Source organism: Streptomyces sp. TLI_053, assembly GCF_900105395.1.
Taxonomy (GTDB): Bacteria; Actinomycetota; Actinomycetes; order Streptomycetales; family Streptomycetaceae; genus Kitasatospora.
Genome location: NZ_LT629775.1, coordinates 5,378,211 through 5,433,809, shown reverse-complemented (window position 1 = coordinate 5,433,809; position 55,599 = coordinate 5,378,211). Strand labels below are relative to the sequence as shown.

The following is a 55,599-nucleotide window of genomic DNA, read 5'->3' as shown; positions in this document are numbered from 1 at the left end:
GGGCCGTAGACGCGCAGTACCGCGGTGAACGGGCCGTCGGGCACGGGCAGCCAGTTGGCGGCCCGGTCCGGGTCGGCGGGCCGTTCGTGGCACAGGTACAGGGTCAGACCGCCGTCCGGGTCGCGGACCAGGCCGGGGGTCCGGTCGCCGATCGCGTAGCGGTCCAGGGCGTTGTCGACCAGTCGGCGGCCGGGCAGCGAGTACACGGTGACGGACCAGAAGTAGCGGGCCGGCGGCAGCCCGTCCGGCGGGAACCGCAGCAGATGGCCGTGCCGGCTCGCGTCGGGCGGCCGTTCCCCCTCGCTGTCCGCCTGCCAGGCGCCGTACCAGGCCTCCTCGACGGGCAGCCCGTACAGGCCGGTGAGCGCGCCGACGGCCTGGTCCAGGTACCGGGTGCCGATCCGGTCGCGGGTGCCGAAGAGCCCGACCGAGGACTCGGTGCGGGCGGCGGCGCGGGCGAGTTCGGCCTTGCCGTCGGCGATGCCGCGTTCGATCTCGGCGCGGACCGCGAGGGGCAGGACGGCCGGTTCGAACTCGCCCCGGCCGTCGACGCCGAGGTCGGTCAGCCGGCCGCGCAGTTCGGTCTCGGCGGGCAGCACCGGGAAGAAGCCGAGCAGGAAGTCGAGGTAGGAGAAGAACTCGACGGTGTCCAGCGCCTCTTCGCGCCAGACCGGCCAGACCGGTTGCGGGGCCGGCTCGGGCTCCGGGGCGCCGGTGTACTCGTGCAGCGGGCGCAGCCGGTAGGCCCGCTGGATCGCCTCGAGCTCCCGGACGGCGTCGGGCGCGGCGCCGTCGGACCGGGTGCGGCCGACGATGCCGACCAGCCGGGTCGCGGCGCGGATCACGCTGCTGATGCCGGGCGGCGGCTCGCCGTGCCAGTCCGGGCCGGCCACCAGGTGGTCGGCGGCCTCCGGTCCGGTGCTCCGGGAGCCCACGAACCCGGCGTAGACGGTGTCCAGCTCGTGCACCGGCAGGACGTAGTAGCGGTCCGTCGCGGGCACCGAGAGCACCCACGGCTCGGTCCGCAGGTCGAGCCAGGCCCAGGAGTACGGGGTGTCGTTGTTGGGGGTGACGACATCCGTGTCGGCCGGGGTGAACGGGTGCGGGTAGTGCCGGAAGACGCCGAAGCCGCCGACATGGCGGGGGTCCGCGTCGTCCAGCACCTGGGTGAAGAGGGTGCGGTAGTTCTGCAGCATCGGCCAACCGCGGATCCAGGCCCGGGCGGCGGTCGCGCGGACGGTGTCCGGGTCCACGAGTGCCGGGTTGACCATGGTGCCGCTCTCCCCTGCATCGGGCATGGCGTGGATACGGGTACAAAGCGGATGCTATGCGGGTCTCCGGGGGGCGGCATCCCGGTGGCGGGCGGTCGGGGCGGCCGGGGTGGGCGGGTGCGGAGGTGCACGGACGGGGCGGAGGGGCCGGACGGGGCGGAGGGGCCGGACGCGGCGCCGGGTCCGGGGCGACAGGCGGGAGGGCGGGGTGTCCGGAGGGCGGGCCTCCGCCCAGGGCGAACGGGGGTATGCGGAGCGATCGACCGGGACAGTCTTGCCGGTATGAAGATCCTTCTGCTCGGCGGCTCCTCCTTCCTGGGTCGGGCGTTCGCCTCCGAGGCCCTGGACCGGGGCCACCGGGTCACCACCTTCAACCGCGGCCGCACGGCCGCCGACCTGCCCGGCGTCGAGGCCGTCCGCGGCGACCGCGACTCGGCCGAGGACCTGGCGCGGCTGGTCGAGGGCCGGCACTGGGACGCCGTGGTCGACACCTCGGCCCAGCAGCCCGCCCAGGCCGCCGCCACGGCCCGGCTGCTGCGCGACCGCGCCGGCCACTACACGCTGATCTCCTCCGTCCACGCCTTCGCCGACTGGCCGGCCCGGGCCGTCGACGAGACCTCGCCGCTGCACCCCTGCCCCGCCGACACCCCGCCCGGGCAGGAGTTCGGCGCCGCGCTCAAGGCCGGGTGCGAGCGCGCCGTGCTGGAGTACTTCGGTGCCGGGCGCTCGCTGGTCCTCAACAGCGGCCTGCTGATCGGCCCGTACGAGCAGGGCGGCCGGCTGCCCTGGTGGCTGGAGCGGATGGCCCGGGGCGGCCGGGTCCTGGCGCCGGGCGAGCCGGGCCGGCCGATGCAGCTGATCGACGTCCGGGACTTCGCGGCCTTCGGGCTGGACCTGCTGACGGCGGGCACCACCGGGAGCTTCCTCACCACAGCGCCGCCCGACCTGCTCACCTACGGGGAGTTCCTGGCGGGGTGCGCGGCGGTGGCCGGCGGCCCGGACGTCGAGCTGGTCTGGGTCCCGGACGAGCGGTTGCTGAAGGAGGGACCGGACAGCGTCCAGCCGTGGAGCGAACTACCGCTCTGGCTGCCCGAGGGAGCCGAGTCGGCGGGGACCTGGCGGGTCGACACCGGGCGGGCGGAGGCGGCCGGACTGCGCTGCCGGCCCTTCGCCGAGACCGCCCGGGACACCTGGGACTGGCTGCACCGGCGCGGACCGGCCGAGGACACCGAGCCGGACGGGCGCAAGCGCGGCCGGATCACGCACGGCATCGAGCCGGCGAAGGAACGGCGGCTGCTGGAGGCGTCGGCCTGACGGCGGCGGGCCCGGACCTCGGCGCCACGGCTCCGGCCCGCGTCCCGGCGTCCCGGGCCCGGCGCGCCACGGCCCCGGCGTCACGAGCCCGGTGTCACGGGCCCGGCGTCACGAGCCGGTGCGTCACAGCCCCGGGGAGAGCGGGGCGCCCGCTCCCCCGGCGGCGATGCCCGGCCTCAGTGCGTCCGGCGGGTGACCAGCTCGGCGAGCGCGAGCAGTTCGTCGGCCGCCGAGGGCTCGGGCACCGCGAGCGCCAGTTGGGACATCGCCGCCGCCATCCGCTCGCAGGACTCGCCCTGGGCCCAGGCCCGCCCGCCCGCACCCTCGACGGCGGCCGCGCAGCTCGCCAACTCCTCGGCGGTCAGCTGCCGTTCCAGCGCGTACAGCTCCGCCAGCCGGTCCCCGTCGGGCGTCCCGGAGCGGAGCGCGGCGACCACCGGCAGCGACTTCTTGCGGACCAGGAGGTCCGCGCCGACCGGCTTGCCGGTGACCTCCGGGTCCCCCCAGATGCCGATCAGGTCGTCGATCAGCTGGAAGGCCAGACCGATCTCCCGGCCGAAGCCGTCCAGCGCCTGCGCGGCCTCCGCGGAGCCGCCCCCGTAGCGGGCGCCCATCGCGCAGGCGGCGCCGAGCAGGGCGCCGGTCTTGGCCTCGGCCATCGCCAGGCACTCGGTCAGCGAGACGTCGCTGCGCTGCTCGAAGGCGCAGTCGATCTGCTGGCCCTCGCACAGCTCCACCACGCAGTCGGCCAGCCGGCGGACGGCGTCGCCCGCCACCGCGTGGCCGTCCTCCGCCAGCAGGCGCAGGGCCAGCGAGTGCATCGCGTCGCCGGCCAGGATCGCCTCGGTGGTGCCGAACACCAGCCAGGCGGTGGGGCGGTGCCGCCTGGTCTCGTCCCGGTCGATGATGTCGTCGTGCAGCAGCGTGAAGTTGTGCACCAGCTCGACGGCGGCCGCGGCGGCGGTGGCCTTGGCCGGGTCCCCGCCGAGGGCCTGGGTGGCGGCGAGCACCAGGGCGGGCCGGATGGCCTTCCCGGAGGGTGCGGCCGACGGCGAGCCGTCCGCCTCCCACCAGCCGAAGTGGTAGCCGGCCACCCGGCGCATGGTGCCGGGCAGCGAGTCCACGGCGGCCCGCAGTACCGGGTCGACCAGGGTGCGGGTGCGCGCGAGGACGTCCCGCGCCTCGTGCCCCTCACGATGGTCGCGCTCCAGCGTGAACATTCCCATGGGTCCTCCCCCTTGGTGGTACGACGGGCCGGCCCGGTGGCGGACGGGCCCTGCGGCGGGCGGGGATCGTCAGGGGTGCCGACCGGCCGGGGGTGCCCCCGGCCGGTCGGACGACGCGATCCCGGCCGCCCCGGTCAGTCCTGGCGGTGGGCGATGTCGACGTTCTCGAGCACGCCGACGGCGTCCGGCACCAGGATCGCGGCCGAGTAGTAGGCGCTCACCAGATAGGAAATGATGGCCTTCTCGTCGATTCCCATGAATCGCACCGAAAGGCTCGGCTCGACTTCATCCGGAATTCCGGTCTGGTGCAGACCGATGACACCCTGGTTCTGCTCGCCGGTGCGCATCGCGAGGACCGAGGTGGTGCTGCCGTTGACGATCGGGATCTTGTTGCACGGGAGGAGCGGAACTCCGCGCCAGCCGAGGACCTGTCGGCCCTGCAGCTCGACGGTGTCCGGGTACAGGCCGCGCCGGTTCCACTCGCGGCCGATGGCGGCGATGGCCCTCGGGTGGGCCAGGAAGAGCTTGGTGCCCCGGCGGCGGCTCAGCAGCTCGTCCATGTCGTCCGGGGTGGGCGGGCCGGAGTGGGTCTGGATCCGCTGCTCGTGGTCGGCGTTCCGGAGCAGGCCGAACTCCGGGTTGTTGATCAGCTCGTGCTCCTGGCGCTCGCGCAGCGCCTCGACGGTCAGCCGGAGCTGGTGCTCGGTCTGGTTCATCGGCTGGTTGTAGAGGTCGGCGACCCGGGAGTGCACCTTGAGCACCGTCTGGGCGACGCTGAGCTCGTACTCGCGCGGCCTGAGCTCGTAGTCCACGAAGGCGGTGGGGAGTTCGTACTCGCCGTGGTGGCCGGCCGAGAGGCCGATCGCGGCCTCGCCGTGCTTGTTCTGCGGCTGCTGGAAGCCTTCCAGGTACTCCATGATCTGCAGCTGGAGGGCGTCGGAGCGGTCGACGAGCTGCTGGAAGTCGGCCCAGCGCAGCGACAGCACGGTGCCGGCGGTGGCCGCCCGGACGGTGTACGACCAGTCGCCGCCCTCCTGCCGGACCGCCTCGTCGCCGAGGTGGTCGCCGTCGGCCAGGGTGCCGACCACGGTCTCCTCGCCGTACTTGCCCGTTCCCAACCGGTTGAGCTTGCCGTACGCGATGATGAAGACCTCGTCGATCGGCGCTCCGGCGGCGACCAGGACCTCACCCGCGGAGAACTCGCGTTGGACGAAGCGCCCGGCCAGCTCCTCCAGCACCGCGTCGTCCGGGAAGCCCCGCAGGACCGGCACCTCGCGCAGGGTCTGGGGCAGGATCCGGGCCTGGCTGCCCGTGCGGTCGAAACTCACCCGGCCGCGGCCGACGGCGTGGCGCAGCCGGCGGTTGACCCGGTAGGTGCCGCCCGAGACCTGGACCCAGGGCAGCGTCCTGAGCAGCCAACGGGGGCTGATCTCCTGCATCTGCGGCGCGGACTTGGTCGTCGTCGCCAGGTTGCGCGCGGCCGCGGTCGCGAGACTCTGCTGGTCGCGGGTCTGCGCTTCACCGCCCGGTGCAGGAATACCGACGTTGGTTTCGGTCGACATAGGGAGCCCTTCGCGTACCCGTACCCGATGAAGTGTCGCCTTGCAACTTGCAACAATCATGGTGGGCCCATTCGGAGGGCGGCCGCAATCACTCTTTCGAGTGGTCGGAATAACCGAAAAAATAGTACGAATAGAATGTCTGATCGATATTGAATCGATCAAGTGATCCAATCATTTCTGGAACGGGACGGTCCGGTTCGCCCTCCGGGTCGGCCCGCGGCGGACCCTCGACGGAGCCACCCCGCGTTCGGGCCCGTTCGACAGACCGCTAAGGTGCCACCTCAAAGGGCCACGGAGCCAGGACGAATGCGGCCGAACCAGCGCCCTTCTCCTCGTTCACCCCTGCCCTGGGAGCCCCCTTGAGCGCCCCCGTCACCGTCTGGCTCAACCGCACGTACGCCGAGAACGTGTTCTTCATCGAACAGCTGCACGCCGCCCCCCGCGCGGTCCGGGTCCACGCGACCCACGTCGATCCCGACTCCCCCGTGCTCGCCGCCGCCGACACCGCCGGCCTGGAACCCGCCGACCTCACCCCCGACGCCTACGTCGCCTACGCCCTCGACCACTGCGCCCGCCACCGCGTCGACGTGTTCGTGCCCCGGCTGCACCAGCTCGCGATATCGCTGCACCGGCACGAGTTCGAGGCCGTCGGCACCGCCCTCGCCTGCCCGCCGGCCACCGCGATCGCCGCCTTCGACAGCAAGGCCGACGGCTACGCGGCGATCGCCGCCGCCGGACTTCCCACCCCGCCCTGGTGGCTGGTGCGCACCGCCGAGGAGCTGGTCGGCGCCGTCGACCTGATCGAGGCGGCCGGTCTCACCGCCTGTCTCAAGCCCGCCTCCGGCGCCGGCGGGGAGGGCTTCCGGGTGCTCACCCGCGAGGCCTTCGGACTCCACCGGCTGGCCGGCTGGGACAGCCGCGTCCAGGTGGACCAGGTGGCCGCCGCGCTCGACCGGGCGGCCGGCGAGACCCCCGGCACCCTCGCCGACCTGCTGGTCATGCCCTACCTCGACGGCCCCGAGGTGTCCGTGGACTGCCTCGCCGACCTGGACGGCACCCTTCTGGCCGGCGTCGGCCGCAGCAAGCACCACCGCCGCCGCAGTTTCACCACCGAGCCGCGGTACCTCGAACCGGCCCGCCGGGTGGTCGAGGCCACCGGCATGTCCTACCTCTCCAATGTGCAGTTCCGGCACCTGCACGGGGAGCCGGTGGTCATCGACGTCAACACCCGCCCCTCCGGCGGACTGCACCAGCTGCGCCTGTGCGGGCTCAACCTCCCCTGGAACGCGGTGCAGTTGGCGCTCGGCGAACGCCCGGACACCGACTGGACCGGGGATCCGACGGGCATCGAGTACACCCTGGTGTCCGGCATCCAGCCGGTCCTGCCGCGCCGGCTGCCGCCGTTCGTCCCGGCCGGGCGGCCGGCCGGCGAGCTGGTGCACTGACCAGTCGTCACCGATCCGGCTACAGCGGCCCGTTCCAGTCGAGCGTCGGCTCCAGCACCCCTTCCAGGGTCAGCAGCCAGCGCTTGACGTCGATCCCGACCCGGCCGCCGCCGAAACCGCCGATCCCGTCCGCCGCCACCACCCGGTGGCAGGGCACCAGCAGCGCGACGGGATTGGCGGCCATCATCTGCCCGACCGTCCTGGCCGCCAGGCCGGGCTCCTCGACCCCGGCGAACACCCCGCTACGGGAGGCCAGTTCGCCGTAGGTGATGGTCCGCCCGTACGGCACCCCGTGGAACAGGGTCCGCAGCACCTCCCGGTGCGGGCCGGTGCTCAGGCTCCAGTCGATCGGCAGCTCCAGCTCCCGCCGCCGGCCCGCCAGGTACTCGCCGACCCGGCCGGTGACCGCGGCGATCTTCGACTCGTCGGTGCAGCGGGGCAGTTCGCCCTCCCGCCCGAGGTAGCCGACCGCCGCCACGCCCCGCGCGGTGACCCCGATGTGCAGCGGCCCGCTCGGCAGCGGCGTCTCCACCGTCAACCAGGACAACGGCGTCGCCGTACTCCCCGCCACGTCTTCCCCCCTGCTGTCCGCCGCGCCGGCCACCCGGCCCGCGCGTCATCGTACGGCGGACCGGGCGGACGCCCCGGCGCGGCGGCGGTCAGGAGCGCCGCCCCTTCAGCTCCGCGGCGACCGTCCGCGACCAGTTCGCGAGCTCGGCCCGGTCGGCGGGCATCCCCTCGCACAGCGCGGCGACCTGGGCGTCGTTGATCCGGTTCGGCCCCGGGATCTCCAGCAGGTACGCGAGCTCGTCCAGCACGGTCGCGAGCCGCACGGCGTCCGTGTGGTCCAGCGACGCGGCCGCCTCGTGGTGGCCGATGGTGAGAGAACCGGGCATGGTCTGCCTCCTCCGTTCGCCCCCGCACCACCCACGGTACGACCGCCCGCCTCACCCGGCACCCGCCGCCGACCGGACCCTCTCCACCGGCCCCGCGTCCGCCCCCGGCTCCCCGTCCCAGCCCCGGCAGCGCACGGCGCGCACCCCCAGCACCACCGCCGCGGCCAGCAGCTGCCACCCCGCGCCGAAGGCCAGCACGGCGGCCGCCCCCACCCGGTCGGCCAGCGGGCCGGCCGCCGCCAGACCCAGCGGCCCCAGTACGAAGGCGCCCAGCCCACCGAACGCCGTCACCCGCGCCAGCACCTCGGCCGGCACCCAGCGCTGCATCGTGGACTCGTACAGCGAGCCGCAGACCGCCGAACCGGCCCCCGCCACCAGCGCCGCCGCGACCGTCCAGCCCAGCGGCAGCCCCGCCGCGAGCGAGGCCGAGGGCAGCGCCCAGCCGAGGGTCGCCACCGTCGCCACCGCCAGCGGCCGCCCGGGCCGGCGCCCGAGCATCAGCAGCCCGGCCAGCACCGCCCCGACCCCGTACACGCCCATCACCAGGCCCCAGGCCCGCGCGCCGCCCAGCTCCCGCTGCGCGGTGAGCGGGCCGAGCACCAGGAAGGGCGCCCAGACCAGCAGGTTGAACAGCCCCATCTGCACGGTGGTCACCCAGAGCCAGCGCCGGGAACGGAACGCGCTCCAGCCGTTGCGGAGATCGGCGACCGTCGAGTGCTCGCGGTCGGCCGCCCCGGCCTCCCTCCCCGCTTTCCCCGCCTTCCCCGCCTTCCCTGCCTTCCCCGCCTTCCCCGCTGCGCCCGGCGGAGCGACGGACAGCCGGGCCAGCGCGAGCGCGCCGACCCCGTACGTCACCGCGTCGATCGCCAGCACCGCCCCCGGCCCGTATCCCGCCGTGATCACGCCCGCGAGCGCCGGGCCGGCCACCGTCGACACCGAACGCGCCAGCCCCAGCAAGGTGTTGGCGTCCGGCCGCCGCTCCTCGTCACGGACCAGCGCGGGCACCAGCGCACCCAGCGAGGGCAGGAACACCCCCTCGCCCAGGCCCCAGACGGCGACCAGCGCCACCATCGCCCAGAGCCGCGCGTGCCCGGTGAGCAGCAGCACCGCGAAGGCACCCTGCACCGCGCAGCGCAGCACGTCGGCGGCGAGCATCACCCGGCGGCTGCCCAGCCGGTCGGCCACCACCCCGCCGAACAGCATCACCAGCACGATCGGCAGGATCCGGGCGGCCATCACCCAGCCCAGCTCCGTCCCGCCGCCCCCGCTGCCGAGCACCGCGAAGGCCACCGCCACGGGCGCCATGGAGGAGCCGACCAGCGAGGTCGCGTAGCCGACGAAGAACCACCTGAAGTCGCGTTCGCCCAGCACGGCCGACCGGCCCGTGCGGCGGATTCCCGCATCCACTGCCATGGGCGGCAAGTCTGGTCGCGGCAGGACTGCCGGACAAGACTTTCCGAGCGAAAACTTGAGCCGGTACCCATCAATTTTCGCCCAGCCGTCCGGTGCCGCGGTAAAACCCCCAAAAATCCTTCTCCACCTGCTGTTTACTGCGCCTGAGAGCTACCATCGACCCACCTTCACCGCTTCGTTTTACTGCGGAAAGCGAGCATCCGATGCCCCAACTCCCACCCGTCGAGTACGCGGTCGCCGTCGACCGCTACCTGGCCGCCTCCGGGCTCGGCGCCGGCTCCCGCCGGATCTACCGGATCGCCCTCGACACCTGGGCCTGGGCCCTCGCCGACCGGCCCGCCCCGGCCGGCCCCGACCGCCGCCGGGCCGAGCCGCCCGTCCTCCCGCTCGCGCTGCTCGACCACCCCGACTGCGCCGGCCGGCTACGGACCGCCGTCGCCCGCCGCTCCACCGGCACCGACCCGCGCACCCTCAACCGCGAGCTCTCCACCCTGCGCGCCGCCGTCAGCTGGTGGCGCGCCCAGGGCTGGATCCGCACCGACCCCGCCGAGGGCCTGCGCCCCCGCCCGCTGCCTGGCCCCGAGCACGGCCCCGGCCCGCTCACCGCCGAGCAGCTGCGCGCCCTGTTCGCCCTGCGCGTCCCGCTCCGCGAGCAGCTCCTCTGGCACCTCCTCCACGAGAGCGGCGCGCCCGTCGAGACCGTGCTCGCCCTGGACGTCGACGACCTCGACCTCCCGCAGCGCCGCACCCGCCCCCCGGCCCCGCCCCTGACCTGGCAGGCCGGCACCGCCCGGCTGCTCCCGCTCCACCTCGCCGGCCGCCCCACCGGCCCGCTCCTCCTCACCGACCGCCGCGCCCCGGCCACCACCCCCGCCGCCGACCGCTGCCCCCACACCGGCCGCGCCCGCCTCTCCTACCGCCGCGCCGCCGAGCTGTTCACCACCCACGCCCCCGGCCACACCCTGCGCCGGCTCCGGCAGCGCTGACGGCACCGGCCGGCTCCGGCCGCCGACCGGCACCCGGAACGCGAAGAGCCCCGAACCGGCGGCCGGTTCGGGGCTCCCACTGCGCCTCGGCGCGCCCGGGCGGGCCGCCGGGCTCGGGGTCACTACGCCGTGTAGCCCTGGAGGTCGACGACCACATCCGTCGATCCCGCGTTGTTGTACACCTCGATGAAGCCTTCGGAATCCACCGGCACCAGCGCGACGTTGGGCACGGTGGCACCGGGGGTGACATTGACGTTCGAGGCGTCGGTCCAGTCACTGCCCGGCATGGAGACCTTCAGCCAGCTGTCCTGGGTGGCGTTGGTCGCGGTCAGGTTGACCATGACCGCCGAGACGCCGTCGGGCACACCGCCCACGCCCTTGACCTTCACCTTGAGGGTCTCCCGCTCCCCCAGCGCCCCGTGGGAGACCCGGGTGTCCACCACCCGGGTCGGCGCGGTGACGACGACCGGCTTGACGTCGGCGTTCGAAATGGCGCTCGCGTAGTAGCCCTGGATGTCGGTCAGCAGGTTCACCTCGCCGACGTGGTTGTAGTACGTGATGGTGCCGTTGGCGTTGACCGGTGCGGACAGGTGGTTGGCGACGGTCTGCCCCACGGCGAAGTTGAGGCTGGACGTCGTCGGGTGGGCATTGGCCGGCGCGACCGTGATGTAGCTGCTCGCGGTGCCCTCGGTGGCAGTGAGGTTGACGACCGCGATCCGGGCGTCGGTGGGGAGGAGCCCCGGACCGTGCACCTTGGTGGTCATCAGCTCGCCCGCCGCCAGCGGCCGGGGGTGACCGCCGGTCCCGGTGCGGGTGTCGAGGACACGGACGGCGTTCCGGGTCGTGCCCAGCCGCACCGAGGCGCTCCTCGGTTCGGGGGTGTAGTAGCCCAGGATGTCGACCACCAGGTCGGCCTCCCCGGCATTGTTGTAGAACGAGACGCTGCCGTCCTCGGCCAGCGGCACCAGTACGGCGTTCGCGACGTCCCGGCCCGGCACGGCGTTCACGTTGGACGCCGTCGGCACCTCCCCACCCGCGAAGGCGGTGACGTGCGTGGGCTCGGTGGCATTGGTGACCGTCAGGTTGAGCATCACCGCGGTGACGGGGCGGTCGGTCGGTACCCCGGTGACACCGTTGACACCGGTGACCTGGAGCTTCAGCACGCCGCGCGGGCCGAGCTGGCCGACCGGAGCGCCCTGACCGGTGCGGGTGTCGAGGTACCTCGTGGGGTAGTACAGCGGCACATAGCTGCTGCCGACGGTGACGGAGCGCGAGACCGTGCCCGTACGGCCCTTGTCGTCCGTGATCGTACGGGTCACCGTGTACGTGCCGGCCCGGGCGTAGTCGTGGGAGTACGAGGACTGGGGCGCCTCGGCCGCGTTCACGACCGTGCCGTCGCCGAAGTCGAGCGTGTTGGCGACGACCGGATCGGCGCTCTCGGCGGGCCCGCCCGTGCTCGCGACCGCCCGGAGCGGCCGGTCCGCCTCCGCGTACCCGGGACGGAAGACGTTGACCGTCAGATTCGGCTGCAACGACGACTCGGCATGGGCGGGTGCCGCCAGCGGCAGCCCGCCGAGGGCCGAAACAGCAAGGACAGCAGCACCGACGGTACGTGTACTACGCACAGGTTCCCCTCCGAACGATCTTGACGACAGCTCGGATCCTGCCAGACCGCTCCGACAACCCGGGCAGTGGTGTCCGCAGAGCGAGAAGGGCGGTACCCACCGACCGACGAGCGCGCGCCGGAGACGGCGAAGCCCCGAACCGGGGACCGGTCCGGGGCTTCGCCACACTCGCGCCGGAGCCCCCTGTCGGATTCGAACCGACGACCTACGCTTTACAAGAGCGGTGCTCTGGCCAGCTGAGCTAAGGAGGCATGGTGACCGTCCGCGACGGATCACGGCGGCACCGGGGGCAGTCTACCGGGCGTGGAGCGGGCGGTGTGGGGATATCCGGGCTCGGGCGGCCAGGGGTCGGTGGTGAGCCGAGGGCCGGGGCGGGCGGGGCGGGCGTGATGGAACCGATGCCGAAATCCGGCCGTCGAGGGGCTGACAAGCGGCGTACACGCAGGTAGCGTCGCCCGGAGCCGGATTCGTACAGAGGTTCAGACCACCCCTGGGAACCGGCCGAATGCAGTCCCCCACCCTTTACTCGGATCGTCCGGCACGTTCCTGCCGGTGAAGGAGAGTTCAGCCATGGCTTCTGTGACGTTCGACCAGGCGACCCGTGTCTACCCCGGGGCGACCACCCCCTCGGTCGACGCCCTGGACCTGCAGATCGAGCACGGCGAGTTCCTCGTCCTGGTCGGCCCCTCCGGTTGCGGCAAGTCCACCAGCCTCCGCATGCTGGCCGGGCTCGAGGACGTCAACAGCGGCGCCATCCGCATCGGCGACCGCGACGTGACCCACCTGCCGCCGAAGGACCGGGACATCGCGATGGTGTTCCAGAACTACGCGCTGTACCCGCACATGACCGTCGCGGAGAACATGGGCTTCGCGCTCAAGATCGCGGGCGTCAACAAGTCCGAGATCCGCACCAAGGTCGAAGAGGCCGCCAAGATCCTCGACCTCACCGACTACCTGGACCGCAAGCCGAAGGCGCTCTCCGGCGGCCAGCGCCAGCGTGTCGCGATGGGCCGCGCGATCGTCCGCGAGCCCCAGGTCTTCCTGATGGACGAGCCGCTGTCCAACCTGGACGCCAAGCTCCGCGTCTCGACCCGCACCCAGATCGCCGGCCTGCAGCGCCGCCTGGGCATCACCACCGTCTACGTGACCCACGACCAGACCGAGGCGCTCACCATGGGCGACCGCGTCGCGGTCCTCAAGGGCGGCGTCCTGCAGCAGGTCGACACCCCGCGCAACATGTACGACCGGCCGTCCAACCTCTTCGTGGCCGGCTTCATCGGCTCGCCCGCGATGAACCTGGTCGAGGTGCCGCTGGTGGACGGCGGCGTGAAGTTCGGCGGCTCGGTCGTCAACATCTCCCGCGAGGACCTGGCCGGCGCCGGCTCCGACAAGAACGTGACCGTGGGCATCCGTCCCGAGCACTTCGAGATCGTCCCCGGCGGCGGCATCGAGGGCGTCGCGGTCACCGTCAACGTGGTCGAGGAGCTCGGCTCGGACGGCTTCGTCTACGGCACCACCAAGATCGGCGGCGAGGACAAGGACCTGGTCGTCCGCGTGCACGGCCGCCAGATCCCGGCCCGCGGCGAGACGATCCACGTCGTGCCCGTCGCCAACGAGACCCACGTGTTCTCCAGCAGCACCGGCGCCCGCCTCTCCAGCTGAGCCACGGCGGGCCACCGCCCGCGGCACGGAGCCCCGTCCGACCGTCACCCGGTCCGGCGGGGCTCCCGCCGCTCCGGGCCACTCCGACGGACGACGGCGTCAACCCGGTGACGGGACGAACCAGGACACCGTGTCACTCGATGGTGTAACGGAGGGCGATCCGGGCCCTACCCACCGCTACTCTCCTGTGCGTGAAGCAGCTAGTTCGCCGCATCGGCCAGACCGTCGCCCTCACCCTGCCCGTCGTCCTGGTGACCACCGGCACCCTCGCCGTGACCAGGGTCCCGTGGGCCCCGCCCACGTCGCTGGACCAGCAGGTCGTGGCGGCGTCCAGCGGGGACGGCGCGGGGATCGGCCGGACCGCCACCACCGCCACGACGTCCGACGGGCTCGCCCCGCAGGACGCGCTGCGCGTCGCGCTCATGGACGAGCTGCGGGCCCACAACCCGGGCAGCGCGCTCGACCTGCTGGAGCGCGCGATGCGCGAGCAGCCCGCGCTGACCCCCTACTGCAGCTCGCTCGCCACCGAGCTCGGCAAGGCGGCGGTGCGCAAGTACCAGGGCGACGTCCAGCGGGCCCGGACCTTCGCCCGCGCGGTCTGCGACGGCTCGTTCGCCGCCGGCGCGGCGGGCTGACCGGACCGGGAGCCCCCGGCAGCCACCCGGGAAGCCCGGCCGTCGTCCGTCCGGTGCCCACCGGGGCCGGGGCACGACGGCGGACCGGCGCAGGACCTGGGCAGGACCGGGGCAAGGGCAAGGGCAGCGAGTCCGGGCAGGCCCGGTGGCGGGACCGCCACCGGGCCGCGGGCACGGCCGGACGCACCGGGCGGACCTCCCGCCCGGCCCGGCACGCCTATTGTTCAGCCATGACCGCTGACTCCGGCCCCACGGCCGCTCCCCAGCCCGCTCCCGCCATCGGCCCGGTGCCGGTGACCCAGGCCGTCATCCTGGCCGGCGGCCAGGGCTCCCGGCTGCGCCCCTACACGGACGACCGCCCCAAGCCGCTGGTCGAGATCCCGGGCACGGGCATCCCGATCCTGGGCCACCAGCTCGCCTGGCTGGCCGCCGAGGGCGTCACCGACGCGGTCATCTCCTGCGGCCACCTGGCCGACGTGCTGGAGGACTGGCTCGACCGGGCCGAACTGCCGCTGCGGGTCCGCACGGTGGTCGAGGCCGAGCCGCTCGGCCGGGGCGGCGGCCTCAAGTACGCCGCCAAGGCGCTGCCCCGCCCCGACGAACCCTGGTACGCCACCAACGGCGACATCTGGACCAGGTTCAGCCTGCGCGACATGGCCGCCTTCCACCACGAGCGGGACGCCGTCGCGACGCTCGCGCTGGCCCGGCCGCGGATCCCGTGGGGCGCGGTGGAGACCGACCAGTTCGGCAACGTCCTCGACTTCATCGAGGCCCCGCCCTCGCCGTTCCTCATCAACGCCGGCCTCTACGTCTTCGGCCCGGACTTCGCCGAGCTGCTGCCGGACGTGGGCGACCACGAGCGGACCACCTTCCCGCAGCTGGCCCGCAGCAAGCGGCTGGCCGGCTACCAACTGCCGCAGGGCGTCTACTGGCGGGCCATCGACACCGCGAAGGACCTCACCGAGGCCGCCAAGGAGCTCGCCGGGGGCGCCGGCCGCGCCCCGCAGTAGGGCGGGCCCGGGCGGAGCGCCCCGACGCGCCGCGCCGACGCGCTGCCCCGACGCGCTCCGCCGAACCGCTCCACGCACGACGGCGACCGGCCGGGTACTCCCCCACGGAGCACCCGGCCGGTCGCCGTTCCCGGGCCGGTTCCCCCGGCCCGCCCGTCAGGTCGCCGTGGCCGGCTCCGGACGGGAGCCGCGGGCGCCGCCGCCGGACAGCTCGGCCAGCGGCGCGCTGCCCAGCACCCCGCCCAGCAGTCCCGAACCGCCCGGGGAGGCGCCGGACCCGCTCGGGGTACCGCCGGTCCCGGTGCTCGGGGCCGGCTTCGGCGCCGTCCCGGTCCCGGCCGCCGGGGCCGCGGGCGTGGCGCGCTGCGCGGGTGTCGACCCGGCCGGGGCGGGCGCGGCCGGCGGCGCGGAGGCCGCCGGAGCGGCCGGCGGGGCCGTGCCGGTCTCCGGCTTCGCCGAGGACTTCGCCTTGCCGCTCGGGGTGGCCGGGGCCGCCTTCGGCGAGGACGGCGTGCCGGACGGCGCGGCGGTGGTGGCCGCGGCACTCGGCGCGGCCGGCCGGGACGGGGCCGGCGAGGGTACCGATCCGGCCGGGGTCCTGCCGCCGGGGGTCACCGACGGTCCGCCGCTCGGCCAGACCGGTGTGCCGAAATCGGTGGCGGGCCGGGACGGCGCCGGGTGCGGCCGGGCGCCGGTGCGGACCGCTCCGCCCAGCATCGAGCCGAGCAGCAGCGTCAGACCGACCACGGCCGCGGTGACCACGGCGCCGCGCCGCAGCACCCGGCGGCGCAGCGCGGCCGGCGCGCCCGCGCCGTACCGCCGCCAGGCCTCCAGGTTGAGCCGCCCGTCCAGCGAGGCGAACGGCGCCCCGGCGATCAGCAGCGGGCTCCACGCGGCCAGGAAGATCAGGTCGGGCGTGTCGTACACCGGCACGGCCCGCCAGCTCACCGTGAACAGCAGCACGGCGGACAGCGCCATCGCCGCCCCGGCCGCGAGCCGCTGCCAGAGCCCGAGCAGGGTGAGCACGCCGACCACGATCTCGGTGAACGACACCACCAGACCGGAGCCGACCGGGTGCGCCATCGCGAAGGCCAGCAGCGGCTCGGCGACCTTCCAGGGGTGCAGCGAGGACAGCCAGCGCATCATCGAGCCGCGCTCGCCGCCGTCGAAGTACACCGGGTCGCAGAGCTTGCTGAACCCGGCGTAGACGGAGAGCGAGCCGAGCACCGCGCGCAGCGGCAGCAGCACCAGACCGAGGTCCACCCGGCGGCCGGGGTACCAGGGCTGCTTGCCCTCGGCCCCGGCGGCCGAGACCTCGGGCAGCTCACCGCTGGGCGTCCAGCCCTGCGGCGCGCCGACCGGTCCGACGCCGCCCTCGGTGGCGGTGCCGTCGCCCTCGCGCGGCTGGCGCGGCACCGTCCGGGCGCCGCCGTACGGCGGGACCAGCAGGGTGTCCGCGTCCGCCGGCGAGCCGCCGGAGCGGCCGCCGCCGCGGCCGCCGACCCCGGCCGGGACGCCGCCCAGCCGGACGGCCTCCAGCAGCCGGGTGGCCGCGACGTCGTCCGGCCGCGCCTCGCCGGTCCAGGTGACCGCGGTGACCCGCCCCTTGCGGCGCGGTGGCGCCCCGGCGAGCGCCGACACGTCGCCGACGGGGACGACCACCTGCGGGGTGACCGACGGGCGGCGGATCAGGCCCTGGCTGCCGTACGGGTCGCCGAAAGCGGCGCCGGTGGACAGCAGTCCGGCCGGGGCGTCGATCAGCGGCGCCACCGGGGTGCCGAGCCGGAGCCGGAAGCTCGCCTGGGTGCTGCTGAGGCGTGCCGGGTCCGACGGCACCTTGACGGTGTTGAGGCCGGGGCCCGCTTCTATCCCGGTGCTGCCACCGCCCAGGAGCGGGCGCCGAGGTGTTCTGGTGTCCACGCCCGTCTAACCGGGTGACACCCGGTTAGGACACTCTCCCGAGTGGATATCGGGAGTCCCCTTGAAGTGATCATGAGAAAAGCGATCGGATCCGGGCGGATCCGATCGCTTTCCATTGATTGCGGGCGGACGGTGGGCGGTTCCGGAGAACGCCTTGCGCCGAGCACCCGCCGTGTGCGGCTACCGCCGGCCGGACCCGGGGGTGGGTCAGCCGACCTTGCGGCGCAGCCGGGCCGCCTCGTACAGGACGACGCCCGCCGCGACACCGGCGTTCAGCGACTCGGTGAGCCCGGACATCGGGATCCGCACCAGCACGTCGCAGGTCTCCGCAACGAGCCGGGACAGGCCCTTGCCCTCGCTGCCCGCGACGATCACCACCGGCCCGGTCAGCACCTCCAGGTCGCCGATCTCGGCCTCGCCGTCGGCGGCCAGGCCGACCACGGTCAGACCGGCCTTCTGGTACGCCTCCAGGGCGCGGGTGAGGTTGGTGGCGCGGGCGACGGGCAGCCGGGCCGCGGCGCCCGAGGAGGTCTTCCAGGCACCGGCGGTCATACCGGCCGCCCGGCGCTCCGGGATCACCACGCCGTGCGCGCCGAAGGCGGCGGCGGAGCGGACCACGGCGCCCAGGTTGCGGGAGTCGGTCACCCCGTCCAGCGCCACGATCAGCGCGTCGTCGCCGGAGTCCGCGGCCCCGTCCAGCAGGTCGTCGGGGTGGGCGTACTCGTACGGCGGGACCTGGAGCACCAGGCCCTGGTGGTTCATCCCGCCGGTCATCTGGTCCAGCTGCGGGCGCGGGGCCTCCATCAGCGGGATGCCGCGGTCGTTGGCGGCCTGGAAGGCGTCGCGGACCCGGTCGTCGGTGTCGATGAACTGCTGGACGTACAGCGCGTTGGCCGGCACGTCGCCCTGCAGGGCCTCGACCACCGAGTTGCGGCCGAAGACCAGCTCGGCGGAGCCGGCGCCGCCGCGGCCGCCCCGGCCGCCGGCACCGGACCGGCGCATGCCGGCGCGGGCCTTGGCGTCCCGCTCGCGCTTGATCGCGGCGTTGGCGGCCCGCTGCTTCGGGTGCCCCTTGCGCTCCGCGCCGGGCGGCGTCGGGCCCTTGCCCTGCAGTGCCTTCCGGCTGTGGCCGCCGGTACCGACACTCGCGCCCTTCTTCGACCCGGGGTTGCGGCGGTTCCTGCGCTGGCTGTTGCCGGCCATGGCTGTACTTCCTGTCTGTCTGTCCGGCATGGCCGGCCGCGCCGGCTCGGGCCGGTGCGGTCGACGGCATGCGTTCCGTCATGCGGGAGGGCCGCACCGGTCCGGTACGGCCCACCGCTCACCCCTCGGTCACCCGGGGGTTACTGGCTGTTGATCGTCCAGCGCGGGCCGGACGGGGTGTCCTCGATCGCCAGCCCGGCCAGGCCGAGCTGGTCGCGGATGGCGTCCGCGGTCGCGAAGTCCTTGCGGGCCCTGGCCGCCTGGCGCTGCTCCAGGACCAGGTGGACCAGCGAGTCGACGACGCCGTGCAGGTCCTCGCCGCGCTCCGTCCCGGCCCACCGCGGGTCGAGCGGGTCGAGTCCCAGTACTCCGAGCATCGCACGGACCTCGGCCAATCGCGCCACCGCGTTCTCCTTGTCGTCCGCGGTGAGGGCGCTGTTGCCCTGGCGGACGGCGGTGTGCACGACCGCGAGCGCCTGCGGCACGCCCAGGTCGTCGTCCATCGCCTCGGCGAAGGCCGGCGGCACCTCGGGCGCCGCGTCGACCGTGCCGCAGCGCTCCACGGCGCGCTGGATGAAGCCCTCGATGCGGCCGAATCCCGCCTCGGCCTCGCGCAGCGACTCCTCGCTGTACTCGATCATCGAGCGGTAGTGCGGGGCGGAGAGGTAGTAGCGGAGCACGATCGGCCGCCAGCGGCGGACCATCTCGGAGACCAGCACCGAGTTGCCGAGCGACTTGCTCATCTTCTCGCCGGCCATGGTGACCCAGGCGTTGTGCACCCAGAAGCCGGCGAACGCGTCGCCGAAGGCCTTGGACTGGGCGATCTCGTTCTCGTGGTGCGGGAAGATCAGGTCGAGGCCGCCGCCGTGGATGTCGAAGGCCTCGCCCAGGTACTTGTGGGCCATCGCCGAGCACTCCAGGTGCCAGCCCGGACGGCCTCTGCCCCACGGGGTGTCCCAGCTGGGCTCGCCCGGCTTGGCCGCCTTCCACATCGCGAAGTCGCGCGGGTCGCGCTTGCCGGTCTCGCCCTCGCCGCTGGGCTGCTGGAGGTTCTCCAGCTTCTGGTTGGAGAGCGCGAGGTAGTCGGGGTAGGACTTCACGTCGAAGTAGACGTTGCCCTCCGCCGCGTAGGCGTGGCCCTTCTCGATGAGTCCGCGCATCATCTCGACCATCTCGGGGATGTGCCCGGTGGCCCGCGGCTCGACGGTCGGGCGCAGGCAGCCCAGCGCGTCGTAACCGTCGTTGAAGGCACGCTCGTTCTCGTAGGCGATCTGCCACCACGGCGTGCCGAGCTCGCGCTCCTTGGCGATGATCTTGTCGTCGATGTCGGTGACGTTCCGGGCGAAGGTCACCTGGTAGCCGCGGTAGGCGAACCACCGCTGCATCACGTCGAAGTTGAGGTAGGACCGGATGTGCCCGATGTGTGGCGCCGACTGGACGGTAGCGCCGCACAGGTAGATCGAGACACAACCCGGTACAAGCGGGACGAAGTCGCGTACCTGGCGGGTGCTGGTGTCGTACAGGCGAATGCTCACAGCGTCAAGCGTAGTGGGCAGCAGGGGGTGCCTCGCGACATTCCGAAATGTCAAGACCGCGGCGGATGCTTTTCCGCCGGGTGACGTCCGGGTGGTGCCCCCGAGGGACCGCCCCGGGGACACCCCCTCCACTGCCGCCGGGCTCAGATCGAGCCGACGACCTTCCGCGGGGTGAGCCGCACGACCACCCGCACGTCGTCCGGGCCGTCGAAGCCGTACGTCGCCTCGCCCCGGTACTTCAGCGACAGCTCGTCGATCAGCTCCCGGCCGCCCTCCCGGGTCAGCGTGACCTCGCCGCGGACCTCGAGGTAGGTGTACGGGTTCTCCGGCGGGTTGACCAGCAGCGAGACCCGCGGGTCCTTCAGCAGGTTGAGGTGCTTGCGGCGCCCCTCGACGGTGGAGAACAGGATGTCCTCACCGTCGCGCTTCACCCAGACCACCGACGACTGCGGACTGCCGTCCGGCTGCAGGGTGGTGATCACGGCGAAGCTCTTGTCGTCGATCAGGGCCTTGGCCTGGTCGGAGAGGTTTGCGGCCATCGGGACCTCGTTCTTCTCGTCGAGCGGCGGTGGAAAGGCGACTGCTGGGGCGAACCCGCATCGAAGAGTAGCGATCCGGGCTCCGGCAAAGGGTGTTGAACACCCGTCACCCCCGGTCTATTTCCGCTGCGGGCGCCCCGGCCGGACACCGGGCCACCGCCGCCGACGGGCGGCGGGCCGCCGGACAGGTCAACGCCGTTCGTACACCAGGGCGGTGGCGATCGCGGCGAGACCCTCGGCCCGGCCGGTGAGACCGAGTCCGTCCGTGGTGGTGCCGGAGACCGAGACCGGGGCGCCGACCGCGGCGCCGAGCGCGGCCTGCGCCTCCGCCCGGCGCTTGCCGATCTTCGGCCGGATCCCGATCACCTGGATCGCCACGTTGCCGATCTCGAACCCGGCCTCGCGCACCAGCCGGGCCGCCTCCGCGAGCAGCTTCACCCCGGACGCGCCGGCCCACTCCGGGCGGTCGGTGCCGAAGTGCGCGCCCAGGTCACCGATCCCGGCGGCCGAGAACAGCGCGTCGCAGGCCGCGTGCGCGGCCACGTCGGCGTCCGAGTGCCCGGCCAGGCCGACCTCGGCGTCCGGCCACTCCAGCCCGGCCACCCACAGCGGGCGGCCGGGCTCGAAGGCGTGCACATCGGTGCCGATGCCCACCCGGGGCAGTACGGGGGCGTGCGGTTCAGTAGGCATCGGCGGCCCTCCGGCGGGCGAGTACGGCCTCGGCGAGGACGAGGTCCAGCGGACGGGTCACCTTGAAGGCCTCCTCGTGACCGGGCACCACGACCACCCGGCCGCCGAAGCGCTCCACCAGCCCGGCGTCGTCGGTGACCGGCGGCAGGTCGCCCCCGGCCCCCGCCGACTCCTCGGCCAGCGCCTTGGCGTGCACCTCCGCCAGGGTGTCCCGGCGGAAGCCCTGCGGGGTCTGCACCGCGCGCAGGGTGGCCCGGTCGGGCGTGTCGAGCACCGGCTCGGGCCCGCCCCGGACGGGCTCGACCCGCTTGACGGTGTCGGCCAGCGGCACCGCCGGCACCACCGCCTCGGCCCCGGCCCGGACGGCGGCCGCGACCGCGTCCACCACCTCGACCGGGACCAGCGGCCGGGCCGCGTCGTGCACCAGCACGATCCCGACCTCGGCCGGGATGGCGGCCAGTCCCAGCCGGACCGACTCCTGGCGGGTGTCGCCGCCGGCCACCACCCGGATGTCCTTGTCCTCCAGGCCGTGGCTGTCGAGCAGTGCGACCACCTCGGCCACGCCGTCGGCGGGGGCCGCGACCACGACCAGGCCGACGGCCCGGCTGCGGGTCAGCGCCCGGACCGCGTGCACCAGGAGCGGCACGCCGCCCAGGTCACGCAGGGCCTTGGGGGCGCCGGGTCCCAGTCGCTCGCCGCGGCCGGCGGCGGGAACCACTGCTGCTGCGATTGCTCCTGTGGCGTTCAGGTTTCACTCCTTCGGCGAAGTGGGTATGGCCATGGCGTGCACGACGGGCGTGGACCCCTTCCGAAGCACCACCGTCCTCCGCCCGCAAGATCAGCAGAAACGGTCATGCAGACCCGAGGCCCACCGGGCCGCCGGGTGCGGGGCGTCGTCCGGACACGCCTCAGCGCCCGAAGTGCCACTGCACCACCCTCGGACCGTCGGTCCGGTGGGCGGCGCGCCGGCATCGGGCGCTGTGAGCGTTGTGGAGCGGACGGCCGCTACGAGGCGAGCACCTCGTCGAGCAGCGTCTCCGCCTTGTCCTCGTTGGTGTTCTCCGCCAGCGCGAGCTCGCTGACGAGGATCTGGCGCGCCTTGGCGAGCATGCGCTTCTCTCCGGCGGAGAGGCCGCGCTCGCGCTCGCGACGCCAGAGGTCGCGCACAACCTCGGCGACCTTGATAACGTCACCCGAGGCGAGCTTCTCGAGATTCGCCTTGTAGCGACGGGACCAGTTGGTCGGCTCTTCGGTGTACGGTGCGCGAAGCACCTCGAAGACCCGGTCCAGACCCTCCTGGCCGACCACATCGCGCACGCCGACGAACTCCGCGTTCTCGGCGGGCACGCGGAGCGTCAGGTCTCCCTGCTGCACCTTGAGCACCAGGTAGGTCTTGTCCACACCTTTGATCTGGCGAATTTCGATGGCCTCGATCAGCGCGGCCCCGTGATGGGGGTAGACCACCGTGTCGCCAACCTTGAACGTCATGTGACAGGACCCCTTCCGTGGCTTTCCAGAATAACACGCTTTTCGGCGCACCCGAAGGGCGTTTTCGCAGGTCAGGGCCGGTCTCGGGGCTTGACAAGCACCCCCATGACGTGCTGCGACCGGTGTTCGAGGAGGGCTTCCCGCAGGTCGGAGGCGGTTCCGCTGCCCGCCGAAACCTCTGGCAACACTCCCGGAACCATGATTTGATCTTGGGTTTTCACCGTTTATCGGGCCGTTTCCCGATCGTGATCCGATCTTGGTCGATGATTGACCTGGACACGCGGACATGCCGCCGTCCGGACGTCCGGGCGGGCGGATCGTGACCCGAAGGGACCACCCCGTGAGGACGGCATAAGCGTGGTCGATAATCTGAACCTGACCTATCGACACGTGACCTAGGAGAAGCCGCCGCCGTGAGCCGCAGCCTTCGACGCGGCAGCATCGCCGCCATCGCCGCCCTCGCCATCGCCTCGCTGTCCTCCTGTGCCGCCGGGAACACCCCGGCCACCCTGGAGGTCAAGCCCGACAACGCGTCGGCGACCCTGGGCACCGACATCCGCCTGAACAACATCGTCGTGGTCACCGGGGACGAGTCCTCCGGCGAGCACACCGGCCCCGCCAACGTGACGGTGAACATCAGCAACAGCGGGACCGAGCCGATCGAGCTGCAGTCCATCACCGTCGGCGACGGGGCGGCCGCCTCCTTCGTCGACGAGAAGGGCGCCGCGCTGCCCGCCGTCGTCGTCCCGGCCGGCGGCGCGCTGCTGCTCGGCGGCCCGGGCAGCCCGACCGCCAAGGTCGCCTCCACCACCGTGAGCGTGGGCGGCTACGTGCCGGCCTCGTTCGGGTTCAAGAACCACGACAAGGTCGACGCCACGGCCCAGGTCAGCCCGAACAAGGGCCTCTACAAGGGCTACGGCCCGACCACCGCCCCGGCGGCCGTGCCGCCGAAGGCCACCGGCGCCACCACCCCGGCCGCTCCGGCCACGGCTACCACCGCGCCGGCCGCCCACTGAGTCACGGCCGCGGTTCCGGGCGCGCGCCCGCGGGACGCGCACCCGGGACCGGGTGACCCGCGCCCGGAACCGGGTGACCCGCGCCCGGGACCGGGCAGGACGAACGCCCCCTCCGGAAGGATCCGGAGGGGGCGTTCGCCCGTGCTTCGGACCGGCCCGCGAGGCCGGCCGTTCGGTCTACGGCTCGAACTTGTAGCCGAGGCCACGCACCGTGACCAGGTAGCGCGGAGCGCCCGGGTCCGGCTCGATCTTCGCGCGCAGGCGCTTGACGTGGACGTCCAGCGTCTTGGTGTCGCCGACGTAGTCCGCGCCCCAGACCCGGTCGATCAGCTGCATCCGGGTGAGCACCCGGCCGGCGTTGCGCAGCAGCATCTCCAGCAGGTCGAACTCCTTGAGCGGGAGGTCCACCTTGGCGCCGTCCACGGTCACCACGTGCCGGTCGACGTCCATCCGGACCGGGCCGGCCTCGAGCGCACCCGGGCCGCCGCCGTCGCCGGGGCCCTCGTTCTCGCCGCGGCGGCGCAGCACCGCGCGGATCCGGGCGACCAGCTCACGGGTGGAGTAGGGCTTGGTGACGTAGTCGTCCGCGCCTATTTCCAGCCCGACCACCTTGTCGATCTCGCTGTCCTTGGCGGTGACCATGATCACCGGGACGTTGGAGCGGACGCGGAGCTGGCGGCAGACCTCGGTGCCGGGCAGTCCCGGCAGCATCAGGTCGAGCAGGACGAGGTCGGCGCCGTTGCGTTCGAACTGCTCCAGGGCGTCGGGGCCGGTGGCGGCGATGGCCACCTCGAAGCCTTCCTTGCGGAGCATGTACGAGAGGGCGTCGCTGAACGACTCCTCGTCCTCGACCACCAGTACTCGGGTCACGATCAGGCCTCCGGGGCAAGCTGGGGAGTTGTTTCTGACAGGGAGTGCGGGGATCCGCCCACCAGGGGGCGGTCCACGGGGGCCTGCCCTGCGGGCAGGCGGAGGGTGAAGGTGGAGCCCTGGCCCTCGACGCTCCACACCGAGACGGTACCGCCGTGGGAGGCGGCCACGTGCTTGACGATGGAGAGGCCGAGACCGGTGCCGCCGGTCTGCCGGGAGCGCGCCGGGTCCACCCGGTAGAACCGTTCGAAGACCCGCTCGCGGTCCTTCTCCGAGATGCCGATGCCCTGGTCGGTCACGGAGATCTCGATGAGTTCGCCGTCCGCCTCGCCCAGGGCGGCGGCGCTGGAGATCCGGCGGGTGGCGATCGCCACCCTGGTCCGGGGCGGGCTGTAGTTGACGGCGTTCTCGACCAGGTTGCCGAGCGCGGCGGCCAGCTGCCCCCGGTTTCCGTGCAGGTAGAGGCCGGCGATGCCGCCGGCTGCGATCAGGATCTGCTTGGCGGCGGCCTGCTGGCGGCAACGGTCGATCGCCTCGGCGATCAGTTCGTCCACCGCGACCGGCTCCGGGTCGACCATCAGCCGGTCGTCCTGGACCCGGGACAGGTCGATGATCTCCTGGACCAGGCTGGCCAGCCTGGTCGCCTCGATCTGCATCCGCCCGGCGAAGCGCTGCACCGCCTCCGGGTCGTCGGCGGCGTCGGCGACCGCCTCGGAGAGCAGCGAGAGGGCGCCGACCGGGGTCTTGAGCTCGTGGCTGACATTGGCCACGAAGTCCCGGCGGACGGCCTCCACCCGGCGGCGCTCGGTCTGGTCCTCGACCAGCACCAGGACCAGCCGGGAGCCCAGCGGGGCGACCCGGACCGAGACCGCCAGCGGTTCGGCGGCCCGCGCCGCGCCCGGACGGGGCAGCTCCAGCTCGATCTGCCGGATCTCGCCGTCCCGGCGGGTGCCCCTGGCCAGCGCGAGCAGCTGGTCCAGGGCGACCGCGCCACCGCGGACCAGTCCCATCGCGTAGGCCGCCGAGCTGGCCTTGACCACCTCGTCGCCCTCGCCGAGCACGATCGCGCAGGAGCGCAGCACGGAGAGGACCGTGTCGACACCCGGCGGGAGCGGGGGTTCCTGCGCGGGGCCGAGGCCCTGATTCCGGTTGCTGCCGCTGTTCCTGCCCTTCGCCTGCTCGCGCTCGCTCCAGCGGAAAGCGATCGAGGCCGTGAGGCCGACGCCGAGCCCGGCTATGGCGCAGGCAGCGGCGGCGGCCACGTTCACGTCCATAGCGCCAGCCTAAGCGCACGATGCGGCCGCTCCCCCAGGGCCAGGTCAAGGGATCGACCACGCGTTGCCGAGAATTCACCTTCAGGTAGCTGCCGATTCACCGGAGGGGCCGTGCGCGGTCGCCCGGACGGCCCAGAGTGGGCGCCGGAGCCCGTGTGGGACGGGTGGCCCGGCCGAACAGCCGTCCGCCACCCCGGGTGCGCGCGTACGATGCGCGCCACCAGCAGCGGTCGCCGGTGCGCCGTTCGGACGGCCGCACCGGGTGACCGGTCGGCACCGCCACCGACACAGCTACTGAGGAGAGAACAATGCGCGACGCGTACCACGAGGAACTCGACTCGATCGGCGACAGCCTGGTCGAGATGGCCCGGCTGGTCGGTTCCGCCCTGGGGCGGGCCACCACCGCCCTCCTCGACGCGGACCTGGCGCTGGCGGAGAGCGTGATCGCCGCCGACGGCAAGGTCAACGACCTGCACCACGAGCTGGAGAACCGGGCGATCGACCTGCTCGCCCGCCAGCAGCCGGTCGCCACCGACCTGCGCATCGTCGTCACCTCGCTGCGGATGAGCGCCGACCTGGAGCGCTGCGGCGACCTCGCCCGCCACGTCGCCAAGGTCGCGCGGCTGCGCTACCCCGAGTGCGCCGTCCCGGCCGACCTGCACTCGACCGTCCTGGAGCTGGGCCAGCTCGCCCAGCGACTGGTGGCCAAGGCCGGCCTGGTGATCGCCACCAAGGACGTCGACAAGGCGCTCGAGCTGGAGCAGGACGACGACGCGATCGACGCGCTGCACCGTGAGCTGTTCGCGCACCTCATCGACGAGCGCTGGCACCACGGCATCGAGACCGCGGTGGACGTCACCCTGGTCGGCCGCTACTACGAGCGCTTCGCCGACCACGCGGTCTCGGTCGCCAAGCGCGTGGTGTACCTGGTGACCGGCGAGCACGTGGACGAGTTCGTCGCCGCCTCCGAGGCCGCGGCCCAGCTCGACTGACCTCCCGCCGGATGCCGTCCCGGACTCCTGTCCCGGACGGCACCCGGCCCCGGGAACGGGTAAACCCCGGCCGAGGGTGGTGGGGAAGCACGCGAGCGTGGACTCCCCACCACCGCGCGCCCGTTGACGCCTCCTCCGGTCGGCGGTTTCACTCGATCCCGTGGGCACCGAAGCGTGCCCGTCAGAAGGAGGGGTCCGCGCGATGAAGGCAAACCCGACCGGCCCGGCATCGGCTCCCGACACCGTGGAACCGCCCGCCCCCGGGCTGCTCCCCGTCCTCGCCGCCGGATGCGGCTGCGGTCCGGGCTGCGGCTGCGGCTGCCAGTCCGGCGCGCCCTGCCAGTGCGGCGGGGTCGACGGCGGCTGCTGCGGCCACTGAGAGGCGTCCGGCCCGGCCGCTCCGCCGGCCCCGTCCCCGGTACCGCCGCGGAGCTCCGGGGCGCGCGACCGCCGTGGGAGACGGCCGCACGCCCCGGACTCCTCACCGCCGGGACGCCGACGGGGTCCACCGGAACGACCGGCGTCAGAACCTGACGTCGGTGCAGGAGTAGAAGGCGTTGCCGGTGTCCGCGATCTCCCAGACCGCGACCACCACCTGGTGCCCGGTCCTGCCGCTCGGCAGGGTCGCGGTGTGGCTGAGGGTGCTGGGCACCTGCGTGCCGTTGTAGGGGACGTTCAGGAACGGGGTCGACTCCAGGTTGGCCCGGGTGACCTTCTGGGTGGCGTCGTAGCCCGCCTTGGTCAGGTAGTACTTGAAGCCGGTCGTGGCGTGCCGGGCGGTGAACTTCCAGGTGAAGGTGAGCCGCTGACCCGCCGAGACGGCGGTGGTCGGCCAGTTCCCGCCGCGCGGGTCGTCCAGTTCGGCGAACCGGCTGTTGCCGCCGGCGCAGATCGCGCCGTCGGCCGGGCCTCTGCTCGGGAAGCCCTTCGGCCCCTCGACGCTCTGCGGCTCCCACTGGATCGCGCCGCAGTTCTGCACGGTGCCCGCCGCGCACAGCGCGGCCCGGCTGGGCGGAGTACTGATGTAGCCGTGCGACTGGGCCGGCAGGGCGACCGCGACCGGCACCGACAGGGCGGCGATCACGGCTCCGACGACATGACGTGTGCGCATGGTGCTCCTCCGTGGGGGTGGATGGAGAGTGCGCCGAGCGCGGACACGCGCGCGTGGGGGCTTGGCATGCCTGCGCCGGGTGGCTGCTCACACGGTAGGAGCGCCCGCCGAAGGCGTCAATGGTCTGAACCACTTTTGCGTTGCGCCGAACTCCCCCTCACCACAAGGAGGTTGGAGGCGAAGGCCCCTCCCACGACGACGGGGCGGGGGCCCGGAACGACGACGGCCCCCACCGGCGCAGAATGCGCAGGCGGGGGCCGTTCCGGCAAGCGGCTTACTTCTTGCCCTGGTTCTTGACCGCCTCGATCGCGGCGGCGGCCGCGTCCGGGTCGAGGTAGCGGCCGCCGGGCACGGTGGGCTTGAAGTCGGCGTCCAGCTCGTAGACCAGCGGGATGCCGGTCGGGATGTTCAGGCCCGCGATGTCGGCGTCGGAGATGCCGTCGAGGTGCTTGACCAGCGCGCGCAGGCTGTTGCCGTGGGCGGTGACCAGCACCGTCCGGCCAGCGGCGAGGTCCGGGACGATGGCGTCGTACCAGTACGGCAGCATCCGCTCGACGACGTCCTGGAGGCACTCGGTGCGCGGGCGCAGCTCGCTCGGGATCCCGGCGTAACGGGCGTCGCCGGCCTGCGAGTACTCGGAGTCGTCGGCCAGCACCGGCGGCGGGGTGTCGTACGAACGGCGCCAGAGCTGGAACTGCTCCTCGCCGAACTCCGCCAGGGTCTGGGCCTTGTCCTTGCCCTGGAGCGCACCGTAGTGGCGCTCGTTCAGGCGCCAGCTGCGGCTGACCGGGATCCAGTGGCGGTCGGCCTTGTCCAGGGCGATCTGCGAGGTGCGGATCGCCCGGCGCAGCAGCGAGGTGTGCAGGACGTCCGGGAGGTAGCCCTCGGCGGCGAGCAGCTCGCCGCCGCGCGCGGCCTCCTTCTCGCCCTTCTCGTTGAGGTCGACGTCGACCCAACCGGTGAACAGGTTCTTCTGGTTCCACTCGCTCTCGCCGTGGCGGAGCAGGATGAGTCGGTACGTCGTGTCAGCCATGGCGCCCAGCTTAGTGGAGCCCGATAAAACCCCTGGTGGGCGGACCCCCCGACAGGTAAGGTGTGCATCGCATCAGTGACACTTACCTTTCCGCCGAGCGGTCCTGCCCGCGTGCCCGGCGGTCGGCCGCCTGCCCGGGAGCCCCCACATGCCCGTTTTCGTTCCGGCCCGCGTGGTCGGAGCCGTCACCGAAGCCATGAGCGGACTGCCGCGGCAGTTCTGGTGGCTCTGGACCAGCACCCTGATCAACAAGCTGGGCGCGTTCGTGGTCACCTTTCTCGCACTCTACTTGACCACCGAGCGGGGCTACTCGGCCTCCTACGCGGGGCTGGTCGCCTCGCTGTTCGGCCTGGGCTCGGCGGTCGCCTCGCTCGTCGCCGGGGTGCTGAGCGACCGGATCGGACGGCGGCCGACGCTGGTCGCCGCGCAGCTCGGCACCGCGCTGTTCACCGCGGTGCTCGGCTTCACCGACGGCCAGGTGGCCATCGCGGTGGTCGCCTTCCTGGTCGGCTTCTGCAACAACGCGACCCGGCCCGCCACCTCGGCGATCATCGCGGACATCGTGCCCGCCGAGGACCGGGTCCGCGCCTTCGCGCTGAACTACTGGGCGATCAACATCGGCTTCGGCCTCTCCGCGGCGGCGGCGGGCCTGATCGCCACCCACGGCTACCTCACGCTCTTCCTGCTGGACGCGCTCTCCACGGTGGTCTGCGCGGTGGTGATCTTCGTCCGCATCCCCGAGACCAGGCCGGACACGCCCGCCGCGACCGCGGACGGCCCGAGGACGCGGCCGGCGATCGGCCTCGCCGCGGTCTTCCGGGACGCCCGCTTCATGGCGGTGGTGGTGCTCAACCTGCTGCTCGCCCTGGTCGCGCAGCAGGGCTCCACCACGCTGGCCGTGGACATGGGCCGGGCCGGCATCACCGCCACCCAGTACGGCCTGGTGATCGGCCTCAACGGCCTGCTCATCGTGGTGCTCCAGATCCCGGTCACCCGGTGGATGGAGAACCGGGACCGGACGGCGCTGCTCGTCGCCAGCGCGCTGTTCATCGGCTGGGGCTTCGGCCTGACCGCACTGGCCGGCTCCTCGGCGTGGTTCTACGCCTTCACCGTCGCGGTCTGGACGCTCGGCGAGATCCTGAACGCGCCGACCATGATGGGCCTGGTCGCCGAGCTGTCGCCGGCCGAGGCCCGCGGGCGCTACCAGGGCGTGTACTCGCTCTCCTGGTCGCTCGCCTCGTTCCTCGGGCCGGCCGCGGGCGGGGTGCTGCTGGAGCGGGCCGGCAGCGGAGTGATGTGGGGGGCTTGCGCGGTGCTCGGCACGGTCGCCGCGGGCGGGTACGTCCTGCTCGGCCGACGGCCGGGGGCGGCGCTGGCGAAGTCGGACGTGGTGGGGACGGGAACGGCGGGCACGGCCACGGGATCAGCGGCCACGGGAACGGCGGGCACGGGAACGGCGCGGGTGGTCCCGGCGGCGAGTGCCGAGCCGGAGCGGGCCGCGACCGGGGGCTGAGCCTTCCGGCCCGCCCGGCGCCCGCCGGACCCGCACCTCCGGCCCGCGGCTCCGGCCCTACCCTCCGGCCCGGCCGTCGCAGCCCGCTACTCGGCGGCGGGCGCCGCCGCGACGGGGTCCGGGACCGGACCGGCCAGGTGGGCGAAGGCGGACAGATTGCGGGTCGACTCCCCGCGCTTGGTGCGCCACTCCCACTCCCGCCGGATCGCGGTGGCGAAGCCCAGCTCCAGCAGGGTGTTGAACGGCTCGTCGGCGTTCTCCAGCACCGTGCCCAGCAGCCGGTCCACGGTGTCCGGGGTCAGCGCCTCCAGCGGCAGCCGGCCCGCCAGGTAGACGTCCCCGAGCCGGTCGACCGCGTACGCCACGCCGTAGAGACGGGTGTTGCGCTCCAGCAGCCAGCGGTAGACGGCCTCGTGGTTCTCGTCCGGACGCCGGACCACGAAGGCGTTGACCGAGAGGGTGTGGTCACCGATCCGCAGCGCACAGGTGGTGCTCAGCTTCCGGGTGCCCGGGAGGGTCGCCACCACGGTGTACGGGTCGGCGGCGGCCGGCTCCCAGGCCACCCCGGCCTCGTCCAGGGCGGTGCGCAGGAGGGTCAGGGCCTCGTCCTTGGTGCGGAATGCCATGGGACTGACGTTACTCGGGAGTACGGCCGCGCGCAGCAGCACCCACCGGTCCGGGGCCGGCGCCGGGCGGCCGGGTCCGCCGCCCGCGCCCCGGCCGCTCAGGCGAGCAGCCTGCGGGCCCCGGTCAGCCGGCCGGACGGACGGGCCAGGGTGCCGGCGTACACCTCGGCGGTGGTCGCGGCCGCGGTGTCCCAGCCGAAGCCCGCCGCGTGCCGCGCCGCCGCACCGCCCCGCCGGACCACCAGCTCCGGGTCGACCACGTACGGCTCCAGCGCCCGCGACCAGTCCGCCGGGTCGTGGCCGTGCACCAGGGTGCCCGTCACCCCGTCCCGGACGGCGACCGGCAGGCCGCCCACCGCGGCCGCGACCACCGGCGTGCCGCAGGCCTGCGCCTCCAGCGCGACCAGCCCGAAGGACTCGCTGTACGAGGGCATCACCAGCGCGGTCGCGGCCCGGTACCACTCGGCGAGCATCGCCTGGCCGACCGGCGGGTGGAAGCGCACCACGTCACCGATGCCCAGCTGGGCGGCCAGCTTGTGCAGGCTCTCCGGACGGGCCAGGCCGGTGCCGGACGGACCGCCGACCACCGGCACCACCAGCCGCTCACGCAGCTCGGGACGCCGCTCCAGCAGCACCGCCACCGCGCGCAGCAGCACGTCCGGGGCCTTCAGCGGCTGGATCCGGCCGGCGAAGAGCAGCACCGCCGCGTCGGCGGGCAGCCCCAGCCCGGCCCGGGCGGCGCGGCGGGCCTCCGCCGTGCCCGGGGCACCGGCCCCGCCGGGGCGGAAGACGTCCAGGTTGACGCCCGGGTGGACCACGGCCAGCTGCTCGGGGCGGGCGGCGTAGAAGCGGGCCAGCTCGGCGGCCTCCTCGGTGGTGTTGGCGATCAGCCGGTCGGCCGCCTCCACCACCTGGGTCTCGCCGATCACCCGGGCCGCCGGCTCGGGGGTGTCGCCCTCGGCCAGCGCCGCGTTCTTCACCTTCGCCATGGTGTGCATGGTGTGCACCAGCGGGACGCCCCAGCGCTGCGCGGCCAGCCAGCCGACCTGGCCGGAGAGCCAGTAGTGCGAGTGGACCAGGTCGTAGTGCCCGGGCCGGTGGCCGGCCTCGGTGCGCAGCACCCCGTGGGTGAAGGCGCACAGCTGGGCCGGCAGGTCCTCCTTGACCAGGCCCTCGTACGGGCCGGCCGTGACGTGCCGCACCAGCACGCCCGGGGCCAGCTCCACGGTCGGCTCGTCGTCCGAGCAGATCGACCGGGTGAAGACCTCGACCTCGATGTTGAGCGCGGCCAGGCGCTTCGCCAGCTCCACGATGTAGACGTTCATGCCGCCCGCGTCGCCCGTGCCCGGCTGGTGCAGCGGGGAGGTGTGGACACTGAGCATCGCTATCCGGCGCGGGCGGCGCCGGCCGGCCTGCACGAGCGACTGGAGCCGGCCGCGCGCGGGCGTGGCCGGCTGGGCACGGCGTACCGAACGGACGGGGTGCTGGATCACCTGGCTGAAGCCTCCTCGTGTGCTGCCCGCCTCGCAGCCCCTGCCTGCTGCCGGCTGTTCCGGTGTGTGCTGTTCCGGTGTGTGCGCCGCCGCCCACAGCGCCCGGCCGGGACACCCGCCCCGGGGGCGCGCGCCGGCCTGCCGCCCCGTCCGGGCACACATCACCACCAGTCTGCCAACCACGCGATCGGCGACCGGCATTCCCGGGTCGCCGGACGAGATGGCCCGCGCCGGCCGGGGCCGGTGCCCGGAGGCCCGGTCCCGGCACCCTCCCGGCACCGTCGCGGGTGTGCTCGGGGCCCGCCCCGGGGGCGACCCGCGGTACCGCATGCGGGCAGCGCGGGCCCGCCCGGGACGGGCCCGCCGTCCGGCCCCCGCCGGGCCCGTACCCTGAGGGACATGGCCGCCTCCTCCTTCGATTCCGCGCCCGCGCCCGCCCGCGGACCGGTCCGGCGGCCGGTGGGCACCGTGACCCGCGGCACCACCAACACCAACCGGCTGCGGCGGATGGACCGCTGGATCGCCCACACGCTCGGGCCCGCGCTGCGGTCCGCCGACCGCCCGCCGACCGCCGTCGACCTCGGGTACGGCGCCGCCCCGTGGACGGCGGTCGAGCTGTCCGGGAGGCTGCGGACGGTACGGCCGGACGTCCGGGTGGTCGGGATCGAGATCGAACCGGCCCGGGTCGCCGCTGCGCTGCCGTACGCGGTGCCGCCGCTGCTGACCTTCCGGCGCGGCGGCTTCGAGGTCCCGCTGGACGGCGGCGGGTCCGCCCAGCTGATCCGGGCCGCCAATGTGCTGCGCCAGTACGACGAGTCCCAGGTGGCCTCGGTCTGGGAGCGGCTGCGCTCCCGGCTGTCCCCGGACGGGCTGCTGGTCGAGGGCACCTGCGACGAGATCGGCCGCCGGCACGTCTGGGTGGCGCTCGGCCCGGAGGGGCCCAGGACGGTCACCTTCGCGGCCCGGCTGGGCGGCCTCGAGCGGCCGTCCGACCTGGCCGAACGGCTGCCGAAGGCGCTGATCCACCACAACGTGCCGGGCCAGCCGGTGCACGCGTTCCTCCGCGACTTCGACCGCGCCTGGGCCGCGGCCGCGCCCTACGGGGCGTTCGGCGCCCGGCAGCGCTGGGTGGCCGCCTGCACCGCGCTGGCCGGGGCCTGGCCACTGGTGGACGCGCGCGGCCGGTGGCGGCAGGGCGAGGTCACCCTGCCCTGGACGGCCCTGGCTCCGTGACCGCCGGGCCCCTCGCGCCGGGCCTTTCGCGCCGGGCCCGGCCGCCGAAGCCGCCGAAGCCTCTCCTGCCGACGGCGGCCCCGGCCCCGGCCGACCGGGCGCCCGCGAGCGAGTCCACGGATTCACTCGAACGAGTTATCGAATATCTCTGGCGTGTTGACGCCCCGTCACGCCACCATGGGGACACCCGGTCAGCACCTCACTCCCGCCCCGTCAGCCCCAGCTCCCGTCCGACCCCGGCGAAGACGTCGTACATCTCCGCCCCGAACAACACGAACCGCACTTCCTCCGGCCCGTCCTCGCGCTCCGCCACCACCGCCGCGACGGTCCGGAGCCCGATCCTGGCCGCATCAGCCGGCGGCCACCCGTAGACCCCGGCCGACACGGCCGGGAAGGCCACCGTGCGCGCGCCCAGCTCCGCCGCCACCCGGAGCGACTCGCGGTAGCAGGAGGCCAGCAGCTCCGCCCGTTCCTCGTACTCGTCCGCCAGATGGACCGGCCCCACGGTGTGCACCACCCAGCGGGCCGGGAGATCACCGGCCGTGGTCGCTACCGCCCGCCCGGTGGCCAGCCCCCGCCCGTACTGTGAGGCCCGCAGCTCGCGGCACTCCGCCAGAATCCGCGGTCCGCCCCGGCGGTGGATCGCCCCGTCCACCCCGCCGCCACCCAACAACGAGGAATTGGCGGCGTTCACCACCACGTCCACCTGCTGCGCCGTGATGTCACCCTCGACCAGGGTGATGCGCGTCACCATGTCACAACCCCTCTCCAGACCCGACCCGGTGCCCGCCCCACGGGCCACCGCCGACTTCCCCGCCCCGTCCGTCACACTGCCACCGGCGTGGCACGAGCCACAACGGCGCCGGCCGGCCAGAGAAATCCCCGGAGATCACGTTATGGTCGCGAGAAGTTCCCCGACGCAGGGTGCCGAGCGGGCACTGCGGACGGACCTCGGCCGTTACGCATTCGGGGAAAGGGAGGATCAGTCGATGCCCGCAACGGGAGACGGGCGGGCACCTGGTGCCACGGGCTCGCCGGGCGCCACGGGCGGCGCCCGTACCGGGCATGCCCAGGACCGGTCCGCCCCCGAAGCACCCGCCCACGGCTGTGCCCCCGACCGCGCCCCGGCGCCGGGGCAGCATCCGGCCCGGCCGCCGGAACGCCGGGCGGACCGGCGGTCGGACCGCCCCGCCAGGGCCGCCGCGCCGATACCCCACCCCCGGTCGAAGGCCGCCGCCGGCCCGGCGCCGTCCACCGGACCGGCCGCTCCCCCCGCCACCGCCCCGCTCAAGCTGCTGGTCATCGAGGACGACGCCACCGACGCCCAGCTGCTCAAGGCCGCGGTGGCCGACAGCGGCGCCCCGATCGAGATCCACTGGACCCGCGGCCTCGACCAGGCCTTCGGGCTCCTCGCCCCCACCTCCTCCGGCTCCCGGCGCGGCCGGTCGCGCGGCGGCGACCACGGCCGCGGCGACTTCAGCTGCGTCCTGCTCGACCTCGCCGCCCCCGCCGACCTGCCCCACCCCTCGGACCCGTCCGACGGCCTGGAGGGCCTGCACGAACTGCTCCGCCGAGCCCCGCACACCGCCGTCGTGGTGCTCACCGACGCCGCCGGCGCCGAGCTCGGAGCGGCCGCCGTGGCCGCCGGGGCCCAGGACTTCCTGATCAAGAACGAGACCGACGGCCCGCTGCTCGCCCGCGCCCTGCGGTACGCCGTCGAACGCAAGCGCGCCGACGAGTCGCAGCGCCGGCTCGTCGAGGCCGAGCTGCGCGGCCAGGAGAACGCCCGCCTCCAGCGCCATCTGCTGCCCACCCCGCTGCTGGACGGCGCGAACCTCTCCTTCACCCGCCGCTACCGGCCCGGCCGCCGCCGCGCCCTGCTCGGCGGCGACTTCTACGACGCGGTCCGCACCGACGACGGCACCGTCCACGTGGTGATCGGCGACGTCTGCGGCCACGGCCCCGACGAGGCCGCGCTCGGGGTGGCGCTCCGGATAGCGTGGCGCACCCTGGTCTTCGCCGGCCTCACCGGCGAGACCCTGCTGACCACCCTCCAGCACGTCCTGGAGCACGAACGGCGCAGCGACGAGATCTTCGCGACGCTCTGCATGCTGATCATCGAGCCGGCCGACGCCGGCGCCCCCGGGTCCGTCGAACGGGCCCGGCTCTACCTCGCCGGCCATCCCCCGCCGCTGCTGCTCGGCGAGGACCACACCCCGATCGGGCTCCCCGCCGAACACGCCGGCCCCGCCCTCGGGCTGCTCCCCTGCGACGACGGCCAGGCCGTCTGGCCGTCGCACACCTTCGAGCTGCGCCGCGGCTGGCGGCTGCTGCTCTACACGGACGGGCTGATCGAGGGCCGGATCGGCGCCGGTTCGCGCCGGCTCGGTCAGGACGGCCTGGCCGAGCTGATCGGCGACCACCAGTCCGCCGGGCTCACCCGGGGGCGGCTGGTCGACAGCGCGATCGCCGAGGTCGAGGAGCTGAACGGCGGCGCCCTGACGGACGACGTCGCGGTGCTGCTGCTGGAGCGCAACCCGGCGCAGCTGATCCTGGGCTGACGGCCGGCAGCCGGACGGCACGAGGGCGGCCGGCCGGGAGCAGGACGGCCGCGAGCAGGACGGCCGCGAGCAGGCAGCACGGAGCCCCGGTGTCCGGGCGGGTGGACCCGCCGGACGACCGGGGCTCGGCACTGCCTGCTGTCAGGACCCGACACCGGGGCCGGTACGGCCTACCAGGGCCCGTACGGCCCCATGTTGCGCTGGTCGCCCCGGCCGCCGCCGCGATCGGTGAGCGCCCGGATCGCCGGGCGGACGTCGACCACGTAGACGATCGCGGCGACCAGGCCCCCCAGGGTGAGGAAGCTGGTCATGAAGTTGGCCCCGAAGAGCAGGTCCAGGCCGAACGCGACACCGAGGACCGCCAGCCAGAAACCCTTGGTCTTCTTGTCGGCCGCCCGGTACCCGTCCTCCGGGCGGGTGGCGGCGTCGACCAGCGCGAACAGCTTGTAGCCCAGGATGGCGACGGCCAGCCACCAGAACGGGTTCAAGTAGTCCAGGATCAGAATCTGGGCCACTCCGCCCATCACGGCCTCCTCTGCGTCTCGCTGCGGCACACCTGCCCGTCCATCCTGGCACGGCGCACGGTCCACCACGGGGTCAAACGGCCCGGCGGCACCAGACGTGCCCCGGGGTGCCGGGCCTCCGGCCCGGCCCGCCCCGAGCTACTCCGCGCTCTTGCGGGCCCGGCCGCGCTTCGGGGCGACGGGCGCCTCGTCCTCGACCAGCTCGCCCTCGACCAGCTCACCGGCCTCCGCGGACTCCGCGTCCACCCGCTCGGCGACGGCCTCGCCCGCACCGGCGGCGGCGGCGTCGGCGCCACGGCCCCGGTCCACCGCGACCTTGCCGCGCTCGGCCAGCTCGTCGTAGGTCTCCTTTGCCTTGACCGCCAGCTCGACCGCGCGGCCGACCTGCTGGAGGGCGAAGCTCTGCGCCTTCTCCTGCAGCACCTTCAGGTCGGTCGGCAGGGCGGTCACCGAGCCGCTGACCTTGGCCTGCGCGTCGACCAGCCGGGCCTGGGCCTCGGCCAGCGCGGCGGCGGCCTTCTCCTGGGTGCCCTTGCGGTCTGCCGCGAGTGCCTCCACCCGGCCCGGCACCTCGCGCAGCTTCTCGTAGGCGAGGTCCCCGGCGCCGGCGAGGGCGTAGAGCGGGGTGGGGTCGGTCAGGGTCTTCTTGATGTCGTCCGTGATCGGCATGGCCGGTCCTCCCGTGGTGTTTAGGGTGCCTCGCCCCGGTGCTCGTCCGTGCTCCCGCCCACGCCCCCGGCCGGGGCCGCAGGTCCGTCGGCGGGTCGGTCCGCCTCCGCCTCCGTCTCCGTCGCCGGAGCCGTCGCCGGGTCCGTCGCCGCGGCCTTCACCGGACCGCCGCCGGACGGCCGCCCGGCGGCGTTCTCCTTGAGGAAGGCGTCGTAGACCGCGAGCAGCGCCTGCTTCTGCTGCTCGTTGATCAACGGATCGGCCAGGATCGAGGCCCGCAGTTCCAGGCCCTCACCCCGCCGCTCCTCCAGGATTCCGGCCTGGACGTAGAGCGTCTCCGCCGAGATCCGCAGCGCCTTGGCGATCTGCTGCAGGATCTCCGCGCTCGGCTTGCGCAACCCTCGCTCGATCTGGCTGAGGTAGGGGTTGGACACGCCGGCGGCCTCCGCCAGCTGCCGCAGCGAGTACTGCGCGTTGCGCCGCTGCTCGCGGATGTACTCGCCCAGCGGGCCGACGTTCAGTGAGGCCATGCGAACACCCTGCCCCACCGCGCTTGCAATTGCAAGCACAGTGCTAGCGCCAGCAAACGCCCGCCCTGCGGATCGCGCCCCCGGACGGCCGGGACGACCGCCGCCCCGGCCTCGACCCGCTCCGAGGTCGGACCGGGGACGCTCCGGGTCAGGCGGGGAGGCGGACGGGCATCAGGACGGAGAAGGTGCCGGGGCGGTCGGCGGTACGGACGGCGAGGGGGGTGATCGGGCCGCCGAGTTCGAGGAGCAGCTGCCCCGGGGCATCGACCGGAACGGCCTCCAGGAGGAAGTCCCGGTTGACCGCCACCCGGAGGATGTCGTCCGACCCGTCGGCATCGGCCCCAGGGGCGGCGACGGCGAACCGGCCCTCACTGTCGACGGTCAGCAGGGCGACCTCGCAGGCCGCGCCGTGCGGACCGGACGGCAGGCTGCTGGTCACGGCCGACACGAGCGCCGCGCGCAGTTCGGCGGCGGGCAGGCCGATCCGGTGGGCCGGCTCCAGCCGGACGAGGGGCCGGTAGTCGGGGTAGTCGTGGTCGAGCGCGGCCCCCTCGATCCGGTGGCCGCCGACCGTGACGTGCACCGTTCCGGCGCCGAGCGCCAGTTCCACCGCCCCCGCGGCGGAGCCGAGCAGCGCGCGGACGGCATCGGCCAGCGCGACCGGCACGACGGCCGACGCGGCCGGCGCGGCGGACTCGGCGAAGTCGGCGGGCACGGCGGGCACGGCGGACTCGACAGACTCCGCAGGCACAGCAGACTCCGCGGGCTCCACCGGCCGGGCGGGCACCTCGGCAAGGGCTATCCGATAGCGATCGGTGGCGACCAGGCGCAGCAGGCCGCCGTCGAGGTCGAACAACACGCCGGACAGCACCGGCAGCCCGGGGTCGTCACCGACGGCGAAGCGGACCGCGTCCAGGGCTTCGGCCAGCCCGACGGCGGGGACGGTGAAGCGGTACTCGGCGGGGGTCGTGGTCATGAGGCTCTCCCTCTGGTCGATCAACCGGCGGATCAGGGAGAGTTCACGGCGCGCGTCGGCGAGGCCGTCCTCCAGCCGGCGCAGATGCTCGTCCACCACCCGCCGGGCGGCACCGCTGCCGGGCACCGCGCCGAGCACGGCCCGGATGTCCGCCAGCGGCAGACCCACCCGGCGCAGCCGGGCGAGCAGTCGGGCGTCGGCGAGCTGTCCGGGGGCGTACCAGCGGTAGCCGGTGCGCGGGTCGACACGGGCGGGGGCGAGCACCTCGGCACCGTCGTAGAACCGCAGGGCACTGATGCTCAGACCGCTGTCGCGGGCCAGCTCGCCGATGCTGCGCAGGTCGCTCTCCATGCCGGGGACTCTGGGGCCTCGACCGGGTCGAGGGTCAAGCGGGACCGCCGGACCGGCCCGACGATACCGCCGGCCACCGGGGCCGGGCGGGCGGTGACGGGGGACGCGAACCGGGCCCCGTCCGACACGCCACGAGATTCCCGGAGCAGGTGGTTGAACTTTGAACCAGTCGGGTCTACAGTGGAGCCATCAAGTTGAAGCCTAAACAAATGGCTTCGAACCCGAGGAGGAGCCATGGGCCTGTTCAACCGCACCAAGACCACCGACACCGCGACCACCGCCGTCGCCGTCGCCGAGAACCCGGCCGGCCAGGACCTCGGGCTCGGACACCTGACCGGCGACTGGACCATCGACACCACCCACAGCGAGATCGGCTTCGCCGTCCGCCACGCGATGGTCACCAACGTCAAGGGCCGCTTCACCGAGTACGAGGGCAAGCTGCACCTGGACGGCACCACCCCGACCGACTCGCGCGCCGATCTGGTGATCAAGGTCGCGAGCATCGACACCAACCAGGCCCAGCGCGACGAGCACCTGCGCACCAGCGACTTCTTCGCGGCCGAGACCTTCCCGGAGATGCGCTTCCGCAGCACCGCCGCCGAGCGCGTGGGCGACGAGTCCTACCGGATGAGCGGCGAGCTCACCATCAAGGACGTCACCCGCCCGATCACCCTGGACCTCGACTTCACCGGCCACGCCGTCGACGCCTACGGTGCCGACCGGGTCGGCTTCGAGGGCAAGGCCGTCCTGGACCGCACCGACTGGGGCCTGACCTACAACGCCGCGCTGGAGACCGGCGGCGTGCTGATCGGCGAGAAGGTCAAGCTCACCTTCGACATCTCCGCCGTGAAGGCGGCCTGACCCGGCCGACCTCGCCTGCGGGCCCCGCACCCCCGGTCGTGCGGGCGCGCGCGACGGCCCCCGGCCGTCCGCCCGTCCGCCCGCACCCGACTCCACCCCTGCCGACCCCCGATCGGCAGGGGTGGAGTCGCGTACCGCCACAACAACCCGTCGCGGCACGGTGATTCCTGTTCCGGCGATCCCCGGTCCGGCAGTTCCCGCTCCGGTGGTTCCGACCGGAACGACGGCCGGAAGGACAGCCCCGGCTAGACCGCCAGCAGCGCGGCGTCCGGCGACGGCAGCCAACTGCCCGCCGGGCGGCGCAACCAGCCCTCGCGCCCGCCGAGTTCGGCCGCCGCGGTCAGCAGTGCGGTCAGTCCGGGATGCCGCAGGTCCGGGCGGTGCACCAGGCTCACCAGGCTGAGCGGGACCGGATCGACCAGCGGCACGTTCACCGAGCCCGGCAGTGCCGGGCCGCCGACGGTGGTCAGCATCGGGTCGCCGTGCCGGGTCAGGTAGCGGGCCGTCTCGTCCACCCCCACCGGCGGGACCCGCGGGGGCGCCGCGTCCAGACCGTGCTCGTCCAGCAGCCGCCGGCCGAGGTCGGCCCACTCGGTGGTCGCCGGATTGCCCGCGCAGATGTCCACCGGGTGCCCGGCCAGTTCGGCGAGCCGCAGGGCCGGCCGACCGGCCAGCGGATGGCCGGCCGCCATCATCACCGAGACCGCCTCCAGCCGGACCGGGCGCTGCGCGAGCCGGGCCCGCGCCTCGGCGGGCAGTCCCGCGTAGCGGCCGAACGACACGTCCAGCCGATGGGCGAGCAGTTCGGTGGCCGCGGCCGCCAGACCGCCGTGGAAGCGGGCCAGCATTTCGCCCTCCGGCCAAGCGGCGCGGGCCCGTTGGAGCAGCCGGTCGCTGGTGAGGTCCGGCCCGGTGACGTCGCTGTTGAGGTCGAGCAGCAGTGGCCGGTGCGCGACACCGGCCAGGATCTCGTCGTGCAGGGCCAGCAGTCGGCGGGCCTTGGGCAGCAGACCGTGCCCGGCGGTGGTGAGTTCGACACTGCGGGTGGTACGGAGGAACAGGGTGTCGCCGAGCAGCCGCTCCAGCGTCCTGACATCACGGCTGAGCGCCTGCTGGGCCACGTGCAGCCGCTCCGCGGCGCGGCCGAAGTGCAGCGTCTCGGCGGTGGCGACGAAGCCGCGCAGCAGGCGGGGATGCAGGTCGTGGGGCATGGCGGCAGGCTAGCAACGCCCGGCCGGGCGATCCTTGCCGTCGGAGCCCACCCGCCCGGTACCGACATCACTTTGTTGTTGATGCGGCGGAACAGGTGTTGGACCGCGAACCACCGGCGGCCCGAGGCTGGAGCCCTTCCCTCCCCCTCTGTCCCGCGGAGTCCCGTGTTCGCCCCCTACCGACGCCTGTTCACCCGGCCCGGCACCGTCGCCTTCACCCTGGCCGGGCTGCTCGCCCGGCTGTCGATGTCGATGACCGGCGTCTCGCTGGTGGTGCTGATCGCCGAACGTCGCGGCTCCTACGCGCTCGCGGGCACCGTCGCCGCGGCCGGACTGGTCGCCGTGGCGATCGGCATGCCGCTGATCGGCCGGCTCGTCGACCGGTTCGGGCAGGCCCGGATCACCGTTCCGGCGGTGCTGTACAACCTGGTGCCGCTGTGCGGACTGCTGCTCTGCGTCCGCCTCGGCGCACCCGACTGGACGCTCCACCTCTGCTGGGCGGCCGGGTCCGCGGTGCCGAACCTCGGCGGTATGGCGCGGGCCCGCTGGGCGCACCTGCTCCGTGACGCGCCGGAGGACCGGCACCTCGCCAACTCCCTCGAACAGGCCCTGGACGAGCTCTGCTTCATGGCCGGACCGGTGCTCGGCATGGTCCTGTGCACGACGGTCGCCCCGGAGGCCGGGATGCTCACCGCCGGCGGGGTCGGCACCGTCGGCGCGCTGCTCTTCGCGGCCCAGCGGCGGACCGAACCGCCGCCGGCGGACCGTCCCGACGCCGCTGCCACCGACGCCGCTGCCACCGATGCCGCGGCCGGGCCGCGCTCGCCGCTGCGGGTGCCGGCGCTCCGGGTGCTCGCCCTGACCTTCCTCAGCACCGGCATGGTCTTCGGCGCGCTCGATCTGACCACCGTCGCGTACGCGGACGCGCTGGGGCACCGCCCGGTCGCGGGCGGACTGCTGGCCCTGGTGGCGGCCGGGTCGTGTGCGGCGGGGCTGGTGTTCGGCACCCTGCGGCCGACCCGCTCCGCGGGTGCCCGCTTCCTGCGGGGCCTGGCGGCGATGGCGGGGCTCCTGCTGCTGCCGCTCGCCGCCGGGCTGGGCGGCGCGGGACTCGCACTGCTCGGGGCGGCCCTGTTCGCGGCCGGCACGGGCACCGCACCGACCATGGTCACCGGCATGACGCTGATCCAGGAGCAGCTGCCCCAGCGGCAGTTGAACGAGGCGATGGCGATCGCGGTGTCCGGGATCATGATCGGCATATCGACCGGCTCGGCGCTGGCGGGCGCACTCGCCGAACACGCCGGGCCCGGCGCGGGGTACTGGATCCCGGCGGGAGCGGCGGCGCTCGCCCTGCTGATCGCCCTCGCGGGCCGCCGCCACCTGGGCGCGGGGCCGCGGCCTCCGGCCGGAACGGCTTCCGGCCCACTGTCGGTGCCACCGGCCAGCTTGCGATCATGACGACGGCGGCGAGCACCGTCGAGTACGTCCGGGGCGATGCCGCGGCACCCCTGGGCAAGGGGGTGGTGGTCCCGCATGTCCGCACCCCGCCCCGAGCCGAGAGGGCGCACCGGTGTCGGAAGCGGGCGGGCGCTGGGAGCCGGTGGAGCCCCTGGTGCGGGCCCGACCGACGGAACGGGGGTGCCGGTGACGGTCTACGACCGCGACCGACCGGCCGGCGCGACGGCCGACCAGGTGTACTCGTACTCGGGCAGCGTGTGACCGCCGGGGAAGACGCCCTGACCGGCCGCGGTGCGCCGGCCGCCGGCGCGCTCGTAGAAGGCGATCGCGCGGGTGTTGGCCTGCAGCACCTCCAGGTAGAGGTCGGCCCCGGGGTGCTGTCGGGTCACGTGGGCGCGGGCGGCGTCCAGCAGCTCGCCGCCGATCCCGGAGCCGGTCAGCCCGGGGCGGACGTGCAGGTTGTCGAGCAGCACCCGGCCGTCCGGCATCGGGACCAGGTAGGCGAATCCCACGGTGGTGCCCGCCTGTTCGGCGATCAGCAGTTCGGGGGTCGCCTCCGGGGCGCCGTAGTCGACACTCAGCCGCAGTTCCCAGATCTCGTGCCGCTCGTCCGCCAGCCCGTCACCGAGGGCGCTGTCGGGGACGATGCCGGCGTACGCGCTGCACCAGCTGGCGGCGTGCAGGGCGGCGACGTCCTCGGCGTCCCGGGCGTTCCCCCGGCGGATGGTGGTGATCACGCAACGAGCCTCTCATCCGGCCTGAACGCGTTCAAGCCCCGGTCGAAGTCATGGCATGCTTTTGAACGCGTTCGAAGAGGCTCGCCGAGAGTCCACGGAGGACGGCGCGCGTGTCGGCACCGGATGCGGAGGGGGCATCCGGTGCCGTCCGCGCCGACACCGCCTGGGACTCGGCCGATCGGGCTAGGCTCGGGGCCGTGGACGACCTGGCAGCGACGAACGGCCCGAGCGCGACGAACGACGGCACCGGCGGCACCGGCACCGGCGGCACCGCCGGCGGCGCGGAGCACCCCGACGACACTCCCTCGGAGCCGGCCGCACCGGCCGCCGCACCGGCCGCCGAGACACGTGGCAGTCGCGCCCGGCCGAAGACGGACAAGAGCGAGCAGACCCGGGCCCTGATCCTGGAGACCGCGATGCGGCTCTTCCAGGAACGCGGTTACGAGAAGACCACCATGCGCGCCATCGCCGCCGAGGCCGGCGTTTCGGTCGGAAATGCTTATTACTATTTTTCGGCGAAAGAATTTCTCATTCAGGGTTTCTACGACCGGATGACGTACGACCATGCGGCGGACGCGAGAAAGCGCATGGCCGATACCCGGGACTTCGCCGAGCGCCTGGAAATCGCCCTGGTCTCCTGGCTGGACACGGCGGCCCCGTACCACGAGTTCGCCGCGCAGTTCTTCCGGACGGCGGCCGACCCCACCAGTGCCCTGAGCCCGTTCTCCAACGAGTCGCACCCGGCCCGGGCCACCGCGGTCGCCCTGTTCCGCGACGTCCTTCAAGGCTCTGACCTGGCACCGAAGCTGGACGCCGAACTGGTCGAGCTGCTGCCCGACGTGCTCTGGCTGCACCTCATGGTCGTCGTCCTCTACTGGGTCTTCGACCGCACCGAGGACACCGAGCGGACCAGGGAATTCGTCCGCCGGTCCACCCCCATGGCGGCCCGGGTGATCAACCTCTCGCGCTATCGGGTGTTCCGGCCGATCGTCCGTGACGCCAAGGGGCTCATCCAGGACTTCATTCTTCCCACCATCGGGAAGACCGCCGTCAAATAGCGCGAAGAAAACGGCACGCGACAGAACGGGCCCCCGAAGCAGAATCGCCGCCCGCAGCAGAACGGCCGGCCCGCGGAAAGCGGGCCGGCCGGTCCGGACCGTGCGGCCCGATCAGAATCCGTCGATGTTCCAGGCCGCCAGCGGGGTGCGGAACAGCAGGTCCGCGGCCGCCGCCGCACCGGGGCGCAGCTCGGTGACCCGCCCGGCCAGGGCGAGCCTCGGCAGCGTCTCGCCACCCAGGTAGATCGCGCCCAGCGCCGAGGCGTCCAGCGCCAGATCGGGCTCGTCGGCCGTCCGGACGCAGCGACCGGTGCCGTCGGCGGCGACCTCGAACGCCCAGCGGCCCGCGACGTAGCCCGCCGGGTCGTCGACCTCCAGCACCGTACGGCCGGCCGCGCCGTACGTCCGGGCGTTGAACGCCGCCTCGATGTCGAGCACCCGCAGCCACATGAAGTCCGCGTTGTCCTCGTGCGGCGTCGCGGCCCGCGGGTCGTTCAGCAGCAGCGGCAGCGGGTCGTCCGGACCGACGTTCTCGACCACGACCTTGCGGACCCAGTCGATCGAGAGGACGAACCGCCAGAGCTCGGTGGCCGAGGCCCGGTCGAGGGCGAACAGGTCGGTGAGGGTGAGCGTGCAGTTGGGGTAGGAGCCGTCCCAGTTGTCGTCGATCCGGTAGACGGCCAGACCGGTCGGGGTGCCGTCGGCGGCGCGGTGGACGGCCGCGAACGGCTCCTTCCAGTCGAAGCCCGGCACCTCGATCTCACCGGTCGCCCGCTGCCAGGTCACCTCGTCGCGGGCGATCGCACCCGCCTGGGTGACCCGCCAGCGGTCGAACAGCTCGGGACCGATCTTGCGCAGCTCCGCCATCTCGACGAGGTCGATCCGCCCGCCGGGCACGGTCGGCAGGCCGTCCCGCAGGCCGCCGGCCCGGAGCAGGTCGATGTTCCAGCCGTGGCCCCGGGTCGCAGGGCCGAAGCCGTAACGGCCGTAGATGTTGTACTCGGCGGCGATCAGGATCGCGACCGCGGCGCCACGATCCCGGGCGGCCTCGAGGTCCCCGGTCATCATCCGGCGGAGCAGGCCGCGCCGCCGGTGGGTGGCGGTCACGGTGACGGCGGTGATCGCGTCGGCCGTGACGACCGCGCCGCCGGGGACGGTCAGCTCGGTGTCGAAGCTGCGGAAGGTGGCCACGAACCGGCCGTCGTCCACCGCACCGACCATCCGGTCCGGCTCCCACTGCCGGCGGCGGAACTCGGTCGCCCGGCCCACGTGCGAGCGCAGGAAGCCCAGGGCCAGTGCCCGGTCCCACGCCTCCACCTCGTCCTGCCCGATCGCGCGGATCTCGATCCCGTCCGCCGCGTCCGCCCGCTCCCCCGGTCGGCCGCCACCCGGCCCTCCGGACCCGCCGTTCGTCTCGTTGCCCATTCGCCCACCGTACGGCGGGGTTTCGGCAACGGCATCCGATTTATTCCGGGGCCCACGCTCGCCCGGTCGGCCCCCGGGCCGGGCCCGGGAGGATCCTGGAGCGGGACACCCCGGCGTCCCCGGAACATCGGCCCGGGTGGCCGGCACCACGGCCGACCGGGGAGCCTGACACCCCGTCCGACCGGGACGAGCCGACGTCGATGACGGTGGTGGCCGCTAGCCTCTCGGCGTGACGCAGACCAGTGATCGCCGGTTCCCCGCCGCGCTCGCCGCCGCACTGGCGGTCCCCTTCGACCACGACGACGGCAGGGGGATCGACTTCGAGCCCTTCCCGGCCTTCCGTTCCGCCGAGGACACCACCGACTGGTTCCGGGCCTGGACCGGCAACACGGACTCGAGCGGTGACGACTTCCGCGTGTTCGGCCAGGACGGCACGGGTGGATACGCGGCGTTCTGGCTGGTCCGCCCGGGTCGCCCGCTCGTCGACCAACCCGTCGTCTTCCTCGGCTCCGAGGGCGAGACCGCCGTACTGGCACGCGACCTGGGCGACTTCCTGTGGCTGCTCGCCGGCGGCTTCGGCCCCTGGGAGGCGGCCACCCTCTACCAGCCCGACTGGAGCCCGAGTCCCGACCAGCAGCTGACGGCCGTCGCGGAGCGCTTCGCCCCCGATCGGCGGCAGTCGCCCGGCGCCGTCATCGAGGCGGCGTCCCGGGAGTTCCCCGACTTCGACGACAGGATCATGGCGCTCTGTCGCTAGCCCCGACCGGGACTGCTCCCGGACCGCCGCGGGAATCGGCGGACGCTGCCGTCGGACTGCCCGTCCGCCGTTCCACCGGTCCTGCGGGCGCGGAACACGGGCGCGGCCGCCGCGGGGAAGCACGAGGCGGACCGGGGAGTCCGCGCTCCACCCGCGCGGCCGGTCAGGGACGGGCGTAGAAGTCCGGGGTGCCCATGATCCAGAGGCTGGCCTGCTTGATCGGCATCCCGGCGCGGGGGGCCTCGATCATCTGGTCGTCGCCGATGTAGAGGCCGACGTGGTGGATGTCGGCGGCCCGGCCGGTGGCGCTCCAGAAGACCAGGTCGCCGGGGCGGAGCTGGCGGTAGGTGACCGGGGTGGACTGCGCGTACTGGTCGGCGGCGAAGTGGTTGAGCCGCTTGCCGCCCTCGCGCCAGGCCATCATGGTCAGCCCGGAGCAGTCGTAGCCGACCGGGCCCTCGCCGCCCCAGATGTAGGGCAGGCCGATCCTGGCGCGGGCGAAGGCCACGGCGGAGGCCGCGTTCTCCGCGGACCAGGGCCGTCCGGCCGGGGGTGCGGCCGCGGCCGGGCCGGTCTTCGCGGGGGAGGCGGCAGCGGCCGAAGCGGCGGCGGCCGCGGCGGCGGCCCGTTCGGCGGCCGCCTTCTCCGCCGCGGCCAGCTCGGCCGCGGCCCGTTCCGCCGCCTCGCGTTCGGCGGCGGCCTTCTCGGCCGCCGCGCGCGCCGCCGCCTCGGCCTCCCGGGCCGCGATGGCCTCCAGCGCCTCGCGCCGTTGGCGTTCCAGTTCGACCGTGGTGTGGCGGGCGGCCGCCAGCTCCGCGAGCAGCCGTTCGCGTTTCAGGCCGGTCGCCGCGACCTGGTTCTGCTGGTCCGTCAGCCTGGCCTCGGCCCGTTCCCTGGCGGCGCCCACCGCGGCGGCGGCCCGTTCGGCGGCCTCGGCCGCGGTGCGCGCGGCGGCGACGGCCCGGGCGGCGCCGGCGGCCGTGGAGACGGCCGCGTCGAGGATCTGCCGGGAACGGTCGCTGGCGACCCCGACCACGGCGGCCCGGTCCCCCGCCTCGCGCGGGCCGCGTGCGCCGAGCAGGGCGTTGATCGCGGAGAGCTCGGCGCTGGTGCCCTGCCGGTACGTCTCGGCGGCCAGTGCCGCGGCGTCCTCGGCGGCGGCGGACCGTTCCGCCTCGGCGGCCGCCGACCGGTCCGCGGCGGCGGACTCCTCGGCCCTGGCCCGGGTGAGGGCCAGCTGGGCGCCGTTGTGGGCCTCGACGGCCTGTTCGGCGGTCCGGGCGGCGGTGTCGAGTTCGGCCCTGGCGGCGGTGAGGCCCGCCTCGATGACGGCGACCGAGCCGGCCGTGGCGTCGGCCTCGGCCCGGGACCGGTCGATCTCCTCGGCGGAGGGATAGGCCTGCTCCGCCGGAGCACCGGCGGAACCGGGCCCGTCTGCGGAACCGGGCCCACCGGCGGAACCGGGCCCGGCCGGAACGCCGCCCCCCGGCGGTTCGGCGGCCGTGCTGGCCCCGCCCGGCTCCACCGGGGCGGCCGCCGCGGCCGGAAGCAGCCCGAGCAGGGCGGTGAGGGACAACAGGAGGGTCGGCAGGAATCCGCGCGCCACGATTCATCCCTTCGTACGGTCACGAGGGAGCGGCCGCGCCGCCCGCACCGCGGTGCGGGCGGCGCGGCGACGGGACCGGGGACGGCGGGGGCCGAACGGCTCCGACGGATCGCCGGACCGTCGCCCGCCCGCGCCGGTCCGGCGCCGAGAGGTGCGGCGAAAACATCCCGTTCCGTGACAAGACGGTCACTGCCCGCCATGTTCTCAAGCGAGGCGGGATTCACACCTCACATCCGCACCGCCGACCGGGTGACCATCTGATGATCTGACTGCAGGATGGTCCCGACCGGGCGGCCAGGGTATACGAACTAACGGCTCATCCGACGCGTCCGCGGCCGCAACCAGCGGTGTCGCCCCGGACGGAGTGGCTGCCCGGTCGGCCGGACGGCGTACGTCCGGCCCCGGCCGGCCCGGACGGCGCGACGGCGCCGCTGGGACCCGTCCCGCGGCCCCACCCGATCGGCCGAGCCGCCGTATCCGCCCGGCCCGCCGTACGCCGCTCCGTTGCCGGCGGCGCCCCCGTTGCCGTTCGCCCCGGCGTTCCGGTGACTGCCGGACGGGTGCTCCCCGCCCGCCGCCGAGCGCCGGTCGGCGAGCCTCGCGGAGCGCCGGGCCAGGGCCCGGGCGGCGTGCGCGTCCAGGTGGGCGCTGGCCCGGGCGGCCATCCGCTCGGCCACCCGGTGGGCCGCCGGGTGGTTCGCCGACACCTTGTCCGGCGCCCCGGCGATCAGGTCGAAAAGCCAGGTGCGGGCGATGTCCGCACGCCGGTGCAGACGACGCTCGCGCCGGAGTGCCCGGGCCCGGCGGCGCGGGCGCCCGGCGTACCGCCAGCGCGCCCAGGGGCTGCTCGGCCGGGCCAGCCGGATCGCGCCGACCCAGGAGAGGCCGGGCACCATGATGCCGAGCAGGCCGGTCCACATCTTGCCCTTGAGCAGGGTGACGATCATGGCCAGCGCGTTCACCGAGATCACCGTGACCAGGCCCCATCTGGTCTCCCCGGTGGGCTCGGCGCCGAGCGGCACGTAGCCGACCAGCAGCAGGCCGGTGAAGAGGATGCCGAAGATCACCGCGTCCACCGACTTGCGGCCCTGCTCGCTCCAGTAGACGTCGTCCAGGTGCAGGATCAGCGCGAACTCGTCCAGCACCAGTCCGCAGCCGATGCCGAAGAGCAGGCCGAAGAGGTCGATCCACGGGTGGCCGCCGTAGGTGGCGAACACCCCGATGCCGCCGACCAGCAGGAAGCCCAGGCCGAAGACCATGTGGTGGATGTGCAACCCGCCGGGTGTCACGTTGCCCGGCCACCAGCGGACCTGGGCCCTGATCATCCGCACGCTGAACCGGATGAAGACGAACGAGGTGATGAACCCGACCAGCAGCAGGAACAGCGGTTGCTTGTGCGCGTCGACGATGTGCTCGCGGTAGCCGTCCAGCAGTGTGGTCATGCGTCTTACCTTCGTTCCTGGTGCTGCGTGCGGTCTGCCACGACATGGCCCGGAGGCCAACGATCGGCGTCAGAAACCGCGAGTGCGCTTGGCCGCCCGGCGCGGGATCACCGGGGCGAGCGACGGCCGCTCGACCCCGACCGGGAGCTTCATGAAGAGCCGGGCGATCTCCCCGCCCAGGTTCACCCCGATGGCCAGCGCCAGGGCGATCGCCGCCGCCCTGGTGATCTGGACCAGGCCGCCGCTGGGGTGCCCCTGGGCGAACGACAGCATGCCGAGGTAGAGCGCCGAACCGGGCATCAGCGGTCCGATCGCCGCGGTGACGTACGGCAGTGCGGAGCCGTTGCGGTAGCGCGCCATCAGCTGGCCGAACAGGCCGACCAGGCCGGCCGCCACACCGGTCGCGACGATCGGCGAGAGCTGGGCGTTGTAGGCCAGCACCCCGTAGCTGGCCCAGCCGATGCCGCTGTTCAGGGTGACCAGGGCCAGCGAGCGCCGGTCGGTCTGCAGCAGCATCGCGAAGGCGCAGGTGAGCACCAGCGCCGCGACCATCTGGACCGGCGGGTAGCTGATCCCCACCAGCGACTCGTCCGGCTTGAGCTTCGCCTGGAAGCCGACCCCCAGGTAGAGGATCAGCATCACGCCGATGACGATGCCCGCCACCAGGTAGATCACTTCCAGCAGCCGGGCCGCGGCGGTGATGTAGAAACCCGTCAGACCGTCCTGCACCGCGGCGACCAGGGCGCGTCCGGGCAGCAGCGCGAACAGCCCACCGGTGATCACCACCGAGCCGCGCAGTCCGAGGTCGTTGAAGGAGAGCACGATGCCGGAGGCCGCGGCCGGCATCGCGGCCAGCACGAACTGGTAGAACTCCGGCAGCCCGCGACGGGCGATCAGCGAGGCCAGCCGGTCGCCGAGCACGGCCGCGACGAAGGCGCTGAGGAAGACCAGCCAGGCCTTGTCGTCGATCCGCCCGCCGACCAGGAAGGTCGCCGCGCCGGCCAGCAGACCGGTGTTCAGGGCGAGCATCCAGGCCGGGTACGGGTGGCGGTTGCGGCGGATCACCGCGAGCCGGCGGTAGGCGTCGTTGACGCTCACCCGCTCGGCGGTGATGTCCGCGACCAGCTCGTACACCGCGTTCAGCCGGGTGTAGTCGGAGGTGCGGCGGCGCACCACCCGGTCGGCGGTGATCGGCGGCTCGACCAGCGAGGGCTGGTGCGAGATGCCGATCAGGGTGAAGGTGACCTGCGGTTCGCAGCGGTCCAGCCGGTAGGCGTGCGCGATGCCGAGCATCGCCGCCTCGACGTCCTCGGCGGCCTCGCCGCTGGCCAGCAGCAGTTCGCCGATGCGCAGGGTCAGGTCGAGGACGCGCGGGACGTTGCGGCCGGCGGCGACCGAGGGGTGCAGCTCGCGGGCGGTCCGTTCGAAGGCCGGGCGCTCGGACATCGGGGTGCGCAGCAGGGTGCGCATCCGGTCCGGCCAGGGCGCCTCGCCGGGCGCGCCGGGGCTGAGCGCGCCGACCGGGATGCCGAGCGGCGGGGTGTAGCCGGCGGCCCGCCACTCCTCGGGGGTGAGGGTGTCCTCGGCCACCGAACGGCGGCGGCCCGGGGCGGCCGGTCCGGTGTCGGCCGGTACCGCTGCGGCCGGTACCTCGTCGACCGGCGGCGCCCCGGGCCCGGGCCGAGGCTCGGGCCGAGGTTCGGGCCCGGGCTCGGGCTCGGGCTCGGGCTCGGGCCGGGGTTCGGGCTCGGGCGCCAGCAGGCCCCTGGTCTCGGGCGCGGGCAGCAGGAGCGGGATCTCCACGGTCGGTTCGACGACCGGGGCGGGATGCCCGAGCAGACCCTCGGTGGGCGGCGCGGCGGACGGGTGGAGCGGGCGCGGCTCCGCGGCGGGCCCGGACCGCGGCCGGGGCGACCGGCCGCCCCGGCCGCCCCTGGCCTTCTTGCCGCCGCCCGGCCGGCCCCGCTTCGGCACTTCCGCTCCTTGCCGCCCCTGGCGGTGCCGGTCCCCCGGGCCGCCGTTCGATCTCCGGATACACCATGCCCGATCGAACTGCCGGACGCACATGTACGGGGCGGCGGGGGCGGCCGGTCGCGGACGCCTACCCGGCGCGATGGCGGCCGCCGGCCCCGGCGGCGGGCGCCGCGGCGCGGTCGGGGTGCCCGGCCCCGGCGGCCTGCGCGGCCCGGCCGGAGCGCCGGGCGCGGAGCAGCTCGACGGCCACCGGGACCACCGAGAGCAGCACGATGCCGATCAGGATCGCCTCGATGTTCTCCCGGACGAACGGGATCTGTCCGAGGAAGTAGCCGAGCACCGTGACGCCCGCGCCCCAGAGCACGCCGCCGACGACGTTGAAGAGGACGAAGACGCGGTAGTTCATCGCGCTCACCCCGGCGACGATCGGGGTGAAGGTGCGCACGATCGGCACGAACCGGGCCAGCACGATCGCCTTCGGGCCGTGCCGGTCGAAGAAGGCGGCCGCCTTCTCCACGTTCTCCTGCTTGAACAGCCGGGAGTCGGGGCGGCGGAACAGGCCCGGTCCGACCTTCCGCCCGAACAGGTAGCCGACCTGGTCGCCGGCCACCGCCGCCAGCACGATCAGCGCGCAGACCAGCCAGAGCGGCTGGTGCAGGTAGGTGCCGCCGGCCACCAGCAGACCGGTGGTGAAGAGCAGCGAGTCGCCCGGGAGGAAGAAGCCGATCAGCAGGCCCGACTCGGCGAAGACGATGGCCAGGATGCCGATCAGCCCGAAGGTGGAGATCAGGTAGGTCGGATCGAGCCAGGACGGGCCGAGGGCGAGGCTGGTCACGGGGCGGACTCCTGAGGGCCTGAAGGGTCTACTCTTGGCAATGGAACAGTAAAGCATTCACCAAGGAACCTTCGAACACCCCAGGTCCGGGCGGCGGTCGGACAATCATCCGGGTACCACCATCGGGCGAATCCTCGCCCGAATGGTGGAGTTCGTCCGGGGCCCTGGTGAATCCTGTTCGTGCGACGTCAGGCAACGGCGCTGCGGAGCGGCCACTCCGGAAGCGCCACCATTCGCACCCCACCCTCAGGGAGACCATCGTGTCCCGTATCCGCGCAGCCGCCGCCGTCACCGCCCTCGGGGCCTTCCTCCTCGCCGGCATCGGCACCGCCCACGCCGACAACGGCGCCGGCGCGGACCACCACTCCAACAGCAGCGTGGTGAGCAACACCGGCTCCGGCAACATCATCGGCAACGTCCACGGCAACGTGGTCAGCACCCAGCAGACCGCCACCGGCTCCGGCGCCAGCAACCAGAACAACACCCTCGCGGCGACCGGGAACGCCGGCAACATCGGCGCCCTCCAGGGCAACGGCAACCTCGCCGCCCTGTTCGCCCCGCACATCGGCGGCTGAGCGACGCTCCGCCCCTGAGCCCGTCCGCCGGTCGCGGCCGGGTGGGCACCCCACGCCGGCGGGGTGCCCACCCGGCCGCGTCGCTCCCGTCTCCCGGGTCCGGCGGCGCCGGGAGACGGCCGGCGGTTCCGGGAGACCGGGCACCTGTGCGACGGATCAGCACTCCGCCGTTGACCAGCGAGAACAGCGCGCACGCCCCTTCGCCGACCCTGGACAGCCGAAGCTACCCCCGATTAACTTGTGGGGCCATCGGCGGGCCGCCCGGCCGCGCCGTGCCGGGCACGTCGAAGGGAGCGCCGCCGTGCGCCGCACCGTGTTCACCGAGGACCACGAGGCCTTCCGCGAGACCATCCGCGACTTCATCGCCAACGAGGTCGTCCCCGTGTACGAGGACTGGGAGGCCGCCGGCCATCCGCCGCGCGACTTCTACCGCACGCTGGGCGCACTCGGTGTCTACGGCATCGAGGTGCCCGAGGAGTACGGCGGCGCGGGCGAGAGCGGCTTCAAGTACCAGGCGGTGGTGGCCGAGGAGACCGCGCGGGCCGGCGTCGGCTTCGGGTCCTCGGGTGTGCACACCGGCCTGGTGCTGCCCTATCTGCTGGAGTACGCCAACGAGGAGCAGAAGGCGCGCTGGCTGCCCGGCTTCGTCTCCGGCGACATCATGACCGCGATCGCGATGACCGAGCCGGGCGCCGGCTCCGACCTCGCCGGCATCTCCACCACCGCCCGGCTCTCCGAGGACGGCACCCACTACGTCCTCAACGGCGCCAAGACCTTCATCACCGGCGGCGTCCTCGCCGACCTGGTCCTGGTGGTCTGCCGGACCTCGCCGTACGACCCGGACAACCGCCGGGCCGGGCTCTCCATCCTCTGCGTGGACACCGCCTCCCCCGGCTACACGGTCGGCCGCAAGCTCCAGAAGATCGGTCTGCGCAGCTCGGACACCGCCGAACTGGCCTTCGCGGACGTCAAGGTCCCGGTGGAGAACCTGCTCGGCGAGGAGGGGAAGGCGTTCGGCTACCTGACCCACAACCTGGTGCAGGAACGGCTGGCGATCGCGGTCGGCGCGTACGCGGCCGCCGCGGCCGCGGTGCGGTTCGCGGTGCAGTACGTCAAGGACCGCAAGGTGTTCGGGAAGACGGTCGCCGAGTTCCAGAACACCAAGTTCACGCTGGCCGACTGCGAGTCGCAGGTGATGGCTCAGCAGTCGATGGTCGACCGCGCGCTGGAGCTGTACCAGAACGGTGGGCTGACGGTCGCGGACGCCGCGGCGGCGAAGCTGTTCTGCACCGAGTCGGCGTCCGTCGTGATCGACAAGTGCCTTCAGCTGCACGGAGGTTACGGCTACATCCTGGAGTACCCGATCGCCCGGCTCTACACCGACAACCGGGTCTTCCGGATCTACGGCGGCACCAGCGAGGTCATGCGCAGCATCGTCGCCAAGTCGCTCGGCCTGTAGTCCGGCCCGGCCGGCAGTCCGGCACGCGGCTCGGTCTTCGGTCCGGTGGCCGGTCCGGTCCGGTCCGACCACCGGACCTCCGGCGGCGTTCACCCGTCCGAGTGGAGGGGCGGACGCCGCCACCGGGGAACGGCCCCGGCCCGGTGATCAGTTGGGCGAGTGGTGCTCGGTGCGCCAGGCCTCCCAGCCCGCCGAGGACGCCACCTTGGCCTCGTGCAGGGCCCGCTGGGCCAGGGCCTGCGGCGGGGTGTCCAGCCGCCGCACCCAGTCGCGGCCGGCCGTGGCCAGCGCCGCGCACACCATCACCGCACCCGCCGTCCCGAACAGCGCGCCGATGCCCGTGAGCACCGCGCCGCCGGCCAGCAGCGAGCGGTTGACCTGGAACCCGCTGAAAGAACGCTCGTTGGTCGCCATGCCCTCCACCATGGGTGCAGTCGGCCGCCTCCGCACGCCGAGCGCGTCCGCACGCGGGCGCCGCTCGGCGTGCGGGCGCGGGGCGGGTCCGGGACGCTGGGCCGCAAGGGTTCCCCGGCGCGACAGCCGGACGGCGGCGCCGCGGGACGGCACGGCGGAGCGACAGCAGGACGGCAGGAGGACGCGCGATGGTCGATCTCGAACAGCTCGTCGCGGAGCACGCGGCCAGGGCCGCCGAGAGCCCGCACGGCCGCAGCGCCCATCTGGTGCTGCACGACGGGGTACTGCGGCAGACCGTGATCGCCCTGACCGCGGGCACCTCGCTCGACGAGCACAACGCCCCGGCCGCCGCCAGCCTCCAGGTACTGCGAGGACGGGTGTCGCTCACCGTCGCGGGGCGGCGCGAGGAGCTCTCGGCCGGTCAGCTGCAGACCGTCCCGCAGGAGCGGCACGGCCTGCTCGCCCACCTCGACTCGGTGGTGCTGCTGACGGCCGTCACCGCCTGAGGGCTCAGCCGGTGGGCCCGTGCCACCGCGGGCCGTCCGCCGCGACGCCGGCCGGGACGTCCGCCGGAGCGTCCTTCGGCCCCAGCACC

Annotated in this window: 53 protein-coding genes and 1 tRNA gene (2 of these 54 running past the window's edge); 19 read left to right on the top strand and 35 right to left on the bottom strand. The window is 74.0% G+C overall.

Annotated elements, in window-relative coordinates:
• Window positions 1-1,298: the 5' portion of a DUF1254 domain-containing protein gene (locus BLU95_RS22160; RefSeq protein WP_231977734.1), read on the bottom strand. It extends 55 nt beyond the left edge of the window; only the first 1,298 of its 1,353 coding nucleotides appear in the window; the start codon lies at window positions 1,296-1,298; its stop codon lies beyond the left edge, outside the window.
• A 255-nt stretch (window positions 1,299-1,553) separates the two neighbouring features.
• Here BLU95_RS22160 and BLU95_RS22155 point away from each other — a divergent pair, with 255 nt between their 5' ends.
• Window positions 1,554-2,585: an NAD-dependent epimerase/dehydratase family protein gene (locus BLU95_RS22155; protein ID WP_093861563.1), complete on the top strand. Its 1,032-nt coding sequence runs from the start codon at window positions 1,554-1,556 to the stop codon at window positions 2,583-2,585.
• A 176-nt stretch (window positions 2,586-2,761) separates the two neighbouring features.
• Here BLU95_RS22155 and BLU95_RS22150 read toward each other — a convergent pair whose 3' ends face one another.
• Together BLU95_RS22150 and BLU95_RS22145 are read right to left on the bottom strand one after the other, a co-directional pair.
• The gene (locus tag BLU95_RS22150; protein WP_093861562.1) at window positions 2,762-3,811 is read right to left on the bottom strand and encodes a family 2 encapsulin nanocompartment cargo protein polyprenyl transferase; all 1,050 of its coding nucleotides are present in this window, start codon (window positions 3,809-3,811) and stop codon (window positions 2,762-2,764) included.
• Between the two features lie 134 nt (window positions 3,812-3,945).
• Window positions 3,946-5,373 carry a family 2B encapsulin nanocompartment shell protein gene (locus BLU95_RS22145; protein ID WP_093861561.1) on the bottom strand — a complete coding sequence of 476 codons (1,428 nt, stop codon included), beginning with the start codon at window positions 5,371-5,373 and terminating at the stop codon, window positions 3,946-3,948.
• A gap of 359 nt (window positions 5,374-5,732) precedes the next feature.
• Here BLU95_RS22145 and BLU95_RS22140 point away from each other — a divergent pair, with 359 nt between their 5' ends.
• A complete protein-coding gene (locus BLU95_RS22140; protein ID WP_093861560.1) occupies window positions 5,733-6,818 on the top strand; it encodes an ATP-grasp domain-containing protein in 1,086 nt (361 codons plus the stop codon).
• A gap of 19 nt (window positions 6,819-6,837) precedes the next feature.
• On the opposite strand, the gene BLU95_RS22135 is transcribed toward BLU95_RS22140, so the two are convergent.
• The 3 genes from BLU95_RS22135 to BLU95_RS22125 form a co-directional block, all read right to left on the bottom strand.
• A complete protein-coding gene (locus tag BLU95_RS22135) occupies window positions 6,838-7,389 on the bottom strand; it encodes a methylated-DNA--[protein]-cysteine S-methyltransferase (protein ID WP_231977733.1) in 552 nt (183 codons plus the stop codon).
• Window positions 7,390-7,477: 88 nt separating this feature from the next.
• Window positions 7,478-7,714 (bottom strand): hypothetical protein, encoded by a 237-nt coding sequence (locus BLU95_RS22130; RefSeq protein ID WP_093861558.1) that lies wholly within the window; start codon window positions 7,712-7,714, stop codon window positions 7,478-7,480.
• A 51-nt stretch (window positions 7,715-7,765) separates the two neighbouring features.
• Window positions 7,766-9,127 (bottom strand): MFS transporter, encoded by a 1,362-nt coding sequence (locus tag BLU95_RS22125; protein ID WP_093861557.1) that lies wholly within the window; start codon window positions 9,125-9,127, stop codon window positions 7,766-7,768.
• A 203-nt stretch (window positions 9,128-9,330) separates the two neighbouring features.
• Here BLU95_RS22125 and BLU95_RS22120 point away from each other — a divergent pair, with 203 nt between their 5' ends.
• A complete protein-coding gene (locus BLU95_RS22120) occupies window positions 9,331-10,113 on the top strand; it encodes a site-specific integrase (protein ID WP_093861556.1) in 783 nt (260 codons plus the stop codon).
• A gap of 122 nt (window positions 10,114-10,235) precedes the next feature.
• Here BLU95_RS22120 and BLU95_RS22115 read toward each other — a convergent pair whose 3' ends face one another.
• Together BLU95_RS22115 and BLU95_RS22110 are read right to left on the bottom strand one after the other, a co-directional pair.
• On the bottom strand, window positions 10,236-11,738 hold the full coding sequence (locus BLU95_RS22115) for a PKD domain-containing protein (protein WP_159424971.1): 1,503 nt from the start codon (window positions 11,736-11,738) through the stop codon (window positions 10,236-10,238).
• A gap of 177 nt (window positions 11,739-11,915) precedes the next feature.
• Window positions 11,916-11,989, bottom strand: a tRNA-Thr gene (locus tag BLU95_RS22110).
• 319 nt (window positions 11,990-12,308) lie between these two features.
• Between BLU95_RS22110 and BLU95_RS22105 the strand changes: the two genes are divergently transcribed.
• The 3 genes from BLU95_RS22105 (at window position 12,309) to BLU95_RS22095 (ending at window position 15,045) form a co-directional block, all read left to right on the top strand.
• Window positions 12,309-13,400: an ABC transporter ATP-binding protein gene (locus tag BLU95_RS22105; protein WP_093861554.1), complete on the top strand. Its 1,092-nt coding sequence runs from the start codon at window positions 12,309-12,311 to the stop codon at window positions 13,398-13,400.
• 191 nt (window positions 13,401-13,591) lie between these two features.
• Window positions 13,592-14,035 carry a hypothetical protein gene (locus BLU95_RS22100; RefSeq protein ID WP_093861553.1) on the top strand — a complete coding sequence of 148 codons (444 nt, stop codon included), beginning with the start codon at window positions 13,592-13,594 and terminating at the stop codon, window positions 14,033-14,035.
• 230 nt (window positions 14,036-14,265) lie between these two features.
• Window positions 14,266-15,045: a nucleotidyltransferase family protein gene (locus BLU95_RS22095; protein WP_173862103.1), complete on the top strand. Its 780-nt coding sequence runs from the start codon at window positions 14,266-14,268 to the stop codon at window positions 15,043-15,045.
• A 156-nt stretch (window positions 15,046-15,201) separates the two neighbouring features.
• Here the strand turns inward: BLU95_RS22095 and BLU95_RS22090 are convergent, their stop codons facing one another.
• The 7 genes from BLU95_RS22090 to BLU95_RS22060 all read right to left on the bottom strand — a co-directional run bounded on the left by BLU95_RS22090 (window position 15,202) and on the right by BLU95_RS22060 (window position 22,420).
• A complete protein-coding gene (locus BLU95_RS22090) occupies window positions 15,202-16,965 on the bottom strand; it encodes a DoxX family membrane protein (protein WP_093861552.1) in 1,764 nt (587 codons plus the stop codon).
• A gap of 207 nt (window positions 16,966-17,172) precedes the next feature.
• Complete coding sequence (gene rlmB / locus BLU95_RS22085; RefSeq protein WP_093861551.1) at window positions 17,173-18,168, bottom strand: 23S rRNA (guanosine(2251)-2'-O)-methyltransferase RlmB; 996 nt, start codon at window positions 18,166-18,168, stop codon at window positions 17,173-17,175.
• Window positions 18,169-18,308: 140 nt separating this feature from the next.
• Entirely contained in the window at window positions 18,309-19,703 is a 1,395-nt protein-coding gene (cysS, locus tag BLU95_RS22080) for a cysteine--tRNA ligase (RefSeq protein WP_093861550.1), read from the bottom strand.
• Between the two features lie 143 nt (window positions 19,704-19,846).
• Window positions 19,847-20,242: a PPOX class F420-dependent oxidoreductase gene (locus BLU95_RS22075; RefSeq protein WP_093861549.1), complete on the bottom strand. Its 396-nt coding sequence runs from the start codon at window positions 20,240-20,242 to the stop codon at window positions 19,847-19,849.
• Between the two features lie 189 nt (window positions 20,243-20,431).
• Window positions 20,432-20,932: a 2-C-methyl-D-erythritol 2,4-cyclodiphosphate synthase gene (gene ispF / locus BLU95_RS22070; RefSeq protein WP_093861548.1), complete on the bottom strand. Its 501-nt coding sequence runs from the start codon at window positions 20,930-20,932 to the stop codon at window positions 20,432-20,434.
• Window positions 20,922-21,680: a 2-C-methyl-D-erythritol 4-phosphate cytidylyltransferase gene (ispD, locus tag BLU95_RS22065; protein WP_231978817.1), complete on the bottom strand. Its 759-nt coding sequence runs from the start codon at window positions 21,678-21,680 to the stop codon at window positions 20,922-20,924. Before ispD ends, ispF begins: the two co-directional genes overlap by 11 nt.
• Before the next feature lie 257 nt (window positions 21,681-21,937).
• On the bottom strand, window positions 21,938-22,420 hold the full coding sequence (locus BLU95_RS22060; protein ID WP_030244332.1) for a CarD family transcriptional regulator: 483 nt from the start codon (window positions 22,418-22,420) through the stop codon (window positions 21,938-21,940).
• Window positions 22,421-22,833: 413 nt separating this feature from the next.
• Here BLU95_RS22060 and BLU95_RS22050 point away from each other — a divergent pair, with 413 nt between their 5' ends.
• Complete coding sequence (locus BLU95_RS22050) at window positions 22,834-23,436, top strand: hypothetical protein (protein ID WP_093861546.1); 603 nt, start codon at window positions 22,834-22,836, stop codon at window positions 23,434-23,436.
• 177 nt (window positions 23,437-23,613) lie between these two features.
• Here BLU95_RS22050 and phoP read toward each other — a convergent pair whose 3' ends face one another.
• Window positions 23,614-24,306 carry a two-component system response regulator PhoP gene (gene phoP, locus BLU95_RS22045; RefSeq protein WP_030305055.1) on the bottom strand — a complete coding sequence of 231 codons (693 nt, stop codon included), beginning with the start codon at window positions 24,304-24,306 and terminating at the stop codon, window positions 23,614-23,616.
• A gap of 2 nt (window positions 24,307-24,308) precedes the next feature.
• A complete protein-coding gene (phoR, locus tag BLU95_RS22040; protein ID WP_093861545.1) occupies window positions 24,309-25,580 on the bottom strand; it encodes a two-component system sensor histidine kinase PhoR in 1,272 nt (423 codons plus the stop codon).
• 308 nt (window positions 25,581-25,888) lie between these two features.
• Between phoR and phoU the strand changes: the two genes are divergently transcribed.
• Window positions 25,889-26,572 carry a phosphate signaling complex protein PhoU gene (phoU, locus tag BLU95_RS22035; protein WP_093861544.1) on the top strand — a complete coding sequence of 228 codons (684 nt, stop codon included), beginning with the start codon at window positions 25,889-25,891 and terminating at the stop codon, window positions 26,570-26,572.
• Window positions 26,573-26,774: 202 nt separating this feature from the next.
• A complete protein-coding gene (locus BLU95_RS42405) occupies window positions 26,775-26,951 on the top strand; it encodes a hypothetical protein (RefSeq protein WP_159424970.1) in 177 nt (58 codons plus the stop codon).
• A 144-nt stretch (window positions 26,952-27,095) separates the two neighbouring features.
• Here the strand turns inward: BLU95_RS42405 and BLU95_RS22030 are convergent, their stop codons facing one another.
• Both BLU95_RS22030 and BLU95_RS22025 read right to left on the bottom strand, forming a co-directional pair.
• Window positions 27,096-27,683, bottom strand: coding sequence for a lytic polysaccharide monooxygenase auxiliary activity family 9 protein (locus tag BLU95_RS22030; protein ID WP_093861543.1), 588 nt, complete (start codon window positions 27,681-27,683; stop codon window positions 27,096-27,098).
• Window positions 27,684-27,957: 274 nt separating this feature from the next.
• Window positions 27,958-28,716, bottom strand: a complete 759-nt coding sequence (locus tag BLU95_RS22025; RefSeq protein WP_093861542.1) for a phosphoglyceromutase — start codon at window positions 28,714-28,716, stop codon at window positions 27,958-27,960.
• A gap of 148 nt (window positions 28,717-28,864) precedes the next feature.
• Here BLU95_RS22025 and BLU95_RS22020 point away from each other — a divergent pair, with 148 nt between their 5' ends.
• Window positions 28,865-30,229: an MDR family MFS transporter gene (locus BLU95_RS22020; protein ID WP_093861541.1), complete on the top strand. Its 1,365-nt coding sequence runs from the start codon at window positions 28,865-28,867 to the stop codon at window positions 30,227-30,229.
• 86 nt (window positions 30,230-30,315) lie between these two features.
• Here the strand turns inward: BLU95_RS22020 and BLU95_RS22015 are convergent, their stop codons facing one another.
• Together BLU95_RS22015 and mshA are read right to left on the bottom strand one after the other, a co-directional pair.
• Window positions 30,316-30,855 (bottom strand): type III secretion system chaperone family protein, encoded by a 540-nt coding sequence (locus BLU95_RS22015; RefSeq protein WP_093861540.1) that lies wholly within the window; start codon window positions 30,853-30,855, stop codon window positions 30,316-30,318.
• A gap of 98 nt (window positions 30,856-30,953) precedes the next feature.
• Entirely contained in the window at window positions 30,954-32,345 is a 1,392-nt protein-coding gene (mshA, locus tag BLU95_RS22010; RefSeq protein ID WP_400751330.1) for a D-inositol-3-phosphate glycosyltransferase, read from the bottom strand.
• A 402-nt stretch (window positions 32,346-32,747) separates the two neighbouring features.
• On the opposite strand from mshA, the gene BLU95_RS22005 reads away from it, so the two are divergent.
• Window positions 32,748-33,581: a class I SAM-dependent methyltransferase gene (locus BLU95_RS22005; RefSeq protein WP_093861538.1), complete on the top strand. Its 834-nt coding sequence runs from the start codon at window positions 32,748-32,750 to the stop codon at window positions 33,579-33,581.
• Window positions 33,582-33,780: 199 nt separating this feature from the next.
• On the opposite strand, the gene BLU95_RS22000 is transcribed toward BLU95_RS22005, so the two are convergent.
• On the bottom strand, window positions 33,781-34,332 hold the full coding sequence (locus tag BLU95_RS22000; RefSeq protein WP_093865043.1) for an O-acetyl-ADP-ribose deacetylase: 552 nt from the start codon (window positions 34,330-34,332) through the stop codon (window positions 33,781-33,783).
• Window positions 34,333-34,570: 238 nt separating this feature from the next.
• On the opposite strand from BLU95_RS22000, the gene BLU95_RS21995 reads away from it, so the two are divergent.
• Window positions 34,571-36,142, top strand: coding sequence for a PP2C family protein-serine/threonine phosphatase (locus tag BLU95_RS21995; protein ID WP_093861537.1), 1,572 nt, complete (start codon window positions 34,571-34,573; stop codon window positions 36,140-36,142).
• A gap of 170 nt (window positions 36,143-36,312) precedes the next feature.
• On the opposite strand, the gene BLU95_RS21990 is transcribed toward BLU95_RS21995, so the two are convergent.
• The 4 genes from BLU95_RS21990 to BLU95_RS21975 form a co-directional block, all read right to left on the bottom strand.
• On the bottom strand, window positions 36,313-36,666 hold the full coding sequence (locus BLU95_RS21990) for a DUF2516 family protein (protein WP_093861536.1): 354 nt from the start codon (window positions 36,664-36,666) through the stop codon (window positions 36,313-36,315).
• Between the two features lie 138 nt (window positions 36,667-36,804).
• Complete coding sequence (locus tag BLU95_RS21985) at window positions 36,805-37,335, bottom strand: hypothetical protein (protein WP_093861535.1); 531 nt, start codon at window positions 37,333-37,335, stop codon at window positions 36,805-36,807.
• 20 nt (window positions 37,336-37,355) lie between these two features.
• Window positions 37,356-37,865, bottom strand: coding sequence for a helix-turn-helix domain-containing protein (locus tag BLU95_RS21980; RefSeq protein ID WP_093861534.1), 510 nt, complete (start codon window positions 37,863-37,865; stop codon window positions 37,356-37,358).
• Between the two features lie 148 nt (window positions 37,866-38,013).
• Window positions 38,014-39,192, bottom strand: coding sequence for a DNA polymerase III subunit beta family protein (locus tag BLU95_RS21975; RefSeq protein ID WP_093861533.1), 1,179 nt, complete (start codon window positions 39,190-39,192; stop codon window positions 38,014-38,016).
• A gap of 234 nt (window positions 39,193-39,426) precedes the next feature.
• Between BLU95_RS21975 and BLU95_RS21970 the strand changes: the two genes are divergently transcribed.
• Window positions 39,427-40,053 carry a YceI family protein gene (locus BLU95_RS21970; RefSeq protein WP_093861532.1) on the top strand — a complete coding sequence of 209 codons (627 nt, stop codon included), beginning with the start codon at window positions 39,427-39,429 and terminating at the stop codon, window positions 40,051-40,053.
• A 245-nt stretch (window positions 40,054-40,298) separates the two neighbouring features.
• Here BLU95_RS21970 and BLU95_RS21965 read toward each other — a convergent pair whose 3' ends face one another.
• Window positions 40,299-41,264 (bottom strand): LysR family transcriptional regulator, encoded by a 966-nt coding sequence (locus BLU95_RS21965; protein ID WP_093861531.1) that lies wholly within the window; start codon window positions 41,262-41,264, stop codon window positions 40,299-40,301.
• Between the two features lie 165 nt (window positions 41,265-41,429).
• Between BLU95_RS21965 and BLU95_RS21960 the strand changes: the two genes are divergently transcribed.
• Window positions 41,430-42,722 carry an MFS transporter gene (locus tag BLU95_RS21960; RefSeq protein WP_231977732.1) on the top strand — a complete coding sequence of 431 codons (1,293 nt, stop codon included), beginning with the start codon at window positions 41,430-41,432 and terminating at the stop codon, window positions 42,720-42,722.
• A 194-nt stretch (window positions 42,723-42,916) separates the two neighbouring features.
• On the opposite strand, the gene BLU95_RS21955 is transcribed toward BLU95_RS21960, so the two are convergent.
• A complete protein-coding gene (locus tag BLU95_RS21955) occupies window positions 42,917-43,459 on the bottom strand; it encodes a GNAT family N-acetyltransferase (RefSeq protein ID WP_231977731.1) in 543 nt (180 codons plus the stop codon).
• A gap of 197 nt (window positions 43,460-43,656) precedes the next feature.
• Here BLU95_RS21955 and BLU95_RS21950 point away from each other — a divergent pair, with 197 nt between their 5' ends.
• Window positions 43,657-44,517, top strand: a complete 861-nt coding sequence (locus BLU95_RS21950) for a TetR/AcrR family transcriptional regulator (protein WP_231977730.1) — start codon at window positions 43,657-43,659, stop codon at window positions 44,515-44,517.
• A 111-nt stretch (window positions 44,518-44,628) separates the two neighbouring features.
• On the opposite strand, the gene BLU95_RS21945 is transcribed toward BLU95_RS21950, so the two are convergent.
• Window positions 44,629-45,942, bottom strand: a complete 1,314-nt coding sequence (locus BLU95_RS21945) for a GNAT family N-acetyltransferase (protein ID WP_093861529.1) — start codon at window positions 45,940-45,942, stop codon at window positions 44,629-44,631.
• A 229-nt stretch (window positions 45,943-46,171) separates the two neighbouring features.
• On the opposite strand from BLU95_RS21945, the gene BLU95_RS21940 reads away from it, so the two are divergent.
• On the top strand, window positions 46,172-46,699 hold the full coding sequence (locus BLU95_RS21940) for an SMI1/KNR4 family protein (protein ID WP_093861528.1): 528 nt from the start codon (window positions 46,172-46,174) through the stop codon (window positions 46,697-46,699).
• Between the two features lie 163 nt (window positions 46,700-46,862).
• On the opposite strand, the gene BLU95_RS45180 is transcribed toward BLU95_RS21940, so the two are convergent.
• The 4 genes from BLU95_RS45180 to BLU95_RS21920 form a co-directional block, all read right to left on the bottom strand.
• Window positions 46,863-48,305, bottom strand: coding sequence for a C40 family peptidase (locus BLU95_RS45180; protein ID WP_093861527.1), 1,443 nt, complete (start codon window positions 48,303-48,305; stop codon window positions 46,863-46,865).
• 308 nt (window positions 48,306-48,613) lie between these two features.
• Window positions 48,614-49,747, bottom strand: a complete 1,134-nt coding sequence (locus BLU95_RS21930) for a hypothetical protein (protein ID WP_197698609.1) — start codon at window positions 49,745-49,747, stop codon at window positions 48,614-48,616.
• A gap of 69 nt (window positions 49,748-49,816) precedes the next feature.
• Window positions 49,817-51,721 (bottom strand): threonine/serine exporter family protein, encoded by a 1,905-nt coding sequence (locus tag BLU95_RS21925; protein WP_231977729.1) that lies wholly within the window; start codon window positions 51,719-51,721, stop codon window positions 49,817-49,819.
• 127 nt (window positions 51,722-51,848) lie between these two features.
• On the bottom strand, window positions 51,849-52,556 hold the full coding sequence (locus BLU95_RS21920) for a DedA family protein (RefSeq protein WP_093861525.1): 708 nt from the start codon (window positions 52,554-52,556) through the stop codon (window positions 51,849-51,851).
• A 260-nt stretch (window positions 52,557-52,816) separates the two neighbouring features.
• Here BLU95_RS21920 and BLU95_RS21915 point away from each other — a divergent pair, with 260 nt between their 5' ends.
• On the top strand, window positions 52,817-53,131 hold the full coding sequence (locus tag BLU95_RS21915; protein WP_093861524.1) for a hypothetical protein: 315 nt from the start codon (window positions 52,817-52,819) through the stop codon (window positions 53,129-53,131).
• Between the two features lie 301 nt (window positions 53,132-53,432).
• Window positions 53,433-54,590: an acyl-CoA dehydrogenase family protein gene (locus tag BLU95_RS21910; RefSeq protein WP_173862101.1), complete on the top strand. Its 1,158-nt coding sequence runs from the start codon at window positions 53,433-53,435 to the stop codon at window positions 54,588-54,590.
• 147 nt (window positions 54,591-54,737) lie between these two features.
• Here the strand turns inward: BLU95_RS21910 and BLU95_RS21905 are convergent, their stop codons facing one another.
• Entirely contained in the window at window positions 54,738-55,004 is a 267-nt protein-coding gene (locus BLU95_RS21905; protein WP_030393695.1) for a hypothetical protein, read from the bottom strand.
• Between the two features lie 188 nt (window positions 55,005-55,192).
• On the opposite strand from BLU95_RS21905, the gene BLU95_RS21900 reads away from it, so the two are divergent.
• Window positions 55,193-55,510, top strand: a complete 318-nt coding sequence (locus tag BLU95_RS21900; protein WP_093861523.1) for a cupin domain-containing protein — start codon at window positions 55,193-55,195, stop codon at window positions 55,508-55,510.
• Window positions 55,511-55,514: 4 nt separating this feature from the next.
• Here the strand turns inward: BLU95_RS21900 and BLU95_RS21895 are convergent, their stop codons facing one another.
• A protein-coding gene (locus tag BLU95_RS21895) for a TetR/AcrR family transcriptional regulator (protein ID WP_093865039.1) crosses the window boundary here: on the bottom strand, window positions 55,515-55,599 show its 3' portion. Its footprint extends 566 nt past the window's final position; 85 of the gene's 651 nt are visible here — the last part of the coding sequence; its start codon lies off the right edge, out of view — the gene reads right to left on this strand; the stop codon is at window positions 55,515-55,517.

What these genes read in the sequence shown, in the direction of transcription:
- ispF (WP_093861548.1), bottom strand. Translation starts at nt 20,932, where the DNA reads ATGCCTACTGAACCGCACGCCCCCGTACTGCCCCGGGTGGGCATCGGC.
- BLU95_RS22125 (WP_093861557.1), bottom strand. Translation starts at nt 9,127, where the DNA reads ATGGCAGTGGATGCGGGAATCCGCCGCACGGGCCGGTCGGCCGTGCTG.
- BLU95_RS21970 (WP_093861532.1), top strand. Translation starts at nt 39,427, where the DNA reads ATGGGCCTGTTCAACCGCACCAAGACCACCGACACCGCGACCACCGCC.
- BLU95_RS22120 (WP_093861556.1), top strand. Translation starts at nt 9,331, where the DNA reads ATGCCCCAACTCCCACCCGTCGAGTACGCGGTCGCCGTCGACCGCTAC.
- phoU (WP_093861544.1), top strand. Translation starts at nt 25,889, where the DNA reads ATGCGCGACGCGTACCACGAGGAACTCGACTCGATCGGCGACAGCCTG.
- BLU95_RS21985 (WP_093861535.1), bottom strand. Translation starts at nt 37,335, where the DNA reads ATGCCGATCACGGACGACATCAAGAAGACCCTGACCGACCCCACCCCG.
- BLU95_RS22105 (WP_093861554.1), top strand. Translation starts at nt 12,309, where the DNA reads ATGGCTTCTGTGACGTTCGACCAGGCGACCCGTGTCTACCCCGGGGCG.
- BLU95_RS22130 (WP_093861558.1), bottom strand. Translation starts at nt 7,714, where the DNA reads ATGCCCGGTTCTCTCACCATCGGCCACCACGAGGCGGCCGCGTCGCTG.
- BLU95_RS22075 (WP_093861549.1), bottom strand. Translation starts at nt 20,242, where the DNA reads ATGGCCGCAAACCTCTCCGACCAGGCCAAGGCCCTGATCGACGACAAG.
- BLU95_RS22155 (WP_093861563.1), top strand. Translation starts at nt 1,554, where the DNA reads ATGAAGATCCTTCTGCTCGGCGGCTCCTCCTTCCTGGGTCGGGCGTTC.
- BLU95_RS21930 (WP_197698609.1), bottom strand. Translation starts at nt 49,747, where the DNA reads ATGACCACACTGCTGGACGGCTACCGCGAGCACATCGTCGACGCGCAC.
- BLU95_RS22020 (WP_093861541.1), top strand. Translation starts at nt 28,865, where the DNA reads ATGCCCGTTTTCGTTCCGGCCCGCGTGGTCGGAGCCGTCACCGAAGCC.
- BLU95_RS21980 (WP_093861534.1), bottom strand. Translation starts at nt 37,865, where the DNA reads ATGGCCTCACTGAACGTCGGCCCGCTGGGCGAGTACATCCGCGAGCAG.
- BLU95_RS22060 (WP_030244332.1), bottom strand. Translation starts at nt 22,420, where the DNA reads ATGACGTTCAAGGTTGGCGACACGGTGGTCTACCCCCATCACGGGGCC.
- BLU95_RS21990 (WP_093861536.1), bottom strand. Translation starts at nt 36,666, where the DNA reads ATGGGCGGAGTGGCCCAGATTCTGATCCTGGACTACTTGAACCCGTTC.
- BLU95_RS22150 (WP_093861562.1), bottom strand. Translation starts at nt 3,811, where the DNA reads ATGGGAATGTTCACGCTGGAGCGCGACCATCGTGAGGGGCACGAGGCG.
- BLU95_RS21965 (WP_093861531.1), bottom strand. Translation starts at nt 41,264, where the DNA reads ATGCCCCACGACCTGCATCCCCGCCTGCTGCGCGGCTTCGTCGCCACC.
- BLU95_RS22005 (WP_093861538.1), top strand. Translation starts at nt 32,748, where the DNA reads ATGGCCGCCTCCTCCTTCGATTCCGCGCCCGCGCCCGCCCGCGGACCG.
- BLU95_RS21945 (WP_093861529.1), bottom strand. Translation starts at nt 45,942, where the DNA reads ATGGGCAACGAGACGAACGGCGGGTCCGGAGGGCCGGGTGGCGGCCGA.
- BLU95_RS42405 (WP_159424970.1), top strand. Translation starts at nt 26,775, where the DNA reads ATGAAGGCAAACCCGACCGGCCCGGCATCGGCTCCCGACACCGTGGAA.
- BLU95_RS21905 (WP_030393695.1), bottom strand. Translation starts at nt 55,004, where the DNA reads ATGGCGACCAACGAGCGTTCTTTCAGCGGGTTCCAGGTCAACCGCTCG.
- BLU95_RS21900 (WP_093861523.1), top strand. Translation starts at nt 55,193, where the DNA reads ATGGTCGATCTCGAACAGCTCGTCGCGGAGCACGCGGCCAGGGCCGCC.
- BLU95_RS22145 (WP_093861561.1), bottom strand. Translation starts at nt 5,373, where the DNA reads ATGTCGACCGAAACCAACGTCGGTATTCCTGCACCGGGCGGTGAAGCG.
- BLU95_RS22015 (WP_093861540.1), bottom strand. Translation starts at nt 30,855, where the DNA reads ATGGCATTCCGCACCAAGGACGAGGCCCTGACCCTCCTGCGCACCGCC.
- BLU95_RS22030 (WP_093861543.1), bottom strand. Translation starts at nt 27,683, where the DNA reads ATGCGCACACGTCATGTCGTCGGAGCCGTGATCGCCGCCCTGTCGGTG.
- BLU95_RS22095 (WP_173862103.1), top strand. Translation starts at nt 14,266, where the DNA reads ATGACCGCTGACTCCGGCCCCACGGCCGCTCCCCAGCCCGCTCCCGCC.
- phoR (WP_093861545.1), bottom strand. Translation starts at nt 25,580, where the DNA reads ATGGACGTGAACGTGGCCGCCGCCGCTGCCTGCGCCATAGCCGGGCTC.
- rlmB (WP_093861551.1), bottom strand. Translation starts at nt 18,168, where the DNA reads ATGGCCGGCAACAGCCAGCGCAGGAACCGCCGCAACCCCGGGTCGAAG.
- BLU95_RS21975 (WP_093861533.1), bottom strand. Translation starts at nt 39,192, where the DNA reads ATGGAGAGCGACCTGCGCAGCATCGGCGAGCTGGCCCGCGACAGCGGT.
- BLU95_RS22025 (WP_093861542.1), bottom strand. Translation starts at nt 28,716, where the DNA reads ATGGCTGACACGACGTACCGACTCATCCTGCTCCGCCACGGCGAGAGC.
- BLU95_RS21995 (WP_093861537.1), top strand. Translation starts at nt 34,571, where the DNA reads ATGCCCGCAACGGGAGACGGGCGGGCACCTGGTGCCACGGGCTCGCCG.